The organism is Marinobacter sediminicola, assembly GCF_031157525.1.
Lineage (GTDB): Bacteria > Pseudomonadota > Gammaproteobacteria > Pseudomonadales > Oleiphilaceae > Marinobacter > Marinobacter sediminicola.
This window is the reverse complement of the sequence record NZ_JAVIXR010000002.1, coordinates 57,337-113,112: the sequence shown is the minus strand read 5'-3', so window position 1 is coordinate 113,112 and position 55,776 is coordinate 57,337. Positions and strand designations below refer to the sequence as shown.

The following is a 55,776-nucleotide window of genomic DNA, read 5'->3' as shown; positions in this document are numbered from 1 at the left end:
TTTCGGTGTGATGGGCGTTATCAACATGGCCCACGGCGAACTGATGATGCTGGGTGCCTACACCACCTGGGGCATGCAGCAACTGATGCCGGGCCAGCCCGGTTTGGCGTTGATTCTGTCCATTCCCGCAGGTTTTCTGGTGGCGGCATTGGCAGGCGTCGCTATAGAAAGAACGGTGATCCAGCACCTGAAAGGTCGCCCGCTGGAAACCCTGCTGGCCACCTTTGGTGTCAGCCTGATTCTGCAGCAGCTGGTGCGTACTGTGATCTCCCCCCTCAACCGTACCGTGATTACCCCGGACTGGATGAGCGGCTCGGTGATGATCAACGAAGCGCTGTCACTCACCCTGAACCGCCTTTACGTGATCGGCTTTGCCCTGGTGGTGTTCGCGGGTTTGATGTTGATCATGCGCAAAACCCGCCTTGGCCTGGAAGTGCGCGCCGTTACCCAGAACCGTGCCATGGCCCGCTCCATGGGCATCAAAGCCACCAAAGTGGACATCCTTACCTTTGCGCTGGGTTCCGGCGTGGCGGGCCTGGCCGGTGTTGCGCTCTCCCAGATCACCAACGTTGGGCCCAATCTGGGCCAGGCTTACATCATCGACTCCTTCATGGTGGTGGTGTTCGGCGGCGTGGGTAACCTCTGGGGCACCCTGCTGGCGGGTATGGCGCTGGGCACCATCAACCAGCTTCTGGAGCCCTGGGCTGGTGCCGTGCTCGCCAAGATTCTGGTGCTGGTGTTCATCATCCTGTTCATTCAAAAACGCCCTCGGGGACTCTTTCCCCAGAAGGGCCGTGCAGCAGAGGGCTGAACTATGTGGTTAACAAGACCTTTGCAGGAGCGTTCTACCCGTATTTTTTTGGGCGTTCTTTTCGCGGCCCTGGCGATTGTCAGTGTGCTGCATGTGTTCATGCCGCAGGACAGCGCTCTGTATGTAAGCGCCTACACCGTGACGCTGCTGGGCAAATACCTGTGCTACGCGCTGCTGGCGGTGGCGGTGGACTTGGTGTGGGGCTACCTCGGAATCCTCAGCCTGGGCCACGGCGCCTTCTTCGCGCTGGGTGGCTACGCCATGGGCATGTACCTGATGCGCCAGATTGGCGATCGCGGCGTGTATGGCGACCCGATCCTGCCGGATTTCATGGTGTTTCTGAACTGGCAGGAACTGCCCTGGTACTGGCTGGGGTTCGACATGGCCTGGTTCGCCTTCATCATGGTGCTGCTGGCGCCGGGCCTTCTGGCCCTGGTGTTTGGCTTCCTCGCCTTCCGCTCCCGGGTAACCGGGGTGTACCTCTCCATCATCACCCAGGCGCTGACCTTCGCGCTGATGCTGGCCTTCTTCCGCAATGAGATGGGCTTTGGCGGCAACAACGGCCTGACCGATTTCAAAGACATCCTTGGCTTTGATCTGCGCACTGATGCCACCCGGCTTGGCCTGTTCATCGCCACCGGCATTGCACTGGCCATTGGCTATGTGATCTGCCGCGGCATTGTGACCAGCAAACTGGGCCGGGTGAGTGTGGCCTGCCGGGATGCCGAGGCACGCACACGCTTCCTCGGTTATCGGGTGGAGCGGGTGCAGCTGTTCGTGTTCGTGGTCTCCGCCATGCTCGCCGGTGTGGCGGGCGCGCTCTATGTGCCCCAGGTGGGCATTATCAATCCCAGTGAATTCTCGCCGCTGTTCTCTATCGAGATAGTGGTCTGGGTGGCACTGGGTGGGCGTGCCACCTTATATGGCGCCGTTATCGGGGCGATATTGGTGAACTACGGCAAAACCGTGTTCACCGGCATCATGCCAGACGCCTGGCTGTTTGCTCTCGGCGGCCTGTTTGTTCTGGTAACCGTGTTTTTACCCAAAGGCATTGCCGGCCTCTTGTTCAAGCCAGGCAAGTCCCGCGACGCCAGTAACACGCCCTCAGCACAGGAGGCTGCGGCATGAGCATTTTCCAGGAGCTGACTAATCGGGATCAGGTATTTGAATTTCTCACGCCGGCAACATCTCCGGTGGATGTGCGGCACGGCCCCATCCTGTATCTGGAAGACGTGAACGTGAGTTTTGATGGCTTCAAAGCCATCAATAACCTCAACCTCACCATCGACGATGGCGAACTGCGCTGCATCATCGGCCCTAACGGCGCCGGCAAAACCACCATGATGGACATCATTACCGGCAAAACCCGACCAGACACCGGCTCGGTGTGGTTTGGTAGCCGCCACAACCTGCTCACCCTGAGCGAACCAGACATTGCCTCCCTCGGCATTGGTCGCAAATTCCAGAAGCCCACGGTATTTGAAGCGCTGACGGTATTCGAAAACCTGGAACTGGCTATGGCTGCAGACAAGCGAGTGTTCCCGACGCTGACGGCCCTGATGAAACCCGAGTACCGGGAGCGCATCGACGAAGTATTGGAAATGATCGGCTTGAAGGAGCTGCACCACGCTCTCGCCGGCATCCTCTCCCACGGCCAGAAACAGTGGCTGGAGATCGGCATGCTGCTGATGCAGAAGCCGCGCCTGCTGCTGGTGGATGAACCAGTGGCTGGCATGACCGAACAGGAAATGGAACGCACCGCCGAACTGCTCATCAGCCTTGCCGGCAAGCAATCGGTGGTAGTGGTGGAGCACGACATGGGCTTCGTGCGTTCCATCGCCCGCAAAGTGACCGTTCTGCATCAGGGCAGTGTGCTGGCGGAAGGTTCTATGGACCAGGTGTCAAATCACCCGGATGTGATCAAGGTATACCTCGGGGAGGAGGCGTGATGACGACTGAAAGCACGATGCTCAGGATCGACAAGCTCAACCAGTTTTACGGCGAAAGCCACACCCTCTGGGATCTGGAACTGGACGTACCCCAAGGCCAGTGCACGTGTGTAATGGGCCGCAACGGCGTGGGCAAAACCACGCTGATGAAATGCATCATGGGCGAGGAAAGCGTGAAAAGCGGCTCACTCGCGTTCGCCCAGGATGTGGAGCTCACCCAAAGGAAAATCGAAGACCGCTCACGCCTCGGCATTGGCTACGTGCCCCAGGGGCGGCAGATTTTCTCGCTGCTAACCGTGGAAGAAAACCTCCGTACCGGCTTGGCCGTGCGCAAAGACGGTCTTAAAACCATTCCCGAGCGGGTGTATGAGTTGTTTCCGGTGCTGAAAGAAATGCGCCACCGCCGGGGCGGCGACCTTTCCGGCGGCCAGCAGCAACAGCTCGCCATTGGCCGCGCGCTGGTGATTGGCCCCCGCCTGCTGATCCTCGACGAACCGGGCGAAGGCATTCAGCCCAACATCGTTGCCCAGATTGGCGGGGTTATCCGCAAGCTGATTGAGGAAGACGGCCTCACAGTTTTGCTGGTGGAGCAAAAGCTGCCCTTTGCCCGCAAATACGCCGACCGCTTCGCCATTCTCGACCGGGGTCGACGCGTGGCCGAAGGGAAAATTGCATGCCTGACCGATGAACTGATTAAAAAGCACCTGACAGTGTGACGATTTTTCAGCGGGCAGAAGCTTTCAAACAACCGGAGCCTTCCAATCAGCTGGGCCAGGGTTTCCCGAATCTGGGTGACCCGAACACCATTTGATTTGCGTAGCGATAAACGGAGTGAAAGATCATGGAATTGACGCCTAGAGACAAAGATAAACTGATGTTGTTCACAGCGGCACTGCTAGCCGAACGCCGCAAAGCCCGAGGCCTGAAACTGAATTACCCCGAAGCCATCGCCCTGATCAGCGCTGAAATCATGGAAGGTGCAAGAGCAGGGTATTCCGTTGCGGAGCTAATGAGCAGTGGAACGGAGATTCTGACTCGCGAAGACGTAATGGATGGCATCGCAGACATGATCCTGGATGTGCAGGTAGAAGCTACCTTCCCGGATGGCACCAAACTGGTCACCGTCCACAACCCCATTGTTTGAGGAGCGCGCCATGATTCCCGGAGAGTACAAGCTCAAGGACGGCGACATCGAACTCTGCGCTGGTCGCGAGCGCATCACGCTGGACGTAGCCAACACCGGCGATCGCCCGGTTCAGCTTGGATCCCATTACCACTTCGCCGAGGCGAATCCTGCGCTGATTTTTGATCGCGATAAAGCAAAAGGCTACCGGCTGGATGTGGCTGCGGGTACGGCTATCCGCTTCGAGCCCGGCCAGTCGCGGCAGGTCACCCTGGTTCCCTTTGCCGGCCATCGCGAGATCTACGGTTTCCGGGGCGACGTTATGGGCAAGCTGGAGGTGCAGAAATGAGGATCACACGGCAGGCATACGCCGACATGTACGGCCCCACCGTGGGCGACCGCGTGCGGCTGGGCGATACCGAGCTCTGGATTGAGGTCGAGAAGGACCACACCTACTACGGCGACGAAGTAAAATTCGGCGGCGGCAAAGTCATCCGCGATGGCATGGGGCAAAGCCAGCGCGCCGACGATAGCGTGATGGACACCGTCATCACCAACGCCCTGATTCTGGATTGGTGGGGCATTGTTAAAGCCGACGTTGGCCTGCAAAGCGGCCGCATCGCCGCCATCGGCAAAGCCGGCAACCCCGATACCCAGCCAGACGTTACCATCGTGATCGGCCCCGGCACGGAAATCATCGCCGGCGAGGGCAAAATCCTCACCGCCGGTGGTGTGGACCCCCACATCCACTTCATCTGCCCCCAACAGGTAGAAGAAGCCCTGATGAGCGGCATAACCACCATGCTCGGCGGCGGCACCGGCCCGGCCACCGGCACCAACGCCACCACCTGCACACCGGGTGCCTGGCACATGGGCAAAATGCTGCAAGCGGTAGACAGCCTGCCCATGAACATCGGCTTTCTGGGCAAAGGCAACGCCAGCCTGCCCGAAGGCCTTGAAGCGCAAATCAAAGCCGGAGCCATCGGCCTAAAACTGCACGAAGACTGGGGCACCAGCCCGGCCAGCATCGACAACTGCCTGACCGTGGCCGACCAATACGATATCCAGGTGGCCATCCATACCGACACCCTGAACGAATCCGGCTTCGTGGAAGACACACTGGCCGCATTCAAAGGCCGCTGCATCCACACCTTCCACACCGAAGGCGCAGGCGGCGGCCATGCACCTGACATCATTACCGCATGCTCCAAGGATTACGTACTGCCGTCGTCTACCAACCCGACCCGGCCCTACACCGTCAACACCGTGGACGAACACCTCGACATGCTGATGGTGTGCCACCACCTGGACCCCAGCATCCCCGAGGACGTGGCCTTCGCCGACTCCCGCATTCGCCGGGAAACCATCGCCGCCGAAGACATCCTGCACGATATCGGCGTGATCTCCATGATCTCCTCCGACTCCCAGGCCATGGGCCGGGTGGGCGAAGTGGTGTGCCGCACCTGGCAAACCGCCCACAAGATGAAAGTGCAGCGCGGTCTGCTGCCGGAAGATGAAAGCCTGGGCGCCGACAACTTCCGCGCCAAGCGTTACATCGCCAAATACACCATCAACTCCGCCATCACCCACGGGATCGCCCACGAAGTCGGCTCGGTGGAAGTGGGCAAGCTGGCGGATTTAGTGCTGTGGAGCCCCGCGTTCTTTGGCGTGAAACCGGCCACCATCCTCAAAGGCGGCATGATTGCGGCCGCCCCCATGGGTGATCCGAACGCCTCGATCCCCACACCGCAGCCGGTGCACTATCGCCCCATGTTCGGTGCCTTCGGCAAAGCCGCCAGTGCCACCCGCCTGACCTTTGTAAGCCAGGCCGCGCTGGATGCAGGTATTGGCAAAGAACTGGGCTTGGACAGCCCGCTGGCGGCCTGCAAGAACGTGCGGCAGGTGCGCAAGAGCGATATGAAACTGAACGACGCCTGCCCGCACATCACCGTAGACCCGCAAACCTACGAAGTGCATGCAGACGGCGAACTGCTTACCTGTGAGCCCGCCGCTGAACTGCCGCTGGCTCAGCGTTATCACCTTTTCTGAGCCGGAAACCGGAGAACCTTATGCTGGAACTGAATGAACGGATCACCAACGTGGGAACTTCGGAAATCCACGATAACCTGGTCCGGCCTTATGAATTTCGTAGTTGGATTCGCATTCCGCCCGATCACGCTTTGGAGGAACTGGCGGAGCGCCTTACACGAAACCCAATAACCGCGGCTTTTGAGAAGCTGAAGACTCAACACTGATTACAAAAAAAATTGAGAGCGCACCATGAAGCATTGTTTGAGAGTTGGAGTCGGCGGCCGGGTAGGCTCCGGCAAAACCGCCCTGTTGCGCCAATTGTGCAAGGCCCTGAAAGATCACTACGGCCTAGCGGTGGTTACCAACGATATCTACACAAGAGAAGACGCCGACTTCCTGCTAAAACACGACGCTCTGCAAAGCTTGCTGAAACAGCCTGACGGCCCGGTAAACAGACCCTATTGAAAACCTGGAGAAACACCATGAAAGCAATCGCCCGAGTACTGATGGCCACCGGCCTGATGGTTACCGCCACGGCCGCATCAGCGCACGCCGGCCACGACGCAGGCAGCGGCTTCGCGAGCGGTCTGCTACACCCCATGCAGGGCCTGGACCACCTGTTGGCTATGGCCTCAATTGGTTTCTGGAGCGTGCGCCAGTCCTCCACACTAAAAAACAGCACACCCCTGTTTGTAATTGGCGGGATGATCCTTGGTGCAGGCATCGCCTGGGGCGGCTTTAGTCTGCCTGGTTTGGAAGCAGGCATTGCACTCTCCGTGCTACTGGCGGGTATTCTGATTGCTACCATGGCTAAGCCACCGACGGTTGTGGGCGGAACACTGGTTGCGGCCTTCATGGTGTTTCATGGCTTTGCCCATGCTACCGAAATGCCGGCAGGGGCTGCGTTGGTGGCTTATCTGGCTGGATTCTCTATTGCCACGCTGGCGCTTACGTTTGTAGGCCGGGGGCTTGGTGCTTTGATGCAGAGAACGGATTACCGGTTTGCCCGAGTGCTGGGTGGAGTGGTTGCTGCTACTGGAGCATTGCTGGCTGCTGCGTGAGAACTTTGGTTTAGAAAATAGAGTCAAAACATGGAGCTGTGAGGGAACACGACATCGCTCTTTAGCATCTAAAATGCAGGCAGTGATGAGCAAGATGATCTATTCTAGTCGACGAACTCCAGTCGCGTCAGAGTCGCACAGCAAGCATTTACAGGGAAGGGTTGTTATTGATGGGCAAAAAACTATTTATTAGTTATTCGCATAAAGATGAAACCCACCGTGAGGATTTCGAAGATCACCTTTCTGTTTTAAAAAGACGAGGGGTTGTGGACGTATGGCATGACAGGCGGATTGTTCCAGGTTCTGAATGGAAGGGAGAGATTGATCGTAATCTAGAGGAAGCTGATATTGTCGTGTTGTTGATCAGTCCGAGCTTTCTGGCATCAGATTATTGTTTCGATGTAGAGCTTAAGCGAGCCATGGAAAGGAAGGATGACGGAGTCGCTGAAATAATCGCCATTCTCGTAAGACCATGTGACTGGAGCGATTGTGAGTTCTCAAAGTACCAAGCAGTGCCGAAAGACGCAAAACCAATAACAACTTGGAGCGATCCTGACAGCGCTTGGTTAGACGTTGTAAATGGCTTAAAAAGCCATATCGAAAATTTCGAGCCGAAGTTCATAGAGGAAGATGTTCCTAGCATAGCGGGTAGTGTAGGAGTAAGTGTTTCATTTAAAACATGGTTAGATGACACAGAGATCGCACTTACTCACAGGAAGGTCGATACGGTTTCTCTGGCAGACATTTTTGTGATGCCGGACATTGAGCTTGATGAATCTTCTGATTCAGAAATTGTTTCTATAAAAAGTATTGATTCGGTTATTAAAAATTCTGGCTTCTATCTGTTGTCTGGAGAAGAACAGCAAGGTAAGACCTCTATTTTAAAGCGATTGTGTTCAAGGTTTTATGACGATGGTTTTGTACCTGTATATTTGAACGCAATTGATATAAAAAAATCAGATTTGATTGAGGTTATTAGTAAGTCTTTAAGTTGGCAATATGAGAGTTTTTCGTATTGCGATTTAATCGATTCTGGTAAGTCGATTATTTTAATAGATAATATTGATGAAATTGGGTTGAATAGCAAGTACGCAGGTAGGCTTATAGAAGAGTTAAACTCTTTGTTTGGGTTCGTAATTATGACTTGCCATAGCTCATTTAGCTATGTTCAAGGTGAGATTAGGGGTCTTCATGACTATGTGCATGGTGAGGTTCTATCATTAGGGAACAAAAAGCGGGAAGAGCTTGTAAGGAAGTGGGTAGCGCTTGGTCAAGAAGAAAGTATAGATGATTTCTCTTTGTATTCAGAGTGTGATGAGCTCAAAGCCAGATTAGATACGGTTATTAAAAAAAATATTGTTCCTCCGAGACCAATATATATATTGATGCTTCTTCAGATGTTTGAAGCGAATAGTCAGCTAAATCTTGATCTTACATCATATGGCCACTGCTATCAGCAGTTGATATACCAAGCCTTTGATAAGGCCGGTATCAAGAAGGTTGAGTTTGATAAGTATATAAATATATTAACCGAGTTTTCGTGGGAAGTGTTTCAGAAAGATGGCGGGTTAGACGAAGCGAGGGTGGAATATTTCGTTGATTCTTACTCGAAAAGATTTTTGTCGGTAGATTTTGTCGATGCTTTTTCAAGATTACGATCAAACTCTATTTTAACAGATCGTGACCAATTTTTATCTTTTAAGTATCCTTATCTTTACTATTTTTTTGTTGGAAAGAAGATTGCGGAGTCATACTCGGAAGTTAGTGAGGTTAAGCGTTCTGTTGAGGCTTTATTAAGAAATTTACACAGAGAAGATTATGCAAATATTTTGATATTTATCTCTCATCATACTAAGGATTCTTGGGTTCTTGATGAAATTAAGTCAACGTTGCGTGAACTTTTTGATGCCCATGTGCCTACATCACTTGAGCGCGGTCAGTTGGCCTTTATGAATGATTTTATGAGGAAAATACCTGAGCTGGTCATAGAGCAAAGAGAGATTCAAAAAGAGCGAGATGATCATAATGAAAATCTTGATAGACTGGAGCGCAGTGAGGAAGTTCAGCAAGGTGAGCCACATGACTTACTTGGAAATATTAACAAGGCGTTTAAAGGCATTGAAATAGCAGGTCAGATTATTAGAAATCGTCACGCCACCCTTACGAGGTCATCATTATTTGAATTGGCTGATTGTGGTGTTAGTACTGGGCTTCGTTTTTTAAAATACTTTATTGAGATTTCCGATTCCGCAAAAAACGAAATTATAAAAATGATCGCTGTGCATCTTTCGGAATCACCTGGTATTTCAGATCGTGAGATTGAAAAGCAGGCGGAAAATGCATATTTACATTTAACGTATGGAGTAATAAATTCCGTCGTTCGAAAGGTTGCCGGATCCATAGGTTCAAAAGAAGCGCTTGAGATTTATTTTCTTCTGGAAAAGGAAAAGCAGACCCCAGCGTTTACGCTTATAAGGCAGTCAATTGAACTCCAGTTTAATAAGTCGCTAGATATTAAATCTCTTTCTAAAAGTTTGTCGTATCTGCATGACAACCCAGTTGGAGTGCGAATTTTAAAAGAGATGGTTGTTCAGCATATTTATATGTTTCCAGTGGATTATAAAGAGAAGCAAAAACTCTCCTCGAAGTTAGGAATTTCTATACAGGGGCAACGATTCTTAGACCAACATAAGCTTGGCAAGGGTTGAAAAGTGCCGAACCATAACGAACACCGGGACAGTTCTATTTTCTGATGCTTTGCGGAGGATCTGATTTGAACAGCGGCCGATGGTTTTTGGCGATGCTGCTGATCGGAAAAGACGGCGGGATCAAAAGCTGCGAATCCAGCCTCAACCTCAACGCAGTTTTCCGCCGGATCGATGCCATGCCGATGCGCATTCGTGAGATGCGCACCGATTGAGCTAATTGCCAGCGCCTGCCTTAATGAATCTTTAGCAGTGCATCTTCGATGTCGCTGCTGTCTTCTGGGCGGACGACCCGAGCTATTTCTTCACCATCCTTCAAAAAAATCAGGGTCGGCCAGAGCTTAACGCCAAACGTCCGCCCCAATCTGCGGCCTTTGCCATCCTCAACCTTTACGTGCGGAACGTCTGGGTGATTGTCCATTGCCGCCTTGATGTCCGCCTGAGCACCCTGGCAGATCCCGCACCAGTTGGTGCCGAATTCGATCACCATTGGGCCCGTGCTCTGGTCCAGCTCATCACGGCTCAGGGTTTCGGGTGTATATCGGCTGGTGTACGACATGGTGCCTCCTTGTTGGGCTATCCATCTGGAAAATAAATCTGTCCCGGTTTTCTCTATTCCTTGAGCCGGACAAGTAACCGGCCATCCTTAACCTGAGTATAATCCACACCCGCTGCAAAGGACTGCCAGAATCCCGGATTGCCGCCGGGTGTTCCCAGCCCTCAACAATTTCAAATGCTAGGGCAAATGGTGGGTAATCGACATTGGCGGCAACAATATACGGCTGATTGCTTTCATTGAGCGATCTGTGTCCCGCCAGTTCTGATCAGCCATTGAAGGGAGAAATGAATTGAACCAAAAAGGATTACTCACCGCATGGAACGACGCCAAGGGTTTTGGCTTCATTACTCCTGAGGGCGGTGGTGAGCGGGTCTTTGCTCATATCAGCACATATGCTGGCCGGGGGCGGCCCGTTTCAGATCGCAAGGTAGCCTATACTATCGCGAAGGATAGTCAGGGCCGGCCGAGAGCAGGGCGGTTTCAGTACGCTGGAGCGGCAAAGGTTGGCGCCAGCATTGCTCGGGGAGTCTGGGTGGCCGCGGCGGTTGTTCTAGTGTTCTTCACCATTCTGGCGGGTCTGTTCCATCGAGGTAATTTGCCGGTCTCTATCCTGGCTGCCTATGGCGGGGTGAGCCTGGTGTTGTTTGTGATGTACTGGATCGATAAACGCGCGGCGCAGCGGGGTGGGCAGCGTACGGCTGAGAACACGCTGCACCTCTTTGAGCTATGCTGCGGCTGGCCCGGAGCGCTTATGGCTCAGCAAGTTTTTCGGCACAAAACACGAAAGGGGAGCTATCAGTTCGTTTTCTGGCTGGCGGTTCTCGCTAATCTGGGCGCTCTTGGCTGGCTGCTTGTCGCGCCGGAAGCGGCCGCTTTGCGGCAGCAATTAGACTTTGATTTGTTGAATTATTTGCGGAGCCTCAAGTGATTAACCCCAGTTGTTACAGCTGCCGGAAAAAGTTTGAGCCATCTGAGCTCCGGGTCTCTTACTCGAAAAACTACTGTGAGGGCTGCGGCGTCGGGCTGTTTGGTGAGGATTATTTCAGTTTCACCGCTAAGCCCGCGCCAACTATCCGGAAGAACCTGGCTGTCCATTTTGCAGTGCTTCTTGTCGGGGGGGCTGGCTTGTTGTTGTGGTTTCTGACGTCTTGAGAACCGGCGCTTTGTGCCACGTCGAGCGATCCATCCAGGGGTCGCGCAGGCCAATATGACCGATGCCGGGTAATTTGACGGCCAAAGCTAGGGGGTCAATGCCAATGTTGAGGCCGAGAATGTTCAGTTCAACACCTTCCCGGATACTCGCCATAAGGCCGAAATAACCATTGAGGGAGAACTGGTAGCCCGAACCGCTGGGCGCTTTCGCAAATACTCCGTCAGCGAGATAGTCTTTTCCGATAGCAATATTGGGCAGTGCAACATCCAGTTCGGGTACCTGCCGGATTATCCAGGCTACGAAGGTATTGCTGTTGGGCCCGGGCCAGGCTTTGTATTCTTTCGGGAAGGGGTAGGTGTCGATAGCTTTTCGGATATTGATGATGGCGGCGTCTGCTTTCTCACCACGGAAATCTGCCAGCAACATCGGCGGGTTGCCGTACCAGGCGGTATCCGGCTCGCCGGGGCGGGACCGCACCTTCTTGTGACCCCAGCCAGTGACATCGTGAACCTCGTAAGTAGATGCCCCGCCCACCTTGGTCGCAATCCAGGTATGGACCGCAAAATTGCCGCGCCAGTTATACGCTCGGGCACCATAAACCTGCACAATGGCCTCTTCAGTCTCGCCAGGAAGCGGCGCAATGCCTGCACTGGAGCGATCGGTGTCCCGCCAGTTCTGGCCAGACTGACTGCTGCAGGCCGCAATCAGCGCGGGGCCTGCCAGCAGAACCAACAAAAATATTGTGGTCCTGATCAGCCATTGAAGGGGTTTAATCATTCCAGGGGTGCCTCGGGCTGTATGCATTGGTTGGTGGTAAAAAACCAATTTGTATATTCCGCAGGTGCTGCTGGCATTATATACAAGGAGTCGTCACAGATTATGTCCCTTCCTGACCTGCCAGCACCATGCTTTCAAAAAGGTATAGATGTAAATGAGTGAATCCAAGCAGAAAATTGCGTTGTTTATTGATGCGGATAATGCACCAGCGAGCAAGTTTGAAGCCGTTCTGAGTGAGGTTGCGAAATCGATACACGAAACTATGGCTACAAAAATCTGAGCAGTCTCATTAAGGCAATAGATTTGTTTGAGCTAAAGCGTGGGCCGGGAAATTCCTATTTGGTAAAAGATGTGCGAAAGAAGAAGGGCGCATAACACAGTGCTGCTTCTGGCGTTGGCATTCCTTCCATGCCAGTTAGTCCAAGAGCAAGGAAAAATTGATGCCAAGACAGGTCAGAGCTTAACGCCAAACGTCCGCCCCAATCTCAAGATTGATAGAACCGCCGAATAGCATCCAGCAACTGGTCGACATCCTGGCGGTTCACATCCAGGTGCGTCACGAAGCGAATGGGGTTGCCTGCCGTGATCAGGATGTTCTGTTCAATCAGGTAGTCACGCAGTTGCGCAGCTCTGTCGGACCGGCAGCGGGCGTAGACGATATTGGTCTGGGTGCTTGCGGGGTTGATTTCCAGCTGCGGGATTCCGGCCAGTCCGGCGCTGAGGTATTCGGCGTTTTGGTGGTCTTTAAACAGCCGTTGTGGTCCTTGTTCCAGAGCAATTCGACCGGCAGCGGCCAGAATGCCGGCTTGGCGCATGCCACCACCCACCATTTTACGCAGCCGTGTTGCTCGCTCAATAAAGGCTTTTGAACCCAGCAGCAACGAACCAACAGGCGCGCCCAGACCTTTTGAGAGGCAGACACTGACCGAATCATAGTGTTGGGTTATCTCGGTGACATCACAGTTGGATTTCACCGCTGCATTGAACACCCGGGCGCCGTCCAGGTGCAGCATTAAATTGTGGTCGTCGCAAAAGGCGCGAGCCTGGCGCTGGTAATTCAGTGACAGCACTTTGCCACCAATGGTGTTTTCCAGTGAGAGCAGGCGGGTAGACGCGAAGTGGACGTCGTCGGCCTTTATGGCAGCTCTCGCTTTTTCAAGGTTGATGCTGCCGTCGGGCTCGTTTTCGATGGGTTGCGGTTGAACGCTGCCAAGCACGGCAGCGCCACCGCCTTCATAACGATAGTTGTGCGCAGACTGACCGCAAAGGTATTCATCGCCCCGGCCACAATGGCTCATGATCGCGATCAGATTGGCCTGGGTGCCGGTGGCGGTAAACAGCGCTGATTCAAAGCCCAACCGGTCGGCAGCGAAGGTCTGCAAGCTGTTAACGGTGGGGTCGTCACCGTAAACGTCGTCGCCCACCTCGGCGCTCGCCATGGCTTCGCGCATTTCAGCGGTAGGGCGGGTAACGGTATCGCTACGGAAATCGCTCATGAGGGCGTCTTTGTTACGGTTTGGGTGACGACGGGAAAGCGCGGATTGTTTCGCCATCCGGGGTGCTCAGCAGCAATTCGCCGTGATCGCCAAAGCGCGCCTGGTTCACATTCATGAGCAGCTTCAAAAAAGATTCTTCCTGATTCATCAGCGCCGGCGGGCAAGCCATACGGGTAGATGCCATGTTATCGCCAACAGACAATGTGGATCCATTGAGTTGGTATTCGCCGCTGTAACGATTGCAGGATGAGCTACCGCCCACCCGATTGTCTTCCATGAATACAATGCTGACACGGGAGCTGTCGATAATGCCGTTGCCGCCAATGTCCTCAACAATCCACTCGCCGCCATTTATAAGGTTTTCAGTAGTCACATTGTTATCTGTGGCCTCTGGTGTATTTGCGCAGGCGCTTAGAAAAATCGCGGTGCTGACTGCACCAGCGGCTAGAAGTTTATTTAATTTCATTAGATTACCCTGTCTCTGGATGAGCTTGATGGCTTCATAATATCGCGTTGGCCAAGCTTATGGTGGTTTCTTGCCAAACCGTCATAAGCGGTCTTGTTTCAGACCCCTCGTGTGAATACGTTCAGGCGCACAGTATATCGCTAGACGCTTTGTTTTTTTGACACCCCATAACCACTGCGCTAGTTTCAAGATTCTATAGAACAGGCAGCATTTTCATGGGCGATTCACCTAAATCACAACTGGATGCTGAAAGAGAAAAGAACCGGTTGCTGTCTGACATCGTTAACGCAATACCAGAGCCTATCCTGGCCAAAGACTGGGATGGCAACTTTGTTTTCGTCAATGATTTCGTCGCCAAACTCTATGGCACCACCCCAGAAGAAATGATTGGTAAAGAAGACTCCTTTTTTACAGGTAATAAGGAGCAGGGCAGGTTTTTCAAAGAGAATGTCCAGAGCGTAATGCGACGCTTCAAGCCTGAAACAGTTTACGAAGATTCTACCGATAACAATACGGGCAAAATTCGCCACTTCCAGTCTCTAAAAATCCCTTTCAAAAACAGTCTCGGCGAGTTGAATATTGCTGTTATCGCCCGCGACATCACCGAAATAACCGAGTTAAAGAACCTGGCTGAATTTAACGCCAAGCGTCTGGAGCATGTCCTGGCCGTTTCCCGGGAAGGCATGTGGGACTGGAACACACGAACCAATAATGTGTTGTTCAATAAAGGTTGGGAGGAAATCACAGGCGTTTACCGGTCCGCAGCGTCGTTTTCGGATTTTATGGACCGCGTTATGGAGGAAGACCAGCAACGTGTTGCCGATGCGCTTCAGGCGTTGTTGGAAAACAATACCCCCTATGATATTGAGTTCCGGTTTAAGCGGCCTGATGGCAAAGTGATATGGCTTTGGGATCGGGGCGACATTGTACAATGCGATGAAGACGGTAAACCGGAGTTGCTGGCAGGCATTATCCAAGACGTTACTCAGCAGAAAATTGATCAATCCAAAATTGAGTCACTGGCTTTTTACGACCCCCTGACCAAGCTTCCGAATCGCGCCCTATTGAGCGACCGGCTAGGTCTCGCGCTTGATCGCTGCAAACGCTCCGGAAAATGCGGCGCAGTGTTTTTTGTGGATCTGGATAACTTCAAGAGTCTCAATGACACCTATGGTCACCAAGCCGGTGACGATTTGCTGGTGGTCTTGGGGGCTCGGCTTAATTCTCTGGTGCGTGGCGACGATACCGTTGCCAGATTTGGCGGCGATGAGTTCGTTGTTGTTCTCAGTGATCTGGATGCCGATCCGCAAAAAGCGGCGGTTAAAGCAAAGTTGATTGCTCAGGATGTCCGCACAGCCATAGGTAAAAAAGTCAGTATAAAACTGAACAATAATCGCCCTCCCATTGAATACGCTGTGACGGCAAGCATCGGGATCACCATTTTTGAGCCTGGCTTGAAAATGGCCACTGAGTTGCTCCAGCTTGCTGACTTGGCGTTGTACCAGGCAAAGAGCAAGGGGCGTGATGATTTTGCCGTATTTGATCCGGTCATTCAGGATGAAATTGATAGAACGGCACGCCTGGAAAAGGAGTTGCGGCACTCGTTGGTTCAAGGTGATTTTGTTTTGCACTACCAGCCTCAGTACGATCCAGGCCAGAATCTGGTATCTGCGGAGGCACTGATTCGTTGGGACCATCCTGAGCGTGGCCTGCTCCGCCCGAGCGAGTTTATCGCTGTAGTGGAAGGGTCGAACCTGATTTCTCCGATGGGTGAATGGGTGTTGGCTGAAGCCTGCAAACAGCTAAAGGAGTGGGAATCCGATTCGCGATATCAACATTTGCGCGTATCAATTAACACCAGTGCCAAGCAGGTTTGGTCTGGGGATTTCGTGGCGAATGTGAAAAGGATTGTTTCAGAGTTTGGTGTTGATCGCTCCAAGCTTACGCTGGAAATTACCGAGACGGTTTTGCTGGGTGACACCAACGAAATTATAGAAAAGCTCAATGAGTTGGTTGCGTTCGGGTTGTCGTTTTCTTTGGACGATTTTGGAACGGGCTATTCATCGCTGAGTTATTTGAAACATCTCCCGATCAATGAAATCAAGGTTGACCACTCTTTTACGGGCGACTTGCTTAACAATGAAATGGATTTGGTTATGGTGAAATCCATCATTGATTTAGGCAAGAATTTTGGCATTAGTGTTGTGGCTGAAGGCGTGGAAAAAGAGTCCCATCTGGATGTTCTCCAAGGGCTCGGGTGTGATCTCTATCAAGGGTACTATTTCAGTCATCCTGTCCCAGTTTCAGAGTTTATAGCCCTTGTTGATGGTGAAGTGCCAAGCCCTGACGCCAGTTCCGCAAACTAGTCGCTGAAGTCAGCGCCGCTGCTGGTTATAATGGCGTACTTTTGACCAACGCAGAGAACCCTATGCCCATCGAAAAGAACCAAGTGGTCCTGTTCCACTACAACGTTAGTGATGAACAAGGCAATGCTGTTGAAAGCTCGCGCGGCGGCGAGCCAAATGCCTACCTGCATGGCCACGGTGGTGTTATCCGAGGTTTGGAAGAAGCTATGGAGGGGCGCGAGGCTGGCGATACCTTCAGCGTTACCCTCGCTCCGGAAAAAGCTTACGGGCCGCGTAAAGCTGATGCCATTCAACGCGTACCCGTCAAGCATTTGATGGGAGCCAAACGCTGGAAGAAGGGCATGGTCGCCCAGGTGCAAACAGAGCACGGCCGCCGTCATGTGGTTGTCGCCAAGGTCGGCCTCAAATTTGCCGATGTGGACACGAACCATCCGATGGCGGGCAAAACCCTCACCTTTGATATCGAAATCATTGAAGTTCGCGCTGCTGATCCGGAAGAGTTAGCACATGGCCATGCACATGGCCCCGGCGGTCATCATTGACGGTTCGGACAGCCGTGCATCCAGTCCTCGTGTTTTTGCTCTTTGCGGTGTTTGCGAGCCCCGGCTACGCACAGATCTATAAGTGGGTGGACGAAGACGGGAAGGTTCACTTCAGTGATCGAAAAGACCACCGCATTGAGCAGGAAGAGGTCAGGGTTAAGCCAGGCGCGTCGAAATGGGCGCGCTATGAGATCGACATTAAAGCTGTAGATGTTGAACTGACAGGTGAGGAACATCAGCAGATTGCTGATGGCGTGAATAATGTTTACGAGTTTTTTGATCGTGTCATGTCCTTTGATATGTACAGGACGGTGCCAGTCAATATTCTGATTTTCAGGGGTAAGGCTGAATATCAGAACTATCTGATTGGTAATAATAGAGGCAGCTCCATTGCTTCGTACGGACTGTATATACCCTCCGAACACCAGATTGTTGTTTATATTCGGGAACACCGGAGCCTTACCTTTAAAACGATCAAGCACGAGGTAAGCCACGCGGTTGTCGATTCGATCATTCCCTATGCGCCTGCCTGGTTAAACGAAGGGCTCGCTGAGCAGATGGAAATGTTGGAACGAGATGAATCGGGTTTGTATTTTGAGCGACACCCGGATAACCAGTGGGTTGTCGCTCGAGCCCGTGAGCAGGGCCGTTTGGCGGAGATCGATCAGTTTTTGAAATTACCAAGTGACAAATGGCGGCATTCAGATTCGTCTGGAAGTGGCAGTCTGAGGGCTCAGTCGGGCCAGTTTGTCTGTTTCTTGCTCTCGACACCGACCAGACGCAACTTTGTGGTGCGGCTGATGCACAACTTCAACAGGGGGGATCGCACACTCTCGTATTACCTTGTGGATGATAACTACCTTGGTGGTGTAACCATGCTGGGTTCGGACTGGAACCGCTGGTTGTTCGATCAAGGTGGCGGAGTTATCCGACTTTAATGAATGCTCCTTTCAAACTGCGGCCTTACCAGCAGGAAGCCGTGGACGCCACCTTGAGGCACTTTCGAAAATCCGATGAATCCGCCGTTATTGTGCTGCCAACCGGTGCGGGTAAGAGCCTGGTTATCGCTGAATTGGCCCGCCTTGCCCGACGCAAAATTCTGGTTCTGACCCACGTAAAAGAACTGGTGGAGCAGAATCACGCCAAATACCAGAGCTATGGGCTTACGGGCGGCATCTTCTCAGCCGGGCTCAAGCGCAAGGAAAACCTGCATCAGGTCACCTTCGCCAGTGTGCAGTCCGTATCGGCCAATCTGGATCAGTTCAGAGATGAATACTCACTGATCATCATCGATGAGTGCCATCGGGTTAGCGATGATGACAGCAGTCAGTACCAAACAATTATCGACCTGCTACGGCAGCAGAACACCTCCCTTAAAGTACTCGGCCTGACCGCCACACCCTATCGTTTGGCCATGGGCTGGATCTATCGCTATCACTACCGGGGCTTTGTTCGTAGTGAGCAGGATAAGCCCTTTGTGCACTGCATCTACGAACTGCCGCTGAGCTATATGATTAACCGGGGGTATCTCACTAAACCCGAGTTGGTCGATGCAGCGGTAACACAATACGATTTCTCCACCTTGTCTCAGAACCGCTTTGGCGAGTACACCGAAAAAGACGTTAACCAACTGTTGAGCAAACACCAGCGTGTAACCCGGGCCATTATCGAGCAGGTGGTGGAGCTGGCGGTTGAGCGCAAGGCGGTGATGATCTTTGCGGCAACCGTGGATCATGCGAAGGAGATCACAGGCTATCTGCCAGTTCACCAAACGGCGTTGATTACCGGCACTACCGACCAGAATGAGCGGGATTCCCTGATTCAGGGTTTCAAGCAGCAGCAATTAAAGTATCTGGTGAATGTATCTGTTCTCACCACCGGCTTTGATGCCCCCCACGTGGATTTTATCGCCATTCTTCGCCCTACCCAGTCGGTGAGTTTGTATCAGCAGATCGTAGGTCGTGGTCTTCGTCTGGATGAAGGCAAACAGGATTGCATGGTGATCGATTACGCCGGCAATAATGTGAATCTCCATCACCCGGAAGTGGGGGAGAAGAAACCGAACCCCGATAGCGAGCCGGTGCAGGTATTTTGCCCGGGCTGCGGGTTTGCCAATGTCTTCTGGGGTAAAACAGACAGTGACGGCCATGTGATCGAGCATTACGGTCGCCGTTGTCAGGGGCTGCTGGAACCTGTGGAAGAGGATGAGCCTGGAGCGCGGAACGGACGCCCGGAACAGTGCGATTACCGTTTCCGTTTCAAGGAATGCCCACATTGCAATGCTGAGAATGATATCGCTGCCCGTAATTGCCACCAGTGTAAAAAGGCCATTATTGACCCGGACGATCAGCTAAAAGATGCTCTGAAACTGAAAGATGCCATGGTGATCCGTTGCGCCGGCATCACCCTGAGTGGCACGGGCAGCAAACTGAAAATCACCTATCACAGCGAAGACGGTGAAGAACTCAGCGAGTCGTTTGATTTCAGCAAACCGGCGCAACGTAACGTCTTCAACAAACTATTTGGCCGGCGTTTAGCGAATAGCCAAGCTCCGCGCGCGTTTGGCAGGATTGATGAGGTGCTTGAGATGCAGGCTTTGATGCCTGCGCCGGATTTTGTTATTGCCCGTAAACAGAAGCATTACTGGCACGTGCAGGAGCGGATCTTTGATTATCAGGGTAATTATCGTAAGGCCTATGAAACGTAAAGCCTGCGGGTTTGCATACCTGTCGCAGTTTCAGGCTCTATGATGTTAAGTTGAATAACTCATCATCTGGAATTTAGCTATGAACGGATTGCGTACCTTCCTGCTGGCATTGCTCTTCTGCTCGGGTGCTGCTTTCGCTGAAAATACGCTGAAAGTGCGAGTGACGGATTTCCCACCCAATTACCACCTGGATTCCCAAGGTCGTTGGACAGGGTACAGTGTGGAGATTGCATCGAGAATCATCGAGCGAGCCGGCTACCGCCCGGTTTTTTTAGATCAGCCCTGGGAACGTGGTTTGAGATCGATGCAAATTGGTACGTTGCACTACATGACGAATATGTCCAAAACTCCGGAGCGCTCTGAATATATAGAATGGATTGGTCCGGTGTATCTGGATGAGATGGTTCTTGTTGTTAGCAAGGATAATAAAAACCTGCCTATTACGTCACTGGATGACCTGGTCAAGGAAAGCCGGGCGCGGGGCATGAAGTATGGGTATCAATCGGGTGTCTTCTATTCACACGAGTTCGAGACTCGGATGAAAAACGATCCAGAGTTTGCTGATAGCTTTGAGGCGGTCAGTAAGGGGGAACTCAATTATCTTAAAGTAGCCAATGGGCGGATACTGGGCTTTTTCGAATCAAGAATCGCAACGGCATACCAGATTCGGCACCTCCCGGCATACCGGCGTCTCGCCATACACCCTTTTGCCCTCAGCGGCTCGGAACTTTATCACGGCATCAGCCGGGCGGGTGTTGATGACAGTACGCTGGCGCAGCTTAGAGAGGCGCACAGACAACTCGAAAGTGAGGGTGAAATTCAGAAAATCATTGAACAATACTATTAGATACGCCCGCAGGGGTTGGAAAGGTGATAAGTGATGATTAGTACCAAGATATATAAATCCGTTTACAGCCTAGCGGAAAAGCTTATGGAGGCTGACCAAAACGATGATGCTGCGACTTTTGATGCGCTCTATGCAGAGCTGAAATCTGTCTGCATCGATAACGAAAATACCGACAAAGACCACCCGGAACAATGGGAAACGCTTGCCGATTTTACAGAAGACTTGGAAGAGGCTTTGGCAGGCTACGACAAGGCTATGGAAAAAGCCGTGGCAATCAATGCAAAAGATCATATGTCGTCGATCGCATTTTCCATGGCCACCTTGCAGGTTGAATTGGGCCAAACGGATGCCGCCATCAAAAACCTCCAAGCGGCAAAAGTTAACGCGAATAAAATTGATGATAAGGAACTTAAAGCAGACATAGATGAGCTGCTTGAAACGCTCCAGGTTGACGAATAGCTAAAGTAGGCCGGATTTGATCATGTCGAAGGTATCCAGAATCCGCGCCACAAACTGATCTTTCGGGCGAAAGCTGCTTTGGGTGCTGAGGGTGACGTCCCGCTGCAGGTGATCCAGTAACTTATGCAGGCGCCGACGATGCAAGCCGACCGCCGCTTGTACTGGATCGAAGATGACACCGGATAGGGCCGCAAACGCCGCCAGTGCGGCCATAACAGCGATCATAACGCTGGCCGTTGTCGCCAGCGTAGGCTCCGGCGGAAACCAGCTGTAATACCACCCACCGATTGTCTCGCCCAAAATGAAGTCTTTGGCGGCCAGGGTTTTTGCCAGCATGGAAGCGAGCACCACCCCGAGCCCAATGCCACCTGGCGTAAACTTCTGGAATGCGAACGCGCCCAGCACCGTGCAGGAAATGCTGTTGGTGATATCGGCAGACGCTGTTCGGGTTATCAGGTACTGGCTGAGAGCGTCCGCGACCAGCGGTTCAGCCAATTTGCTAAACCGCTGATGATCGACTGGCCCAGAAGCATGGCGCTCATAGACAGTCTCCAACGCCTCAATCAAATGGCTCTCCAGCAAGGGAGCGTCCTGACCATCATTCAGTAGATCTACCAGAATAAGGTGCGAGATGTGCTGCTGTACCCGGGTGGTAAAACCTGCGGGAACACGGTTTGCCAACCCGTGCAGCCACATCAGGCCTGTGCGTTTGGGGGTCAGGATTTTTATCAGGCATGCCAGGGCGTAGACTGGCGCCCACAGTAGATTTATCGGGGCCCGCAACATGTCCCATCCCAGCGCCATCCGGTTGGTTTCCAGGGCACCGGGGTAGTGGAAGTGGCGGTCAATAAACGCCGGCACCCGTGCCCGGCAGCCGTCGAAGTAACGCTCGATGCCTGAGCGAATGGCCTGTTCTATCTCAGCTTCGGAGATGGTTGGCTCGGTCGATGTGGCGGTGGGCATAGTGATAGGCGTATCTACAGGCAAGTGAGTGTGTGGCGCATTGAATCGAAAATCGCACATTCCCGAATGATAAAGGAAAAGGTACGCTGAGGTTCCATAAAGCGGGCATCCCTTCCAATCTTCAAGGCGGCATTGTTTATGTTAGGCACATTTAGCTTGGTGACCCCAACCGAGATTCTGTTCGGGCGTGGTTTCATCGCTCAGTTGAACGACAGGGCAGCAAAACTGGGTTCGCGAGCATTGATTGTGCACGGCAAAAACCCGGGCAGGCTCTCGGCAGTGTTCGAGTCATTCACGTCTATCGATATCGTACAGACTCTGACCATTGAAAAAGAGCCTGACTTGAACACGCTTACTGCCGCCGTTGAACAGGGTAAATCACTCGGGGTCGATCTGGTACTTGGCATTGGTGGTGGCTCGGTTATGGATTCAGCAAAGGTGCTTGCAGCCATGCTGCCAAGCCACACGGAGCTGTTGAGCCATCTTGAGGTGGTAGGGAGCGGGCTGCCGTTATCTGCCAAGCGCCTGCCGTTGATACTGGTGCCAACCACCTCGGGCACCGGTGCAGAGGTAACTCGAAATGCGGTTATCGACGTGGTTAAGGCCCAGCGTAAGGTGAGCTTGAGGGATAACCAGTTGTTTCCGGATCTGGCGCTGGTCGACCCGGCGCTCACCGATAATTGCCCCAAACAAGTCAGCCTCTACTCAGGTTTGGATGCGGTTACTCAGGTCATCGAGCCCTATCTCTCGTCGCGATCAAACCTGTTCACAGATATGTTGTGTAAAGAAGCTATCCCCAAGGGGCTTCATGCTTTGAAACAGTTGATGGAAGGGGAGTCCAAGGACGCTCGTGATGCTTTGGCGCAGGTAAGCCTCTTTGGTGGGCTCGCTCTTGCGAACTCCGGGTTGGGAGTTGTGCATGGCATTGCCGGCCCGCTAGGCAGTTTGTGCGGTGCGCCCCACGGAGCCATCTGCGGTGCTCTATTGCCTGCAGGTATTGCAGCAAACCGGGATAACGTAGTCGAGGCTGGGCATAAAGCTCGTATCGATGATGTAATTCGTTGGATTGCTGAAGTGTTTGAGGTGCCGGAAAGCCAGGCTCTAAAGCGTTTTCGTGAATGGATTGTTCAGAATGGTTTGCCAGGACTGGCTTCAATTGGTGTAACAGAAGAGCACATAGTTGCAGCGACACAAGCTGCCGTTGGGGCTTCCTCCATGAAGGCCAATCCTGTTGTGCTATCAACGGCAACTATCGAGAATGTGCTGCGCCAGTCGCTTTAAGTAGCGCTAACTAAATTTATTTGTTGATACCTTGAAACCGCTTGTGCAATTCATGAATGGCAGCAGCCTGCTCTGCAAATGGCCCCTCAACCTGTGCGTCGGGCACTACGCTAGTGATGGGTAGAGTTGCCACAGGTGGTAACGGCGCTTGCATGTCTTGCAGCCAGGCGACCAGCTGCTTGGAGGAGCTGGCGTAAACAATACGGCCAAGGCCAACCCAGCCATGTGCAGCGGCACACATTGGGCAGTGTTCGCCTGAGGTATAGACGGTTGATGCTGCGCGCTCACCCGGCGTCATGTTCGCTGCGGCCCAGCGGGCGATTGCAAACTCCGGGTGCTGAGTGCTGTCACCCCCCACTGTCAGATTGTGGCCTTCGTATCTTACTGCGCCGCTCTCATCCACAAGCACTGAACCAAACGGCGGGTTGCCGGTCTCCAGCGCCTTGGTGGCCAATTCAACGCAGCGATCCAGGTGTTTCATAGCATTATCATCAGTCATACTTGCTCCACTACAGTCAGGTGGCCTGTTCCTCTCGCTTGGGTTTTATAGTCTCATCACGGGCTGGGTGTTTACCATTCCATCTGGCACCAGTTATCTGACGTTTTCTTTTTCGGGATATTTTATGGCAAAGCCTACCGAAGCCCGGCAGCGGGCGATACTTGAACGGCTTGATAAGTTCAGCCGTTTTACTGACAGCAGCATTGGCATTCCGTTTACTCGATTCCAGATTGGGGCTGAGGCCATTATTGGTCTGGTGCCGGTGGTGGGAGACGCGGCAGGCTTAGTTTTGTCAGGCTATGTTTTGGTCGAAGCTCAGCGGGCTGGAGCCAGCAAGGATGTGAAGCGATGTATCCTGCGAAATATGGGTATCGATTTCGTTGGTGGGCTTGTCCCGGTGGTGGGGGATGCCTTTGATGCCATTTATAAGGCCAATACTCGCAATACGCGTTTACTGAGAAACTATCTGGAGGAGCAACTCTCTGTGGAGCCGCCCCCGCCGCCCTTTCCATGGAAAACCTTAGTCGGGCTGTCCATCCTGTTTGGAATAATTACCGCTGGCTTGGTGTTCGCTTTTTGAGCCATCTGCGGTGCTGAGTTTTATCGCCGCCTGCAACCTGATTGTGATCTTCTCTAATTGCGAGGCAATTAGCTAGCAGGCGACCAAAGGCCTTGTAGCTGCCCCAGCAATGAAGATCCTACGCCTTGGTCCCCCAGGAAACCCATAATAATTGGAACAAACTGCTGAATCATGGCGCTGTCCATACCCAGAGCTGAGAAGGCCGATTGCACCCCGTCCATGGATGAAATACCAGAGAGCAAACCTTGGCTTATGTCGCCTGCCCCAAGCAAGCTGGATAGCCCCGGCGCTTTGTTTGTGAGAGTGCTTATGGCATCGCTGCCCAGATCGTTTTTCGCCAGTTGCAGTAAGGCACTGGTGCCGCCAACTGCTTGAGTTTCAGTGACGCCGAGCTGACTTTCTAACAGTCCGAGCAGTTGCTGTGCTTCACCACTGACTTCGCTGGTGGAGGACAGAGCCTGAGTGCCAGTGGAAATGGTGTCGTTCAGGCTGAAAGCACCAGCAGTCGGTGCTAGCAGGTAGATGCTGGAAACAAAAAGGAACTTCTTGAGAATATCGTTCATTGTCAGGTCCTGTGCAGTAGGGGCGCCAAGTATCTACCTCTATATTGGGGAGCTTCGGCAAAATAAAAGTGCCGCAGCCAGAGACAGGTCAAACTTCACGGCGCAGCTGATTTTCCGCTAGATCTGCCGTTTTGCATAATGCAAACTTACAGCCCTTAATCCATGCAGCAGGAGACCGATAATGTCTGAATTATCACTCAAAGAACAACTAAGTACCGCAGTAAAAGACGCAATGCGAAATAAGGATAAAACTCGGCTCGTCACACTGCGTATGGCCCAGGCTGCGATTAAACAGATCGAAATTGATGAGCGCCGCGACCTGAATGACGACGACGTTTTGAAGGTGCTGGATAAGATGCTCAAGCAACGCCGCGACTCCGCCAGTCAGTACGATAACGCTGGCCGTACGGAACTGGGCGATATCGAGCGCGCGGAAATGGTGATCATCGAAGAATTCATGCCGGTTGCACTGACTGAGGATGAGCTGGATAAGCTGATCCAGGAGGCAATCAGCTCGACCGGTGCCAAAGGCATGCAGGACATGGGCTCAGTGATGGGTGCGCTGCGCCCTCAGGTGGTTGGCCGTGTTGATATGGGCCATCTGGGGAAAAAGGTGAGGGCGGCGCTGGCGGCTTAACTTACCCTTAGGCGAAGTCGTATTCACCGCCCTTTTCCAGGGCAGTCTGATAGGCGGGCCTGGCGTGCACGCGTTCGACCCAGGCACTGATGTGAGGCCGGTTCTTACCTACGATGCCGCGGGCGACCGAAGCTTCCAGAGGGAAACTCATTTGGATATCTGCGGCGCTGAGGTTGTCTCCCAGAAACCAGGCGTTTTCTGCCAAGTGGGCTTCAACAAAATCCAGGTGAGTTTTGATCATGGGGCCGATGAAAACCTCATTGGTTTTATCGGCAATGCCCTTTGCCACTGGCTTGATAAAAAAGGGCATGGGGCTGGTTTTTACCTTCTCAAACACCAGGCGCATAACCAGCGGCGGCATCAATGAGCCTTCGGCGTAGTGCAGCCAGTAAGTGTAATCCAGCCACGCCTGGCCACCACCGTCTGGCAGCATGGTGTCTTTGCCGTAAGTGTGGGCTAGGTACTCGATAATGGCACCGGACTCCGCCACTACCAGATCGCCGTCGGTGATCACCGGTGACTTACCCAACGGGTGTATTTTTTTGAGACTTGCCGGTGCCAGCATGGTTTTGGCATCGCGCTCGTAGCGTTGGATCTCGTAGGGCACTCCCAGCTCTTCCAGCATCCAGAGAATGCGTTGTGACCGGGAATTGTTGAGGTGGTGGACTGTAATCATGCAAAAACTCCGTTAGCTTCAAACAATAGGCAGGTTTACAGAGTAGTCTGTATGCGCATTTTTGGATCACTGCTATTACTGTTTAAATTGCTAGATTCGGTTGCGAAAGGCCAACAAGTGGTTTTTTAGATCTTTAATAATCTCAGGCACCTTCAGAGGGAGCAGTTTTCTGGTTGCTTTGAGAAGGTACATAAAAACATTTGCCCGTTTGTACCAGAGCACCTGTTGAATCTTCTTTTTCATGGGACGGTAGCCTTCCATGTAGAGCTCTTGCACAAGCTTTGCATTGTTTGTGAGGCTGTAACCACTTAAATCCAGCGGCACTACAATATCCGCCTCTTTTAATTGTTTGCGAGTGTTAAAGTCGATCGCAATGTTGATGGCGTTACTGATTACATCGAAGGTGTCCTCCGGCTTTTGGTACTGGCTGACATGGCTCAGATCAATGGCCACGGTGATACCCGCGCCCATCTTTGCCAAGGGTGAAATCGGAACATTTTCAACCAGCCCGCCGTCTACCAGAATCCGTCCGTTCACCTCGACCGGAACAAACAGACCAGGCACAGCCATGGAGGCACAAACAGCATCTGCCAGGTTTCCCGTCTTGAATATCAACTGCCTGCCAGTTTCAATATCCGTCGCACAAATAGCGAGCGGGATGTTGGCGTCTTCGATGAGGCAGTCCCCCAGATCTCGCAGAATCATCTCGCGAATAGCTTGCGTGCTGAACAGGCCCCCGCGTTCAAAGGTAAAGTTCAGGATCTTGGATAGATTCAACGCCGAACCAATGGAAAGTATGGATTCCACCGGGCGCCCAAAGGCGTAATAACTGGCAACCAGCGCACCCACACTGGTACCTGAAATACAATGAATCCGGATTCCCTCTTCTTCGAACGCTTTCAGAACGCCAATGTGGGCAATGCCTTTGGCGGCGCCGCCCCCGAGAGCCAGGCCGATGCGGGTGTTAAAGGGATTGAGCTTCATGCAGGGTGGCCTGTTAATGTATCAGGGGGTGGTGTTGGTTAGGGGCGATTCTAACAGATTTCATTGGATGCCCGGCAGCGCCCAAATTGAACCTATTGAGGCTTTTGGTTGACCCAGACAATTAACAGGATCCGCTATGAACAAGATGAGTATTGATATTGTTTCCGACATCGCTTGTCCTTGGTGTGCCATTGGCTACGCCCGTTTGGAGCGCGCCATGGAACAGCTGGCAGAAGACTATGAGTTTGAGGTTCAGTGGCATGCTTTTGAGCTGAACCCGGATAGCCGAGGAGATGGTGAGCCAATTTTGCCGGCGCTCGCCCGTAAGTATGGGCGGAGCGAAGATGAGTTGCGCGCCACGCAAAACCAGATGATGGCGGTCGCGACGGATCTTGGACTTAACTTTGAAAAGATTCAGGAGCGCCTGGTTTGCAATACCTTTGATGCCCACCGACTGGTGAAATGGGCCGGCGAACAGGGCCAGCAGACCGCTCTGAAGCAAGCGCTGTTCACTGCCTATTTCGGTAAGGCAGAGAACGTCTCCGACCACGATGTTCTGATCAAGTGCGTGGAGTCTTTGGGGTTGGATTCCGCAAAAGCCAAAGCAGTACTGGAGTCTGACCAGTACGCGGCGGCGGTGCGAGAAGACGAAGCCAAATACCAGCAGGCGGGTGTTACGGGTGTGCCGGCTTACATAGTCAACGGCAAGTACCTTATCTCCGGAGCTCAGGAGCCCGAGACGCTGGTTCAGGCATTTCAGGAAATTGGTGCAGAGTCCGACTGAACAAAATGCCGTTCAGCCGGACTGCTCTTTACGAACGTTAGTTGCGAAACCGGAACAAGGTTGCGTACAGAACTGGCACCACCACGAGTGTGAGGATCGTTGCAAAGCCGAGCCCGAACATGATGGTGACAGCCATGGCGACGAAGAAAGCATCTGTCAACAGAGGCAGCATGCCAAGAATCGTCGTTAATGCAGCCATGGCTACGGGAATCAGTCGACTGGTTCCGGAATCAACAATCGCCTCAATAGGCGCTTTGCCGTCGGCCAGTTCGACGTCAATCTGGTCGACCAGCACGATGGCATTTTTGATCAGCATGCCGGCCAGGCTCATAAAGCCCAGTAGGGCCATAAAGCCAAAGGGCTGGTTGAACAGTAGCAGCCCTGCCGTTACTCCAATAATGGCCAGTGGCACTACAAGCCAGATCACAAACGTTTTGCGAATGGAGTTGAACAGGGCGATCACGATGAACACCATCAGCCCGAAGAACACCGGAATAGACTCGGCAATAGACGTTGAGCCCTTGATAGAGTCTTCATTCTCGCCGCCCCAGGCAAAATAGTAGCCGGTCATGTCTGCCACCGGGATTCGGTCACGGTATCGCAGAGGGATTGTTTTATTGGTGTGTTCGACGTCTGCATCGTCTGATAATCCGAGATACTCACGTACATCGGCATTCAACGCCTTCTCTACATCGGCTTTGATGTCAGCGAGAAGTTCTGAGGATAACCCCTCGCGCTGATCGAAGTGCAAACGCAGCATTGTGATGCGGTCTTGTCTCCAGATATGTGCGTTCTCAAAACCAACATCGAAATCAGAGACAGCCTGGCCCAGCGGAACCATGCTTTGAGCAGCCGGGCTCCATATAGACACCTGGTCAAGGTTGTTCAGGCTCATGCGCTCGCCCAACGGCGCCCGTGCAATGATCGGCAGCAATTCATCGCCTTCGCGGTAGGTACCTACGCGCACGCCATCAACAGCAAAGGCCGTTGCCTGGGCAATATCAGCGCGCACCAGGCCGAGCTTCTGGGCCTGAGCGTCTGCAATCTCCGGTTTAATCACCTTTACCAGATCACCCCATTCATCCCGCAGCCCCTTTACGTTGGGGTGTGCAGCCAGCACTTGCTTGGCTTTGCCAGCCAGCTGACGCAAGGCTTCGGGGTCTGGTCCGGAAATGCGCAGCTGAATCTTGCCACCGGTCGCGGGCCCGAGCACAAACTTTTTGACGTTCACGCCAACGCCAGGGCGGAGCGTTTCAAGCTCTTGCTGGGCTTTTTCAGTCAGTTGGGCCAGAGTTTCATAGTTCTCAACATCTACCAGAATTCGAGCAAAGTTGGGGCTAGGCTGCTCCGGTGAATACGTCAGCAGGAACCGGGGTGAACTGCCACCCACTTGCGTAGTTACCCGAGTGACGCCTTCGTAACCGGCTAAAATATCCTCAAATGCTCTTGAGCCTTCGGATGCGGTACTGATATCGGCATCACCCGGGAACCACAGATCCACGTAAAACTGTGGACGGGTAGAGTCCGGGAAGAAGCTTTGTTTGACCGAGCCAAAGCCCACCACGGCTACTACAAACAGCATCGCAGTGATGCCGATGGTCAGCCAGCGGTGCTGTATGGCTTTGTGAAGCATGCCTTGGTACTTACGATAAAAACCCGATGAGTAGGCTTGCTGGTCATCGCCAGCCACGGTCGTTTTCAAAAACTTATGGCACAGTAAAGGCGTTACGGTTACTGCGGTGAACCAACTCAGCGATAGGGAAATCAGGATGACCGAAAACAGGGAGCGGGTGTACTCGCCGGTGGAGTCGTCAGATGTGCCGATGGCGGCAAAGGCCGTAACGGCAATGGCTGTGGCGCCCAGCAAGGGAATGGCTGTCTGGCTGACAACTTTACTGGCAGCGGAGAGGGCGTCTTCCCCTTGCTGCATGCGCATACGAATACCATCTGTGACCACGATGGCATTGTCCACCAACATACCCAAGGCAATGATAAGCGCGCCCAGTGAAATGCGTTCAAGGTTGATGGCGTAAATGTTCATGAAAATGAACGTGCCCATGATGGTGATCAGCAGGACCGCCCCGATAATCAGTCCACTGCGCAGGCCCATAAACACCAACAAGACCAGTACCACGATGGCCACTGCTTGTAGCAAGCTGACGGTAAAGCCACTGATGGCTTCTGATACAGCATCGGATTGGATCGATATGGGATTGAGGGTCATGCCCAATGGAATTTGGGGCTTCAGCTGTTCCAGCCTGGCGTCGAGGCCTTCGCCCATGGTGATGACATTGCTTCCGGAGCGGGCTGAAATGGCCAGGCCGATTGCCTGCTCACCGTTAAAACGCAGTACGTTTGTGGCTGGCTCCTGTTGCCCACGGTACACGTTGGCAATATCGCCCAGTACGATTTGGCTGCTACTACTGCCCCGGCTTGCAATCATCAGCGATTTGAATTGCTCCGCGGAGTCCAGTTCGCCAGAAACCTGAACGGCAAGGCGGGCATCGCCAGCGCGGGCGTACCCGGCGTAAGCGACCGTGTTTTTGTCGCCCAGCACGTTGAATATCGAGGTAGGGGGTATGCCCAATGCCGACATTTTTTCCGTGTAGGGCTCCACGTAAATGGTTTCCTGCGGTTCGCCATATAGCGCAATGCTTTTGACGCCATCAACCAGTAACAATTCGCGCTTCAGAAACTTGGCGAACTCGTAGAGCTCGTTCTGGCTGTATCCATCACCGGTGATGGCCAGATATACGCCATAAACGTCCCCAAAATCATCAATCACCTGAGACGGCCCGGCTCCCGGGGGAAGTTGAGATTGCACGTCACTGATTTTGTGTCGAAGCTCATCCCAGACTTGCGGCAATCGGGACTTATCGTATTGATCGAGTATTTTTACCGAAACAATGGATTTGTCGCGATAAGAATGGGATTCCACATAGAACAGCTGACCCATCTTTTGGGCAGTCTGTTCTATGAGGTTGCTGACTTCCTCTTCAACCTCGCTGGCAGTCGCCCCGGGATACGGCGTGACGACTTTGGCTTCCTTGATGGTGAATTCCGGGTCCTCAAGGCGGCTGAGATTGTTGAAAGAGTGGTAACCCATCGCCACCATGACAAGGACAACGATCCAGGTGATGGTGCTGTTTTTAATGCTCCATGCAGCAATGTTCATAGTGGATCAGAACTCCACTTTGTCGATGGGTTTTACCTGCATGCCTTCCGTAAGCGACGATGCGCCGGCAATGGCAAGGGTGTCGCCTGTTTCCAGTCCGGAGGTGACCAGAATGTTGCTTGAGCCCACCAGGTCACCGGTCTCCACAGGGCGTTTGCTGACTTTGCCATTTTCATCGACGATCCAGACGATTTTCTGTTGTTTGCTGTCAGCAACTACGGCCGACAGCGGCACTGCTATGAGTGTCTCACTGTTGCTGTTGTCTGGTTTTTGTTGTGCGCGAACAATGGCGGTCATTCCAGGCAACAGGTTTTGGCCTGCGGTGTCTTCTATGGAAAGCACATACTGGAAAGTCTGTGTATCGGAGTTGGCCTCAGTGGCGTGTTCTTTAATGGCGAGCGGGAAGGTGCGGTTTGGTATGCCGTCGAACCGGGCGCTCAGGTCGATCGCCGTACCCTGGTTGCTGTAACGCACAATCAGATTTTCCGGTATATCAACCACGACTTCCAGTGCGAGATTGTTGTGTAGATTCAAGACCGGCTCTTTAGCTTGCACTTCCTGAAAATTGTCGACAAATGTGCGGGCAATAACGCCTTCGAAGGGCGCAATAAGACTGGTTTCGTTCACCGCTTTTTGGGCTTTTTCAAGTTCAGTTTGGGCAACGTTGTAACTGGATTCGATCTTGTCGTACTCAGCCTGAGAGACGTATTTCTTCTTGATCAGATCTTTGGCGCGATTGAAGTTTGCCTCTACCGCTTGCAACTGTGTGCGCGCGGCGACCAAATTACTGTTGTAATCTGATGGGTCCAGTTTACCGAGCAGCGTGCCTTTTTTGACGATCAGGCCTTCTTGCACTGGGAACTCGACTAACCGACCGGGTACCTGAAAGGCCATAGTAACCCGTTGGCTTGCTCTGACGGTGGCAGGGAACTCACGGGCCAGGGTCGCGTCTTCGCTGCCGATGGTCATCACTTTGACGGGCTGAACCACAGGGTGGGAAGCGGTTTCCTCTGACTCACTGCAGCCAAAAAGGGAGATTATTGCGATAGCGTAAAGCGCTATCCGTAGTGTGCAGTTCATAAGCCAGTTGCCCTGATAAAAGAAAAGAGAGTAGTCCGTTACAGGTATTTTAGATTTAAGTAACGCCATGGGAAAGTTGATTGCGTAAATATATATCTGATGGTGATCAGAAAAATGCCTATTTGAGAGAGGTGTTTCACAACTGTTTCAATTCGGTTTTAATGTTTTCATGAGGAAGTCTTCAAACGCTGTAACTGATAATGGGCGAGAGAAGAGGTATCCCTGCCCGTAGTCACACCCGATTTCCAACAACAGTTGGCGTTGTGCTTCGGTTTCGACACCTTCGGCGATAACCTTCAGGCCGAGCCTATGGGCCATGATAGCAATGGCTTCTGACAGCACCAGGTCGTTTTGATCCGTTTCAATATTATGAATAAACGACTGGTCAATCTTGAGGTAATCAATGTCGAACCGCTTCAGGTAGGACAGAGCGGAGTAGCCAACACCAAAGTCGTCAATGGCCACTTGGATACCTGCATCCCGGAATCTCAATAGTTTGTCTTTAACGCCGTCACTGGCATTCAGCAACAGCCCTTCGGTGATCTCAATGCTCAGGTAGCTAGGATCCAGTCCAAGGGTTTTGAGGTGGTCCAGCCAGTCTGCAATGTTCAGCGCGCTGCTCTGAAACTGTACAGGAGACATATTTACCGACACCTGCATTCCGGTATTGAGCAGGTCGCTCCAGCGCTTTGTCTGGCGTGCCGCTTCCCGAAATACCCAGTCGCCGATTCCGACGATCAATCCTGTTTCCTCCGCCAGAGGAATAAATTCAGCCGGACTGATCATTCCATGTTCCGGGTGATTCCAGCGAATCAATGCCTCGGCGTTGCAGACTTTGCCCGTTGTCAGATTTACGATGGGCTGGAAGTGAAGCTCGAACTGCCCGTTGTTGACGGCCGAGCGCATGTCGTTTATCAACATCAGGCGCTTTCGGGCTTCATCGTGAAGGGACTGAGTGAAATAACTCAGGCGGTTTCGCCCGGATGTTTTGGATGCATACATAGCTTGGTCGGCGTTGCTGATGAGTTGATCAACATCTGAAGCATCGTTTGGACAGAAGGTAATGCCGATACTGGCCTGAACATAGATGGACTCGCCGTCAATAGAATAAGGCTCTGCCAGCGCACTGATAATTTGTTCAGCCACCTTCTCGCCCTCAAGAGTATTTGTGAGCCGGGGCAGGATTACTGTGAATTCGTCGCCGCCCATGCGGGCCACGGTATCTGAGTCGCTGACACAGCCGTTGATCCGGCTTGCCGCTTTCACCAGCAGGCGGTCCCCAATCGAGTGCCCGAGAGAATCGTTAACATACTTGAAGTGATCAAGGTCAATGATCAAGAGCGCCAGCATCGATCCGTGGTTTAAAGATGCGCGAATCTCCTGATCCAGCCGATCCTGGAACATGTGGCGGTTGGGTAAGCCGGTCAGGAAGTCGTAGTTTGCCTGACGCCAAACCAGTTCGTCTGTACGAACCTTATCGGTGATGTCAGAGCCCATAATGACATGACGCAGGATGTCGCCTTTGTCATTGTGAATCACGCTGACAGTGAGCCACGAGGGAAAGGCTTCGCCGCTTTTTCGACGATTCCAGGTCTCTCCTTGCCAAAAACCCTTGAGGGCGACATCGGCCCAAATAGCTTGGTAGAAATCGGCGCTGTGGCGACCGGAATGAAGAACCGATGTGTCTCTGCCCCTAAGGTCCTCAAGGGTATAGCCCGTTATCCGGGTAAAGGCTGGGTTGAGTGCAATGATTCTGTTGCTTGCATCGGTAACCAGCAATGCCTCAGCTGTGTTTTCGTAGATAGATGAGGCCAAGTGGAGCTCTTCTTCTGCATGGGTTCGCTCGATGGCAATACTGACCAGATTGGCAGCCTTCTCTATAAGCAGAATTTCCTGTTTATCCGGTGCGCTTGGTTCCTTACGATAAATGGCAAATGTGCCTAGAACCTTGCCCGATGAAGAATGGATGGGCTCCGACCAGCAGGCCCCAAGCCCAGCGGAGGCGGCCAGATCTTTAAAGTTTTCCCAGTAGGGGTGGGAGGCGACATTCTCAACAACAACGCGCTCGCCCGTGAAGGCTGCGGTTCCGCAAGAGCCAACACCCATCCCGATCTCAACGCCACTAATGGTCTTGGAGAAGAACTCCGGCAAACTTGGCGCTGCGCCACTCAAAAGGTGTTTTCCTTCTTCGTCCATCAGAAGGATAGAGCACATTGAATTGGGGAGAATTGATTCTGCCGATGCAATGACTTGCGATAGGGTTTCGTCCAGGGAGCCGCCTTTAGCGACTTGCTCCAGAGTTTCTTGCCGCATCAGTTCACGGCGCTCTGCCATTTTTCGAGGTGATATATCCTCAATTAGCGCCACCACATACACAAAGCCGTTGTCCGCATTTCGAACAGCCCGCAAGGCCAGATGAGTGTCGATAAAACGGCCGGACTTATGGATAAAACGCCGTTCAACTGACTGTTCATCCACTGTGCCATCAATCAGTTGCTGATACTCGATTTGGCCGTCCTTCAAGTCTTCAGGGTGGACCAGATCTGTCCATGTTGATGCCAGCAGCTCGCTCTGTGTGTAGCCGAGCATATCGCACAGTGCTTGGTTAACCTCTATCCACCCTTTACCCGGGCTGGTGGTCGCCATGCCAAACATGGTGCGCTCGAAGTAGGCCCGGAAATGCTGCTCACTGAGACGGAGCGCTTCCACGGCATCCTGGCGCTGCTTTTCTCGATCAAGGTTGCCGAGCGCGAAGGTGAGGTCCCGGGCCAGTTCGTTGAAAAGTTTGGTGACTTCATCGTCAAAAAAGCCTTTTGCACAGTGATACACCGAAAAAACGGCAAAAGGTTTTCCATCTCGGCGGATGGGGAAGCTGCCACTGCTACCCCAGCGAAGGTCGCTTATATGATCGGGCAAGGCTGCTGAACCGGAATTGTTTGCCCAGTCATTGTTGACGACAGCGTTATTATTGCAACACGCAGCCGCTGACGCATCGAGGTGCTCCGGACTGGTTGGCTGTGTTGAGGTATTTATATCCGTCAGGTAATCCGTTCCGGCGCCATAGCTTTCTACAGGAACAACTCGTTTTGATTCAGGATCACAAACCCCAATCCACGCCATGCTGATTCCTGCTAAATCAACGGCCGATCTACACACGAGCGGAAACAATTCTTCCTCGCCACTCATTCGGTTAATGGCCTGATTCATTTCGCTAAGAGCCCGGTATATTCCTGTTAGCCTGTAAATATGCGAATTTTCCGGAGCGCTTTCGGCCACGCCGCTTGTATCAGGGCGCGTGATTGCTGAATTGGCCTCTTTATCTGATGGTGTCGTCAAAGGGCAGCTCGCTGTGGCCAGGAATTGATTATTGTTCGCTTCCAGAGTGTTCAGCCTTTTCGTGCAAAGTTCAAGAAAATTGCCGGGTAAATACTGATTAGGTGGCTGGCGTTACAGGAGCTTGCTGCAGATTCTGGCTCAGTGGTGCAATAATCAAGGTACCAGGCAAAAAAAGGCGCCTCCTCCATGACGGAAATAAAACAGATCGCTGGCCTCGCATCGGATCGGCTTCTCAATATTGAGCGTCATCTTGAATGCCGTTATATCCAGCCCGGACACTTGCCCGGCGCGCTGACTCTGGTGGCCCGAAGAGGGGAGGTTGCCTATGTAAAAGCGCAAGGGTTTATGAATCGCACCAACGTCGATGCCGCTTATCGCGAATTAAGGCTTGATGGTAGTCGGGATCTGACGATGGAGGCCTTGGTCAATCAGCTGGCGGAACTGCCTCTTGAGTTCTCGCCGGGCACCGCCTGGAACTATTCCGTCAGCACCGATGTGCTGGGGTATCTGGTGCAGTTACTGGCGGATCAGCCTTTCGATGAGTACCTGCGCGAGAATATCTTCGATCCGTTGGAGATGCCTGGCACAGGTTTTGGGCTCGGCTTTTCGGTAAAAACCGACGTTGCCAAATCCCAGACAAACGGGTCTGTCGGCGAATATGGCTGGGGCGGGTTGGCAAGCACCAGTTTTTTTGTCGATCCGGTTGAGGAGCTGGTGATGATCTTCATGACGCAACTGATCCCTTCATCGACCTACCCCATCCGTTAGGAGTTGCGGGCGATTGTTAATGGAGCACTGGAGTAGAACTGGCTTTAGAAAGCTCAGCGCAATGTTCTCGCAAAAAAACCACATTCAATCGTCGGTGCAGTGTTTGCGCCTTTTGTGTGCAGATACTAAGTTTATGGAGGCAGATATAATAATTTTCTGAACCTGAAGTAGCGGTAACAGTAACTGTCTAATCGTATGATTATTGCTGGTTAATGTATTCAAGGTCGATGATCGTACCTACTGGGGAGATCGTGGAACATGGAACCGACTCAGGGTTTTAGTAGAAGGGAGCTGCTTTCGTGGATTGGTAAGACGGCCGGAGCCGTTGCAATGTACCAGGCCATGACAACGCTTGGTTTTGCAGCCGAATCCAATTTTGACAGCAAGAATTATGAATTGAGCGGCGCGCCAGCAGGGGCGTCCGTACTCGTGCTCGGAGGTGGTCTTGCCGGTATGACTGCGGCTTACGAGCTTCGCAAAGCCGGGTACAAGGTGAAGATTCTTGAGTACAACCAGAAAGCGGGAGGTCGTTGCTGGACGTTACGCGGCGGCGACAAATACACTGAGCTGGGGGGCGCTACCCAGGAATGTAAGTTCGACAAAGGTCTTTATCTCAACCCTGGCCCATGGCGTATTCCCTATCACCACCACGCGGTTTTGCACTACTGCAAGCAGTTTGATGTAAAGCTGGAAGTGTTTACCCAGATCAACCACAACGCCTACTTCCACAGCACCAAAGCGTTTGGTGGTAAGCCCAAGCGCTACCGCGAAGTAAAGGCGGATTTCCAGGGGCACGTTGCAGAATTGCTTGCCAAGTGTGTCAATCAGAAAGGGCTCGATCAGGCCATGACGAAGGAAGACACGGAGCGTCTGCTACTGGTTATGCGTGAATGGGGTGCACTCAACGATGACGACAAATACGTTAAGAGCGTAGAGTCGAGCCTCATGCGGGGCTTCGACATTGACCCCGCCGGTGGCTTAATGCCTGAACAGCAATTCTCCCAGCCAATGGGCCGTGCAGAGCTGCTTAACTCAACGCTTTGGAAGCATCTGAACGAGGGCCACTCATACGATTATCAAGCCACCTTGTTCCAGCCTATCGGCGGTATGGATATGATTGCCAAAGCCTTTGAGAAGGAAGTTGGCAGCCTGATTCGCTACAGCAGCAAAGTGACGAAGATCGATCAGGACGACAACGGGGTGACTGTTAACTATGTTGATAGTCTGAATCCGGGCGAAACCATGACGGAAACCGCCGATTGGTGCGTCTGCACCATTCCGCTCTCGATCCTTGGCCAAATACCCTCCACATTCAGCAGCAAACTGACGAGCGCCATTCGCGCAGTACCCTATGACAGCAGTGTTAAAGTCGGATTGCAGTTCAAGCGTCGATTCTGGGAAGAGGATGACCACATATACGGTGGTGTGACCTTTACCGACATGCCCATCGAGCTAATCAGCTACCCAAGTACTGATTACCATTCTTCCGGCAAAGGGGTGTTGCTGGGCGCTTACTTGTGGGATGAGAACTCCTATGAGTTTACGTCGATGTCTCCGGAAATGCGGGTGAAGAAAGCCCTCGAATACGGGGCGAAAATACACCCGCAATACATGGACGAATACGATAATGGTATTTCCGTCGCGTGGCACCGGGTGCCTTGGGTTAATGGATGTTATGGCTTATGGACACCGGAAACCCGCAAAGCTCATTACAAGAATCTGTGTGAGATTGATGGGCGCATTGTGCTGGCCGGTGAGCATGCATCCTATATACCGGCATGGATGGAAGGCGCGATCCTGTCGTCGTTGGACGCGATCAAACGCTTGCACCAACACGCGCTTCAATCCAAGAAGCAAACAGCCTGATAGGAGTCCACCATGAAAAAGTTAACCATGCTTACTCTTATGCTTGGCATTTATGCGTTCGCATCGCTTTCGGCTGTCGCCGGCACGCCGACAGTTTCTGAAAGTAGTAGTTTCGAACAGAAAACCGGTGAGGACCTCTACAACAGCATCTGCCAAGGTTGCCACATGGAGGGCGGTAAAGGTGCTTCTGAAGGTGCCGGGTTTTATCCCGCACTGGCCGAAAACGCCAAGGTGGCAGCGCCGGGCTACCCTATTTATGTTTTGGTCAATGGGTTGGGGGGTATGCCGAGTTTTAAACACTATTTGACAGATGAACAGATTGTGGAAGTGGTGAACTATGTGCGAACTCATTTTGGAAATGACTACCAAAAGAAGGCGACACTGGACGATGTGAAAGCGATGACTAACCGCTAACCAATAGTGTGTGTTACTGAGAGTGCTCAGCTGCGCACGTGAGGAGTGATGAATGCGTAAATCTATTTTTACATTAGCAATTGCCGGCCTATTTGCGGGTGCCGCAAGTGCTTATGCAGACAGCCATTCTGGCGACCACGATGTAATTCGCCATAAATTACCAAACTCGGATTTTCCGATATCACTAGCGGTTGAAATACCTGCCAGTAAGGCGCTGGTGCACCTGAGTGGCCAGGTTCCGGCTGTTATCAATGACAAAGCTGACGCGGGAACCACGGCGGCATATGGTTCGATGGAGGAACAGGCAACCTCTGTCCTGCAAGCTATTGAGAAAGCCCTAAAGTCACTTGATCTGACCATGGGTGATATCTATCGCATGCAGGTGTTCCTTGTGGCGCAAGATGGGAAGGTGGACTTCTCAGGGTTTATGGACGGCTACACCAAATTCTTTGGCACGGAGGCGCAACCTAATTTGCCGGTTCGCTCAGCGGTTGAAGTAGCGGCATTGGCCAATCCTGGTTGGTTGATTGAAATCGAAGTCTCTGCGGTTCGCCAATAAAGCGTTGATAGATGTGGGCCACATCCCCGCAGTGACCTGAGGGTGTACATATAGGGAGGCCCGGCCATGCTCGGCACAGGCGTTATTGCTCCGGAATTAACGGTAGCCAGTTGGCTGAATACAAATGAGCCATTGCAGTTGGAAAAGCTGCGGGGGCAGGTGGTTGTACTGCATGCATTCCAGATGCTGTGCCCGGGCTGTGTGACCCACGGATTGCCGCAAGCCGCGGCAATCCATGAGATGTATCGAAGTGATGAGGTGCAGGTGATTGGCCTGCATTCAGTGTTTGAGCACCACCATGTGATGACACCCGATGCGCTCAAGGTTTTTATCCATGAGTATCGGCTGCAGTTTCCCATAGCAATTGACTTGCCCTCCGAGACAGGCCCCGTACCCGTGATGATGCAGAAGCTTAATCTACAGGGTACGCCTTCATTGGTACTGATTGATAAGGACGGCACTATTCGTTTTACACAGTTGGGACGGGTAAGCGATATGCAGGTGGGGTATATGATTGGGCGTTTGTTGGCGTGAGCTAGGCCGCCGTGGAGTGAAATTACTGTGTTGAGCTTGGCTTTGCTCCGGCGCAAGTTAAATTGAAGCCCCGATTGGTCATGGATAATACCGACGCGGTCTTTCACCCCTTCTGCTATATTGATGTAACTGGCCCTCGTTAATTAAGTTACTGAAAATTAGGGGATTAAGATGGATCGTTTGAAAGATAAGGTTGCGATTGTGACCGGTGCAGCCCAAGGAATGGGGGCGTCCCACGCCCGCGTTTTTATAAGAGAGGGCGCCAAGGTTGTTTTGACCGATTTGAATGAAGAGAAGGGCCTGGCCTTGGCAGCGGAGTTGGGCGAAAACGCTCTTTTTATGAAGCAGAATGTGACCAGCGAATCAGACTGGGCTCGCGCTGTCAGCAAAACCGAGGAGCATTTTGGACCGGTGGACGTGCTGGTAAATAACGCTGGCATAACAATGGCGAAATCCCTTTTGGATACATCTCTGGAAGATTACCGCCGCATACTGGACATTAACCAGGTGTCTGTATTTTTGGGGATGAAAGCCGTTGTTCCCTCAATGAAAAAAGCCGGCGGCGGCTCGATCGTGAACGTGTCGTCCATCAATGGTTTGGTGGGTGGAGCCATTGGCTATACCGATTCCAAGTTTGCCGTACGCGGTATGACAAAAGCAGCGGCTCTGGAGGTTGCGTCGTCCGGTATCAGAGTGAACTCTGTACACCCGGGCGTGATAGAAACCCCCATGATTATGCAAGGCGACACTAAAGCAGCTGTGGAAGAGTTCGCGAAGTCTATCCCCTTAAAGCGCTTGGCTAAATCTGAAGAGGTCTCAAGCCTGATATTGTTTCTGGCGTCAGATGAATCAAGCTACTCCACAGGCTCTGAATTTGTAGTGGATGGCGGTATAACCGCCCAGTAAAGATCCGAATGGATTGTTCGAACTGGTACGGGCGACCTCGCCCGGCCAGGGTTTTGAACTTGCAGGAGGTTTTTTCTATGTACTACGTAGACATGCCAAGCGCCAAGGAAATTGGCGACCTCAACCTGGTTCGCTCTGATGCGGCCATCTCGATTTACCTACCGACCACACCGCTTAGTCGTGAAGTTGAAGCGAGCCGAATCAATCTCGGCAACCTGGTCAAAAAGGCTGTGAGTCAACTGGAGGCCAAAGGCCTTGATAAGCGGCGCATTGCGCTGTTGCAGGAACAGTTTGATGATTTGGCGGCTGATCTGGATTTCTGGAGTCATCAGGCAAACAGCCTGGCAATTCTGGCTACGCCGGAGTCATTGCATACCTACCGGATGGCCAACAAACTAAAAGATATCGTTGAGGTGTCTGACCGATTCCATCTCAAGCCATTGCTGCGGGCTGTAACTTTCCCGCATACAGCGCATATTTTGGCGCTTTCTGAGAACGCCGTGAGATTGATTGAGGTGTCGGCAGACTTGCCAGCGCGAGAGGTCTCAGTGGCGGATATGCCTGAGGATCTTACCTCCGTAGTGGGTGACGCGACCATCAAGAACTACACGGGTACCGGCCACAGGCATGGCGCCCAAGAGCATGGCTCTTATCTGGCACGTTATGTGCGCAGGATCAACAGTGTTTTGCGCCCCGTGCTAATGCGCTCGGACCGCCCGCTCATCCTTGCTTCGGCGAAGCCGTTGGAGGCACTATTTCGGTCCTTGAGCGCAATTCCTGCGCTTCCTGACGCTATTGCCGGCAACCCGGAGCACCTAAGCAATGCGGAGTTGGCAAGCGCGGCAAGGCCGGTGCTGGATGCCCACTACGCGGGCCAGATCAAGGATTTTCACCGACTGTTCGACGAGCGGGCTGGGCAGAATCGATCAACTACAGACATCTCCGATGCAGCCCGGTTGGCAACGTTTGGTGGAATCGACCGTTTGCTCATTGATATCGACAGCGTGGTCGATGGCTTTGTTGATGATGAAACCGGAGAGGTTGATTTTGGCTCTCACGAAGACGCCACCAGTTATGGGATAATTGATGAAATTGCTGGCCGGGCACTTCGCTCAGGTGCCAAAGTGATGGCAGTGCGTAAAGATGATATTCCGGGCCGCCACGACTTGGCGGTAATCTCACGTTATCCGATTTGATGCTTTTATGAATGATGTTTTGACAACCCGAGTTGCAGCGTTGCAGGTGGATACCTGCATAGGTGACACGCAGTACAACCTGGCCCGCTGCAAGGCTCTGGTTGAAGATGCCAGCCAGGCAGGTGCTCAATGGATTGCGTTGCCGGAGTTCTTTAATACCGGGGTGTCCTGGCAGCCCTCTCTTGTTAATGCCATTGAAGATGAAAATGGCCCTTCTGCACAATTGCTACAAAGCCTTTCCTCCCAGCACAAGGTTGTGCTGGGAGGTTCTTTTTTGTGCCGGCTAGCAGACGGCAGCGTGCGTAACCGGTACCAGTGTTATAACCGCGGCGAGCTTGTGGGGCATCACGATAAGGATCTCCCGACCATGTGGGAGAGCGCCTTTTACGAAGGTGGTGATGCCGGAGATACGGGTGAGCTTGGCGTAATTGATGGTGTTCGGGTAGGCACAGCTATGTGTTGGGAGTTTTTGCGTACAGCAACGTCCAGGCGTTTGCGGGGCAAGGTGGATGTCATCATTGGCGGCTCCCATTGGTGGAGCATTCCTGAAAACTGGCCGGTGCTCTATTCATGGCTGGAACCCGCCAACCGGGAGAATAGCCTGAAGACCGTGCAAGACACCGCGCGGCTAGTAGGCGCACCAATTATTCATGCATCACACTGTAACGATTTTAGCTGCCCCATGCCGGGGTTGCCCTTAACTTATCGTGGGCACCTCGAAGGCCAGGCGGCCGTTATTGATGGCCAAGGAAAGCTGATTGCTCATCGGACACACGAGCAAGGCCCGGGAGTTGTGCTAGCTGAAATCTGCATGCAGGAAATTGAGCCAGCAGCGCCAGTGCCTGATCGATTCTGGCTGCGCCGCCGTGGGCTGATTCCAGCATTTTCATGGCATTTACACGGGGTGTTGGGGCGCCGTTGGTACAAGCAAAATGTTAAGGGTAGGCAGCCTTCTGTTGCGACAGTGGAAGCTCCCGTTCAATGAATGCAGGCTCCTCTGTTACTCAGGCTCTTCCACCCTACGCAGCCTATCAACAAGCATTTGATTCCGGTTTTAAAAGAGATCCTGCCCAAGACCAGGCTGCCAGAAGTTTGCAGCGCTGCTATGAGGAATTGCAGGCAGGCACTGGCGATATTCGGGGCGTGTATTTGTGGGGGCCTGTTGGTCGGGGCAAAACCTGGTTAATGGACCGCTTTTACCAAGCGCTAACCGTGCCGGCTCGGCGCCAGCATTTTCACCATTTCATACGCTGGGTACATCAACGCCTGTTTCAATTGACCGGGCAAGAGGATCCTCTCAACCTGCTCGCGCAGGAGTTGGCAGCTGAAGCTCGAGTGCTGTGCCTCGATGAACTGTTTGTCAGCGATATTGGCGATGCTGTGTTGCTTGGAGGTTTGTTTCAGCAACTTTTGGCTCAAGGATTGGTTTTGGTGGCGACGTCCAACCAGCCGCCCGATGATTTGTATAAAGACGGCTTTAACCGTGAGCGCCTGTTGCCGGCCATTGCCGCGCTCAAGGGGCATATGCAGGTATTGAGCGTTGATGGTGGCGAGGATCATCGGCTTCATCCAGGGGAGCTTCGGCAGCGTTATTGGGTTAACCAGCCCCAATCTCTGGAGGCTGCATTTGCTGAATTGCTTGGTGAGAACGAGCAACCGATTAGAGAGCCTGTTGCTCTTGGGCATCGAGAGATCAACGTAGTGCTGCGCAGCGAGCATCTGTTGTGGTGTCGTTATCACGAATTGTGCGAACAGAAGCTGGCGTCCCAGGACTTTATCGATCTGTGTGATCGTTTCTCCCATGTTTTTTTAGGTGATGTGCCACAATTAAGCGGCGGGTCTATGCAAGCCGCAATTGCCCGTGGCACCGAGGATGGAGTAACCCAGGTAGAGGCAGGGGATCGTCAGCTGGCTGCACTTACTCATCAAGATGACGGCGTGCGAAGATTTATCGCTTTGGTCGACGAATGTTACGACCGGGGGATTCCTCTGTATCTGGATGCCGCGGTGCCTCTGAAAGAACTCTATAGCACCGGGGCGCTCGCCTTTCCGTTTCGTCGCACTTTAAGCCGTCTGCAAGAAATGCAGTTACAGCGCTTTGGGCAATGAAGAAAATCAGCCAGACTGTGTTAAATTTACGGGCACAGCAGAGTGCATAACGGTCAATCCCTTTTCTGGAATGCAAGCATATATGTCTAGTGGTAGCCCATGAGAAAGAAAAACATCAAAGGGCAGAGTGCAAATCCCGCCACTATCGCGGGCGAGCAATATCTAAAAACTATTGTGGATAGCACACCCAATATGATGGGTTATTGGGGCACAGATTTACGTTGCAGGTATGCCAATAATGCATTCAGTGCATGGTATGGAATACCACCTGAGGAGGTAATCGGCATCCGCTTTCAGGATTTGGTCAGCGAGCAGCTGTTTGCGCTGAATGAGCCTCATATTCGGGCAGTATTGGCTGGCGAGACTCAGCGTTTTGAACGTACCCTGAAAAAGGCCGATGGTAGCCTTGGTCATATCATTGGCCACTATATTCCAGATTTTGATTCCGATGGCGTGGTCAAAGGGTTTGCCATTCAGGCCAGTGAAGTAACGGTGCTCAAGGAAGTTGAAGCGAAGCTAAAACTGGCTGCTTGTGTGTTCGAGAGCATGCCGGACGGTGTTCTGATTACGGATATTCACGGAACTATCTTGTCTGTAAATCCGGGTTTTATTGAAATTACAGGCTATGCAGAAGAAGACGCTGTTGGCCAAACTCCTCGTATTCTGCAATCAAAACAGCATGACCAAGCCTTTTACGCCGCTATGTGGGAGACGATTAAAGCAGATGGACGCTGGCATGGGGAAATATGGAACCGCCGTAAAGATGGCGAGCTATACCTGCAGCGCATGACGATCAGCATGGTGCCCGATGAGTCCGGTGAACCTGTGCGCTACGTTTCCGTGTTCAGTGACATTACAACTCTTTGGCGCAAGGACGAACATATTAAGCATCTGGCCTTTCACGATGCCTTAACCGACCTGCCGAATCGCACTCTGTTGATGGATCGGATCGACCAAAAACTACTCAGTGCCGAGAGGGACAAGACCCATTTTGCGCTCATGTTTCTGGATCTTGATGGTTTTAAGCTCGTGAACGATCAGCTTGGGCATCACGTAGGCGATGATCTATTGAAAGATGTGGCGGGCAAGCTGCTTACACTGGTTCGAAGATCCGATACCGTGGCCCGTGTTGGTGGCGACGAGTTCATATTTATCCTCAACTGCCCACAGCAAGAAGGCGAAATTTGCGACGTTGCCAACCGTATCGTCAGCTCAATCAATGAGCCAATAATGGTTCATGGAAAGGCATTCCAAATCGGTGTGTCCATAGGAATTTCGATGTACCCTGCGGATGGCGACACCGCTGTTGAACTCATCAGAAATGCGGACACCGCAATGTATGCCGCGAAAAGCATGGGCAGAAACAATATTCGTTTCTTCTCTGCGCACCGCCATATTTAATAAGCAGACCTCCAGGTAGTGCCCGAATGGTTTCCTGAAAGCTAAGGATGTTGTAACGCATGAAGAGAAGTATAAAAAGAGTCGTTGATAATCTTTCCTTTAAGTATGAGTTCTTTTATCTCGTCAAAACTAATAAAAAGAAGGCGATATTTTTCTCTCTCGCGTATCTGGCATTTGTTTTTTACGTTATTTACGAAATATATGATCGCGGCGCGTTCTATGGCTTGGCTTCGAACATATTTACGTTCTTTGTCGATATAGGGATAGTTTTCCTGATAACAGTGTTTTTTCTGGTTGTCAGGTCTCTGCATAATGATGAGAAAGGGCGAATAATTGAAAAAGACAACCTTCAAATAGGCACGGTTGTTCCAATAAATATGAACTTCTCCGAGGTGAAGGTTCAGTTCAACAGACATGACTTTTACAACCAGCCAAGAGAGATTGAAACTCTGTTGAAATGGGTCGATTTTAATAAGGATGATTATTTTAGAACGCACTACGGTTCACTCGATGTTCCGAAATTTTCAATTGATGGTTTGTCGCTTGAATCCGGAATTCTGAAGGTGAACTGCTCAAGTACCTCGTTTTTTGATATTACATTCACTCATTATTTCCCGGATTATCCGCTTTCGAGTAGTGATACAACAACAAAAGTGAACGAGAAAACCCTGAGAAGTCTGCTCTCGGCTGATATTGAAAGACACTATGCATCCAGTGAATTTTCGAAAGTCGGGAGCATGGAGTTTTTCGACTTATTGCCTAACCCCATCGGGATAACGGGCATCGTCGAGATTGCCATCGAAGGGGAAGATCCGTTGTATATTCTTCAGGCCCGACTAAGTGCAGACGCAGCGGCCAAAGATAAAATTCAACATTCTTTTGCCGGCACAATAGACCTGTTCCCGAATTTGTACAGAGAGGATGTGACCTTAAAGGACATGGTTGATACAGAGCTTTTTGATGAGGTTGTGGATCAAACCATAGGTAATAGTGTCAGCCTGAAGGTTTTGGAATCGGATGGGGGAATACTGCGAGAGAACAAGCTGCTTGGCTTGGTGATAAACCCTCTTTACCTCTATCAACCAGAGTTTTTTGTGAGGGTTAAATATACAGTTCCTGGCACCTACAGGCACTTGCCTTTGGTGTTGCAGTTAAAGCAAGAGGCTAAGGTTTTCAAAACCTGCTTGAGCAAGGGAAAGTCGTTGCCCAAGAGAAAGGGGAATCTTTACGTGTGCACTCGCGATTGCATGGATTCCCTTGTCGATAATGAAAAGATATCGACAAGGAACCTGTTTCCTGTTGGCTTGAACTTGCTGAAACATAGCGAGACATCGACGGAACATGCGCCTTCCGGAATGAATCCGCTACCAACGACGTGAGGCACATATGAAATTCCCCACTGTTACCGTCATTCTGGTTTTGGCTGCTCTGGCATTTGTGCTTTGGGATCAAACCCGCGAGCAGCCACAAGCGGTTGATGCAAGCCGGTTTACCAACCTCCAGGCGAACCCCGTAAAACTCAGCACAACGGTGGATTGGCTGAATACCCAGCTGCCGTCGCTGTGTGAGCAGGCAACAGGCAAGGCAAAGGGGGCTGACGCCAATGCTGCCTGCATTAAGCAAGCAAAAACACGGACCTCAACATGCCGGCGCAGCGTTTATGACGGCTTTCCGAGCGTTGTAGCGTCAGATGCTGTTTTTCGGGATGTGTCCATTACGCTGATTAACTGCCTTGTGCAGGATGCGTCACCTTAGCACCACCGGCACTCGGTGGTACCCACCCACTGGTGCCACTTCCCGTTCTGGTGGCTCGCCGGGTATCAAATCAATTGCCTGTACTGAAGTGATTATGGTTTGCAGCGCGATGCGCAATTCCCAAGTGGCTAGCAGTCTGCCTGGGCACACGTGCTTGCCGGCTCCATAGAGCAGGTTATTCGCTGCGTTGCCTTCAGGATCAAACCGGCTGTTGTCGAAGACAGATTCATCGCGATTGGCGGATGTCCAGTTCAACTTGATTTTTGCTCCGCTCGGAATATCACGGCCACCGATGTGAACGGGGCAGGTAGTTACCCGCCGGTTGGATACGAACGGGTTGTCGAGACGAAGGATTTCATCAATGATCGCTTCTACTTCTGTATTTGAAGCGCCTCGTATCCGCTCAGCAAGCTCAGGATGTTGAACCAGATGGGCGATGAGTACGCCAACACAGAGAGCGATGGAACCCAAATCACCGCCTGTCCAGTTGCGCAGAATGGAAACCAGCTCCGCCTCTGTCAGTGGGCGCCCATTCACCGTCTCGCGGCATAGTCTTGTAGTCAGATCGTCGGGAGCACTTGCGCCAGCAGCACGCCGAGGCTGGATAACTGAACGAATAATCTCATCAAACTGCTCGGCAACATCTGCCATCAGAACGTTGTCGCCAGAGCGGGTGGCGGCATGGTTTGCTTTCATCCATGCCAGCAGTTTTGGCTCTAACTCTGCCGGCCATCCCAGCCAGGCGCACTGGGCGCGAACGGCGAACACGGCACCTATGTCGCTTACAGCATCCAGCACTTCACCCCTGGGTAGCTCCGCCACCAACTGGCGAGCGACGCGTATGAAAACCGGAACGAATGGCTCCGCCGCTTCCCGGGAGAGATACCGCTCAATCACATTTCGGTAGAGTGTGTGTTCGTTTCCATCAAGCCCGTTCGGAACTTGCAGATAGCGAGAAACCTGGCTGGAGAAACGCTCGTGGTCCAGGGCAGCAGCCAAAACGTCGGCATGCCGGAGCAGCACCCATTCGCCTTTGATGTTTCTAACAACAGGATGCTTGGGGCGCAGTTCATCGGTGTAGGCCCTCAAATCACGGCCAACTGCGGACAAATCATCCGGCATGTGGTCTGTCATGTTGACTCCTTTGCCATCAAAATAACTTGCCCTTTCAGCATAAACCCAACGGCTTGAATCAAAAATGCGAAAGGACAAGACCTGACAAAAGTTACACGGATTGCTTCAGGCCTAAGTGAGTTGGCGTCCGAAACCATCACTGCTTTTGCAGGAGCGACTTCAGTGCCAGTACCGCGGCTTTGATCTCGCGCTCGTTGGCGCTGGCAAAGCCCATTACCAATCCGGTTCGGGCTTCCTCCCCAATAAAATGAACGCTCAAGGGTGTGCTGCCAAAGCCCTTGGCCCTGAGCCTTTGGCTGATGTCGGCGTCGTCAAAATCGCCCTCCAGAACCAGATGCATTCCGGCACTCTCCGCCACGGGTGTGACCAGCTCGCCCAGCTCTTCGGACACAAGCTTTTGGAAGTACGTCCACTTCTCCTTATAGAGCTGCCTCATGCGGCGCAGGTGGCGGGTGAACTGTCCGCTTGTAATGAATTCCGCTATGGTCGCTTGAACAAGCAGTGGCGTTTCACCGCCGGTAACTCGCTTGGCCCACAGGAACGCCTCCACCATGGATTCGGGCACAACCAGATACCCAACTCGGAGGCCGGGAAGCAGGGTTTTGCTGAAACTGCCTACGTACAAAACGGGGGTGTTATCGAATAACCCCTGAATAGCGGCGAAGGGTTTGTTGTGAAAGTGGAATTCGCTGTCGTAGTCGTCTTCGACGATCCAGGTCTGATTGCGTTGTGCCCACTGAACCAACGCCATGCGCTGCGCAATATCCAGAATTCCGCCCATGGGGTATTGGTGCGTGGGGGTGCAGAACAACAGCTTGGCAGGGCCCATATCCGCAAGTGCATCCACATCCAGCACCTGGCCTTTCAATGGCACGGGCAATATCGGGTTTCCATAACGCCCCAGTGCGTAACGGGCGCCGCGATAACCCGGGTTCTCACAGAACACCCGATCACCCGCTTGAAGCAGTACATCTGCAATCAAAGACAATGCCTGCTGTGCACCGTTGGTGATTATGATTTGATGCTCGTGGCAGCGCACTCCGCGGGATTCCCGTGCATATTCTGCAACGGCTTTTCTGAGGGGTTGGTAGCCTTGAATGCAGTCGTACCCTCTGAGTAGCCTGCGGCTTTCCTGATGATGCAGGATTCGGTTCCAGCTGCGGATCGGGAAGGCATCCAGATCTGGCAGGCCCGGCTGAAAGGGCAGGTTGGCGTCTTCGCCCAGTCGCATACTGTGTCTTGGCACGATGGGCAAGGGTGGCAGTGGCTCAGCATTACTTGGCGCGTGGGAGGGCGCCTGATCAGGTGTGTTCAGGCTGGCGCGGATGTCCTCATTAACGAATACCCCTTTGCCTGGACGGCTTAGCAGAAAGCCTTCCGATTTAAGCTGGTCATAAACCGCGTTCACGGTGTTTCTGCTCACCCCAAGATCGGTTGCCAGTTGCCTGCTGGATGGCAGTTGGCTGCCGGGAAGGTAACGCTGGTTGATAATCCGCTGGGACAGCTGCCGGTACAGTTGTTGTTGAAGCGGAGTTGCAGAGTCCAAACGAATATCGTTAATCACTTTGGCTGGTCCTACTAAAAATCATAATCTGGATCTTTTGATGGTATCAGATGTTTTCTTTAATAGCGGGGTACTTAACGAAAGGAACCTATAATGTCTTTGAAGGAAACCGACCCCTCTGCCATGTCTTCCCTTTCATGTTGCCCGCGCAGCCAGGTGAAGCGGGCCGCCAAACGTGCAAGCTATGAGCGTGCGGAGGCATACGCGCTGATAGACCGTTTAAAGACGGCCCACGTTGGGTTCGTGGAAGATGGGGAGCCCAGAATTATTCCACTGACTGCGTGGCGGCTGGGGGATGATTTGTATTTGCATAGCTTGAGCGGTGGCCGCGTGTGCAAGCGGCTGGAATCCGGTGCGCAGCTGTGTATTTCTTTTGCAGTAACGGAGGAGTGGGTGATGAGTAAATCGGCCTATCACCATAGCGCAAACTACTCATCACTGGTGCTGTTCGGAAAGGCCCAGCGAGTGCTGGATGACGTTGCATTCGACGAGGCGTTCAAGGCTGTTATCAACCAGCTTTCGCCAGGGCGTTGGGAACAGGTGCGCGCGCCCAGTGTCAAGGAGCGTAAAGCAACGGCCCTGTTCCGCGTACCCATTGAAGAAGGTGCGTTTAAAAGCCGGACTGGCGGCCCTAACGAGGAGCCGGAGGATATGGCGCTGCCTGTGTGGCATGGTACGCAAGCGGTGTAGGTTTCAGTATTTCTCTAATCCGCTATATAACCTATCTTGCAAGCATGCTAAAAGATGGCCGTCTCGGTGGCGGCCTTGCTCAATAGCAAATAGCCCCTCTATTAATTCATCAGGGTTTCAGCATGTCTGATAAGTTTTTTTTCAAAGGCCGGCAGGACGCACGGCAGCATCACACGGCCTACGGCGGTTTCAAAACTAACGCCAGTCAAAAAAGCGGTAGCAAGAAGTTTCCACTGCAACTGGTTGTAACCAGTGAGGAGCGCAAGCAAGAGGTTGAGGCGCTGGTGGCTGAAGCCCAGTTGCACGCCGACATTACCGTTGATGCCCGTGAGGGTGCCGTTGAATCCATAACGGAGCTTACCGCCATCTTGAATAAGGGCGGCACTGTCACCCAGGCCAAAACGCCTTCCCGAAACGACCCCTGCAGTTGTGGCAGTGGGAAAAAATTCAAAAAGTGCTGTGCCTGATACACAGAAATCCTTATTCACCGAAAAAGGAGTGCCCATGCTTATTTGTGGTGTTGAGCTCAGTGCCAGCGACGCCGTGGTGTGTTTGCTGAATCTGGATGCGGGACAGTTCACCCTACCCGAGAGCAACGTTCGCAAGATTACCCTGAAGAAGAACCATACCCGCAAAGATCTGCAGGAATTTCAGGCGTCTTTTGCGAAATTTCTTGCAGAGCATGATGTGAAAAAAGTGGCCATCAAAGAGCGCATGCCCAAAGGCAAGTTTGCCGGTGGTGCCATTAGCTTTAAAATGGAAGCGGCCATTCAGTTGATGCCAGAGGCGGATGTTGAGGTGGAGCTGCTTTCATCTTCAACCATTAAAGCGACACTGTCTGCCAAGCCGATGCCCATTCCTTTTGCAGCGACAGGGTTGAAGGTGTTTCAGGAAGCAGCCTTTGTTGCGGCTTATGTAGGGCATCTGGCGAAGTAGTCATTGGCTTGACTCTTCGCCAGATATTTTGAGCTCTTACTGTGCGGTTGTAACGTACTTCAGAATCTCGACCACCTGCTCGGGAGTTTGCGCCCACGCCATTGCGGATGCGTCTACTTCCTTCAGCGGGTGGATAATGTCGTCGTTGTGAAGAGTAACGTAGGGCGTGCCCATAGCCGCGCAGAAGCCGGCATCAAAGGCTGCGTTCCACTGCTTGTACTTGTCACCAAAACGAATCACTGCCAAATCGCACTGCTCCAGCAGCGTTTTGGTGCGAATGCCGTTTACTTTGGATGACTGGTGATCACGCCAGAATGCCACTTCCGGTTTACCCAGCATGTCGCCCGCTGCATCGCTGGCTTCGTGATTGGTAACAGGCGCAGTAAATTCCACCGGCAAGCCAGCGGCTTCTGCCCCTGCCTGAATCTGCTCACGCCAATCAGTGTGAATTTCGCCAGAGAGATACACTGTCCAGATCATGGAGTTCTCCTAAGTAAAACAGGTAGGGTGGTTTGAATATGCGAGACCCTATCATAGCCCAGCACTCTACAGAATCTCAGCCCGGTTAATCCCTATCGTCATCGGTCACTTTTGCCAGCTCGGCTCGGGTCTTCAGGCGCCCCTCGCGGCGAATCTCGGCGTTCTCAAAACGCTGTCTCTGTTTGGCGTTTTCGGGAATAACGGCAGGCACATCTACAGGTTTGTCGTTCTCGTCCAGCGCCACAAAAGTGAAGAAGGCCGAGAGGATATGTCGTGTTTCGCCGGTGTAACTGTTCTCCGCCACAACCTTGGCGCCGATTTCCATAGATGAGCCCCAACTGCGATTCAGAGCTAAACTGAACAGCAAGGTGTCGTTGCCTTTCGCGGGGGCGCGAAAATGGATGGAATCCACTGCAGCGGTCACACAAACACAGGTGGAATGGCGCTCGGCCACCACCAGTGCCAGGCGGTCGCATTTTGCCATGATCATGCCACCGAACACAGTTTCGTGAGAGTTCATGTCATTGGGGAAAACCTTGTACACGTGCTTCTCAATGGCAGAAGCGGATACGGGCTTGGGTGGCTTGTCAGGCATAAGATCCTTTCTCGATAATGGTATTAAGCTAAGGTTTATAGTGAGGCTACTCATAAGGGTACTACACCCTTTACGAAAGCGCGGGGCTGAGCTTGTATTTCCAGTGTTTGCGCCAATCATATATAGCCAGAGAGCAATTTTTAATCAGATGCGAGGAGTTCAATGGACTTCAAAGACTATTACGCCGTGCTTGGTGTGAGCGAGTCTGCCTCCCCCGAGGAAATCAAAAAATCCTACCGAAAGCTGGCACGAAAGTATCATCCGGATGTCAGTAAAGAGGACAACGCCGATGAGAAGTTCAAAGACCTTGGCGAAGCCTACGAAGTACTGAAAGACCCGGAAAAACGCGCGGAATACGACCAGCTTCGAAAATACGGTGCGCAGGCTGATGGATCTTTCCAGCCGCCTCCCGGATGGCAGAGTGCCTCAGGGTTTGGTGGTGGTGGATACACCGATGCAGATTCACGGCAATTCAGCGATTTTTTTGAGCAGATGTTTGGCGGTGGGTCTGGCCCTGGTGCTGGCGGTTTCCGGCAGAGCATGCGGATGCGTGGTGAGGACGTACATGCACGGTTAGCGCTGTTCCTTGAGGAGGTGTTCAATGGAACCGAAAAGCAGGTTTCCTTTGCGGTGCATGAAGCCGACGAGCATGGCCGTGTTATAGCGCGACAGAAAACACTGAAGGTGAAAATCCCCGCTGGAATGCGCGAAGGCCAGCATTTGCGCCTGAAAGGCCAAGGGTCTCCGGGCTCTGGTGGTGCTGCGCCAGGTGACTTGCTGATAGAGATTGAATTGGCGCCGCACCCATTATTCAGTGTGGAGGGGCGGGATGTGGTTGTGACCGTGCCGGTGGCACCATGGGAGGCAGCACTGGGTGCGACCATCACCGTACCGACTGTGGGCTCAAAGGTGAATGTGAAGGTACCCAAGGGAACCTCATCCGGGCGCAAGCTCCGCCTCAAAGGCAAGGGGCTACCGGGCAAACATCCAGGTGATCAGATTGTTGTGCTGCAAATCGCAATACCGGAGCAGCACTCTGCAGAAGCAGAAAAGCTATACGAGCAACTTGCAGAGGCCGAGAAGGCATTCAACCCACGCAGCAAACTCCATCTGTGAAGGGGAGAGTAAAGGATGAGTGATAGAAACAGTATTCTGACCGTTGAAGTAATGGATGAAAATGGCAGCACCTTTACCCTTCACGAAGTATGCGAACGAGGTGAGTGTCACGCTGAGTTTGTCATCAAACTGGTGAACTACGGCATTATTGCACCGCTAGAACCGGCTGCAGAGGCGCGCCAATGGTTGTTTGATGTGGCAGCACTCGCCCGGCTGCATAAAGCCAGACGCTTGCAGCGGGACTTGAAGATGAATCTGCCGGGCCTTGCGATGTCACTGGAGCTTCTTGATGAGGTTCAGGACATGCGCCGCGAGGTGGCGCGTCTTAGCCGTCAGTTGCAGCAACTGACGGACGAGTAATGTGATGCGTTGCTAAACCCCGGGTTATCGGTTTTCGTCGAGCGCCTTGATCTCGGCGTAAATCTTTTCTGCCTCCTCCGTTAGGGTGCCGTGGCTCCTCAGATCCCCATTACGCTGCGCATGCAGCGCTTTCTCCAGCTTTGCTTCGTACGCCTTCTGTAGTTTTTTCTTCGGATCGCCCTTTAGAAATCCCAACATCATCTCTCCTCACTTTTTGGTCAGTGGTCATAACGTTACGCAGGTTCTGTCTGAAAGTTCATAAGTTTTTTGAGTCTTTTTCTGGACAAGCTGCTAGGTTGGGATTAAATTCCCAAATACATTCTTGGGAATTTAATCCCAATTCATCGCGATGTATTACAGAGCAGCATTGGCCGTTGTCGGTCCGGGAGAAAAGCAATGAAGCGGAACACACTCTATTCAGCAATTAAAATGACCATCGCAGGCGCGGTTCTGGGATCTTTGGCAGCGTGCGGTGGCGGTTCTGATTCGGGCACAACGACTGCCGGTTCTAATGGCAGCAGCATGGGCCCGGTTTCCGGATTTGGTAGCGTGTACGTTAACGGCACACATTTTCAGATTAATAATGCGCAGTACCGAGGCGACGACGGCATAGAGCGGGAGACGCAGCTGGAAAAAGGCATGATTCTGAAGGTAACCGGCACCTGGGGGCGCGATGGCGAGGGCGAGGCGCAGTATATTTATTACGACGACACCCTGCGTGGCCCGGTTGACTCAATTACCTGGGATGAATTAACGAAAACCGGCGTTATTGTCGTCGCCAAACAAAGTATAGCGATCAACAACCGCACAGTGTTTAAAGGCGCAACGCCAGTGGAACTAAAAGCCGGCGTGGAGAGCACCACGGATAATTATCATGTTCGCATCAGTGGTTATCGCTTGGCCAATGGCGAGTTTCAGGCAAGTTTTGTGGGTGTGATGGACGCTAGTGCGCCTTGGCCATATGGGCGTTATGAAGTGGAGGTAGAGGGCGCTGTTTCAAACCTTGGCGTAGATACTTTTGAAATAAATGGTCTGGTTGTTAACTACCAGTCAGCAACGTTTGATGGCGGTACTGCGGAAGATCTTGCAGACGGTGTGATCGTTGAAGTTGAAGGCAAGCTGGAGAATGGCAAGCTGACCGCTGTCGAGATTGAATTCGAAGACGATATATTCGAAGAGGATGAAGACGTCGAAATTTCCGGGGCGATTACCTCGGCTTACGATTCAGAAACCGGGCAGTTCTACCTTAACGGAACACTTATTCAGCTCACCGACGATACTGACTTTGATGATGATATTACCGTTGAGCAGCTTACTGAGGGCGCGGAAATCAAAGTAGAGGGTGAATACCGCAACGGGATCATCGTTGCCGAAGAAATTGAAACCCGTGATGGCGATGCCCAACTGTCTGGCTTTATCGAAAGTAAAGAGCAGGGTGGGGAAGTCTTGATGGTCAGCGGTGTGCGGGTCACATTAACTGAAATCACATTGATTGAAGACGAAGACACCGAAGACGCTCAAGAATCTGTCGTTATGCGCAACCAGGATCTTGAAGGCCTGAACCTTGGCGATTATCTCGAAATTGAAGGTCGGGAAACGGCGGAAAACGGCGGCGGTTTGATTGCTTTTTATATTGAGCGTGATGACGGCGGTGAGTTGGAATTGGAAGGCAAAATCAGCAGCCTCACCGATACAACGGTCACCGTTATGGGGCTGGAACTTCAGACTGATCTTGACCTGGCTGGCTTCCAGGTAGGCGACGACGTTGAAATTGATTTTGAAG

59 protein-coding genes and 1 pseudogene (2 of these 60 cut by a window edge) are annotated in these 55,776 nt (G+C 52.4%); 43 read left to right on the top strand and 17 right to left on the bottom strand.

Translation table 11 applies throughout. From position 1 onward, the window contains the following. From urtB to RG807_RS03170, 12 genes and pseudogenes are all read left to right on the top strand, one after another. A protein-coding gene (urtB, locus tag RG807_RS03225) for an urea ABC transporter permease subunit UrtB (protein ID WP_309043591.1) crosses the window boundary here: on the top strand, positions 1-811 show its 3' portion. The gene continues 794 nt to the left of window position 1, outside the view; only the last 811 of its 1,605 coding nucleotides appear in the window; its start codon lies beyond the left edge, outside the window; its stop codon occupies positions 809-811. Positions 812-814: 3 nt separating this feature from the next. Further along, positions 815-1,939, top strand: a complete 1,125-nt coding sequence (gene urtC / locus RG807_RS03220; protein ID WP_309043590.1) for an urea ABC transporter permease subunit UrtC — start codon at positions 815-817, stop codon at positions 1,937-1,939. Next, the gene (gene urtD, locus RG807_RS03215) at positions 1,936-2,760 is read left to right on the top strand and encodes an urea ABC transporter ATP-binding protein UrtD (RefSeq protein ID WP_309043589.1); all 825 of its coding nucleotides are present in this window, start codon (positions 1,936-1,938) and stop codon (positions 2,758-2,760) included. The genes urtC and urtD overlap by 4 nt, the downstream gene beginning before the upstream one ends. A 17-nt stretch (positions 2,761-2,777) precedes the next feature. Continuing rightward, positions 2,778-3,476 carry an urea ABC transporter ATP-binding subunit UrtE gene (gene urtE / locus RG807_RS03210; protein ID WP_309043897.1) on the top strand — a complete coding sequence of 233 codons (699 nt, stop codon included), beginning with the start codon at positions 2,778-2,780 and terminating at the stop codon, positions 3,474-3,476. Between the two features lie 125 nt (positions 3,477-3,601). Continuing rightward, positions 3,602-3,904 (top strand): urease subunit gamma, encoded by a 303-nt coding sequence (locus tag RG807_RS03205; protein WP_309043588.1) that lies wholly within the window; start codon positions 3,602-3,604, stop codon positions 3,902-3,904. A 10-nt stretch (positions 3,905-3,914) separates the two neighbouring features. Further along, positions 3,915-4,232 (top strand): urease subunit beta, encoded by a 318-nt coding sequence (locus tag RG807_RS03200; RefSeq protein WP_309043896.1) that lies wholly within the window; start codon positions 3,915-3,917, stop codon positions 4,230-4,232. Beyond that, positions 4,229-5,932 (top strand): urease subunit alpha, encoded by a 1,704-nt coding sequence (gene ureC / locus RG807_RS03195; protein ID WP_309043587.1) that lies wholly within the window; start codon positions 4,229-4,231, stop codon positions 5,930-5,932. The genes RG807_RS03200 and ureC overlap by 4 nt, the downstream gene beginning before the upstream one ends. 20 nt (positions 5,933-5,952) lie before the next feature. Further along, on the top strand, positions 5,953-6,138 hold the full coding sequence (locus RG807_RS03190) for a hypothetical protein (protein ID WP_309043586.1): 186 nt from the start codon (positions 5,953-5,955) through the stop codon (positions 6,136-6,138). Positions 6,139-6,163: 25 nt separating this feature from the next. Next, a pseudogene (locus tag RG807_RS03185) lies at positions 6,164-6,331 on the top strand (GTP-binding protein); the annotation flags it as partial. A 65-nt stretch (positions 6,332-6,396) separates the two neighbouring features. Next, the gene (locus tag RG807_RS03180; protein WP_309043585.1) at positions 6,397-6,975 is read left to right on the top strand and encodes a HupE/UreJ family protein; all 579 of its coding nucleotides are present in this window, start codon (positions 6,397-6,399) and stop codon (positions 6,973-6,975) included. 170 nt (positions 6,976-7,145) lie between these two features. Continuing rightward, positions 7,146-9,683: a toll/interleukin-1 receptor domain-containing protein gene (locus RG807_RS03175; protein WP_309043584.1), complete on the top strand. Its 2,538-nt coding sequence runs from the start codon at positions 7,146-7,148 to the stop codon at positions 9,681-9,683. 65 nt (positions 9,684-9,748) lie between these two features. Then, a complete protein-coding gene (locus tag RG807_RS03170; protein WP_309043583.1) occupies positions 9,749-9,895 on the top strand; it encodes a DUF4174 domain-containing protein in 147 nt (48 codons plus the stop codon). Positions 9,896-9,915: 20 nt separating this feature from the next. On the opposite strand, the gene RG807_RS03165 is transcribed toward RG807_RS03170, so the two are convergent. Continuing rightward, entirely contained in the window at positions 9,916-10,239 is a 324-nt protein-coding gene (locus RG807_RS03165; protein ID WP_309043582.1) for a thioredoxin family protein, read from the bottom strand. Between the two features lie 289 nt (positions 10,240-10,528). On the opposite strand from RG807_RS03165, the gene RG807_RS03160 reads away from it, so the two are divergent. Then, the gene (locus tag RG807_RS03160) at positions 10,529-11,167 is read left to right on the top strand and encodes a DUF1294 domain-containing protein (RefSeq protein ID WP_309043581.1); all 639 of its coding nucleotides are present in this window, start codon (positions 10,529-10,531) and stop codon (positions 11,165-11,167) included. Between the two features lie 141 nt (positions 11,168-11,308). Here the strand turns inward: RG807_RS03160 and RG807_RS03155 are convergent, their stop codons facing one another. Beyond that, the gene (locus tag RG807_RS03155) at positions 11,309-12,169 is read right to left on the bottom strand and encodes a DUF3750 domain-containing protein (protein WP_309043580.1); all 861 of its coding nucleotides are present in this window, start codon (positions 12,167-12,169) and stop codon (positions 11,309-11,311) included. Positions 12,170-12,323: 154 nt separating this feature from the next. Here RG807_RS03155 and RG807_RS03150 point away from each other — a divergent pair, with 154 nt between their 5' ends. Both RG807_RS03150 and RG807_RS17715 read left to right on the top strand, forming a co-directional pair. Next, positions 12,324-12,449: a PIN domain-containing protein gene (locus RG807_RS03150; protein WP_309043579.1), complete on the top strand. Its 126-nt coding sequence runs from the start codon at positions 12,324-12,326 to the stop codon at positions 12,447-12,449. Next, positions 12,416-12,544, top strand: a complete 129-nt coding sequence (locus RG807_RS17715) for an OST-HTH/LOTUS domain-containing protein (RefSeq protein WP_353962119.1) — start codon at positions 12,416-12,418, stop codon at positions 12,542-12,544. Before RG807_RS03150 ends, RG807_RS17715 begins: the two co-directional genes overlap by 34 nt. Positions 12,545-12,654: 110 nt before the next feature. Here RG807_RS17715 and ltaE read toward each other — a convergent pair whose 3' ends face one another. Both ltaE and RG807_RS03140 read right to left on the bottom strand, forming a co-directional pair. Next, on the bottom strand, positions 12,655-13,665 hold the full coding sequence (gene ltaE, locus RG807_RS03145; protein WP_309043895.1) for a low-specificity L-threonine aldolase: 1,011 nt from the start codon (positions 13,663-13,665) through the stop codon (positions 12,655-12,657). A gap of 13 nt (positions 13,666-13,678) precedes the next feature. Continuing rightward, the gene (locus tag RG807_RS03140; RefSeq protein WP_309043578.1) at positions 13,679-14,131 is read right to left on the bottom strand and encodes an META domain-containing protein; all 453 of its coding nucleotides are present in this window, start codon (positions 14,129-14,131) and stop codon (positions 13,679-13,681) included. Positions 14,132-14,346: 215 nt separating this feature from the next. Between RG807_RS03140 and RG807_RS03135 the strand changes: the two genes are divergently transcribed. The 6 genes from RG807_RS03135 (at position 14,347) to RG807_RS03110 (ending at position 21,052) form a co-directional block, all read left to right on the top strand. Next, a complete protein-coding gene (locus tag RG807_RS03135; protein ID WP_309043577.1) occupies positions 14,347-16,497 on the top strand; it encodes an EAL domain-containing protein in 2,151 nt (716 codons plus the stop codon). Between the two features lie 62 nt (positions 16,498-16,559). Then, entirely contained in the window at positions 16,560-17,039 is a 480-nt protein-coding gene (locus RG807_RS03130) for an FKBP-type peptidyl-prolyl cis-trans isomerase (RefSeq protein ID WP_309043576.1), read from the top strand. Further along, positions 17,036-17,977 carry a DUF4124 domain-containing protein gene (locus RG807_RS03125; RefSeq protein ID WP_309043575.1) on the top strand — a complete coding sequence of 314 codons (942 nt, stop codon included), beginning with the start codon at positions 17,036-17,038 and terminating at the stop codon, positions 17,975-17,977. Before RG807_RS03130 ends, RG807_RS03125 begins: the two co-directional genes overlap by 4 nt. Next, positions 17,977-19,746 carry a DNA repair helicase RadD gene (gene radD / locus RG807_RS03120; RefSeq protein WP_309043574.1) on the top strand — a complete coding sequence of 590 codons (1,770 nt, stop codon included), beginning with the start codon at positions 17,977-17,979 and terminating at the stop codon, positions 19,744-19,746. The genes RG807_RS03125 and radD overlap by 1 nt, the downstream gene beginning before the upstream one ends. 79 nt (positions 19,747-19,825) lie before the next feature. Continuing rightward, positions 19,826-20,593: a substrate-binding periplasmic protein gene (locus RG807_RS03115; protein ID WP_298448806.1), complete on the top strand. Its 768-nt coding sequence runs from the start codon at positions 19,826-19,828 to the stop codon at positions 20,591-20,593. A gap of 84 nt (positions 20,594-20,677) precedes the next feature. Then, positions 20,678-21,052, top strand: a complete 375-nt coding sequence (locus tag RG807_RS03110) for a tetratricopeptide repeat protein (protein ID WP_309043573.1) — start codon at positions 20,678-20,680, stop codon at positions 21,050-21,052. Here the strand turns inward: RG807_RS03110 and RG807_RS03105 are convergent, their stop codons facing one another. Then, a complete protein-coding gene (locus RG807_RS03105) occupies positions 21,053-22,075 on the bottom strand; it encodes a DUF6635 family protein (protein ID WP_309043572.1) in 1,023 nt (340 codons plus the stop codon). 78 nt (positions 22,076-22,153) lie between these two features. Between RG807_RS03105 and RG807_RS03100 the strand changes: the two genes are divergently transcribed. Beyond that, on the top strand, positions 22,154-23,296 hold the full coding sequence (locus RG807_RS03100) for an iron-containing alcohol dehydrogenase (RefSeq protein ID WP_309043571.1): 1,143 nt from the start codon (positions 22,154-22,156) through the stop codon (positions 23,294-23,296). A gap of 16 nt (positions 23,297-23,312) precedes the next feature. Here RG807_RS03100 and RG807_RS03095 read toward each other — a convergent pair whose 3' ends face one another. Next, the gene (locus RG807_RS03095) at positions 23,313-23,795 is read right to left on the bottom strand and encodes a nucleoside deaminase (protein WP_309043570.1); all 483 of its coding nucleotides are present in this window, start codon (positions 23,793-23,795) and stop codon (positions 23,313-23,315) included. A 124-nt stretch (positions 23,796-23,919) separates the two neighbouring features. Here RG807_RS03095 and RG807_RS03090 point away from each other — a divergent pair, with 124 nt between their 5' ends. Beyond that, complete coding sequence (locus RG807_RS03090) at positions 23,920-24,375, top strand: DUF4112 domain-containing protein (protein ID WP_309043569.1); 456 nt, start codon at positions 23,920-23,922, stop codon at positions 24,373-24,375. A 68-nt stretch (positions 24,376-24,443) separates the two neighbouring features. On the opposite strand, the gene RG807_RS03085 is transcribed toward RG807_RS03090, so the two are convergent. Continuing rightward, positions 24,444-24,938, bottom strand: a complete 495-nt coding sequence (locus RG807_RS03085) for a DUF2780 domain-containing protein (RefSeq protein WP_309043568.1) — start codon at positions 24,936-24,938, stop codon at positions 24,444-24,446. A gap of 181 nt (positions 24,939-25,119) precedes the next feature. On the opposite strand from RG807_RS03085, the gene RG807_RS03080 reads away from it, so the two are divergent. Continuing rightward, positions 25,120-25,575, top strand: coding sequence for a GatB/YqeY domain-containing protein (locus RG807_RS03080; protein ID WP_309043567.1), 456 nt, complete (start codon positions 25,120-25,122; stop codon positions 25,573-25,575). A 7-nt stretch (positions 25,576-25,582) separates the two neighbouring features. Here the strand turns inward: RG807_RS03080 and RG807_RS03075 are convergent, their stop codons facing one another. Then, positions 25,583-26,251: a glutathione S-transferase family protein gene (locus RG807_RS03075; RefSeq protein ID WP_309043566.1), complete on the bottom strand. Its 669-nt coding sequence runs from the start codon at positions 26,249-26,251 to the stop codon at positions 25,583-25,585. A gap of 90 nt (positions 26,252-26,341) precedes the next feature. Beyond that, positions 26,342-27,235: a patatin-like phospholipase family protein gene (locus RG807_RS03070; protein WP_309043565.1), complete on the bottom strand. Its 894-nt coding sequence runs from the start codon at positions 27,233-27,235 to the stop codon at positions 26,342-26,344. Between the two features lie 136 nt (positions 27,236-27,371). Here RG807_RS03070 and RG807_RS03065 point away from each other — a divergent pair, with 136 nt between their 5' ends. Further along, positions 27,372-28,019, top strand: coding sequence for a DsbA family oxidoreductase (locus tag RG807_RS03065; RefSeq protein WP_309043564.1), 648 nt, complete (start codon positions 27,372-27,374; stop codon positions 28,017-28,019). Positions 28,020-28,056: 37 nt separating this feature from the next. On the opposite strand, the gene RG807_RS03060 is transcribed toward RG807_RS03065, so the two are convergent. The 3 genes from RG807_RS03060 to RG807_RS03050 all read right to left on the bottom strand — a co-directional run bounded on the left by RG807_RS03060 (position 28,057) and on the right by RG807_RS03050 (position 35,460). Next, positions 28,057-31,194, bottom strand: a complete 3,138-nt coding sequence (locus tag RG807_RS03060) for an efflux RND transporter permease subunit (RefSeq protein WP_309043563.1) — start codon at positions 31,192-31,194, stop codon at positions 28,057-28,059. A gap of 6 nt (positions 31,195-31,200) precedes the next feature. Next, positions 31,201-32,274 (bottom strand): efflux RND transporter periplasmic adaptor subunit, encoded by a 1,074-nt coding sequence (locus tag RG807_RS03055; protein WP_309043562.1) that lies wholly within the window; start codon positions 32,272-32,274, stop codon positions 31,201-31,203. A gap of 147 nt (positions 32,275-32,421) precedes the next feature. After that, the gene (locus RG807_RS03050; protein WP_309043561.1) at positions 32,422-35,460 is read right to left on the bottom strand and encodes an EAL domain-containing protein; all 3,039 of its coding nucleotides are present in this window, start codon (positions 35,458-35,460) and stop codon (positions 32,422-32,424) included. Positions 35,461-35,796: 336 nt separating this feature from the next. On the opposite strand from RG807_RS03050, the gene RG807_RS03045 reads away from it, so the two are divergent. The 12 genes from RG807_RS03045 (at position 35,797) to RG807_RS02990 (ending at position 47,118) form a co-directional block, all read left to right on the top strand. Then, positions 35,797-36,378, top strand: coding sequence for a serine hydrolase domain-containing protein (locus RG807_RS03045; protein WP_309043560.1), 582 nt, complete (start codon positions 35,797-35,799; stop codon positions 36,376-36,378). Positions 36,379-36,636: 258 nt separating this feature from the next. Continuing rightward, positions 36,637-38,244, top strand: coding sequence for a flavin monoamine oxidase family protein (locus RG807_RS03040; protein WP_309043559.1), 1,608 nt, complete (start codon positions 36,637-36,639; stop codon positions 38,242-38,244). Positions 38,245-38,256: 12 nt separating this feature from the next. Further along, positions 38,257-38,658 carry a c-type cytochrome gene (locus RG807_RS03035; RefSeq protein WP_309043558.1) on the top strand — a complete coding sequence of 134 codons (402 nt, stop codon included), beginning with the start codon at positions 38,257-38,259 and terminating at the stop codon, positions 38,656-38,658. 52 nt (positions 38,659-38,710) lie between these two features. Further along, positions 38,711-39,217 (top strand): RidA family protein, encoded by a 507-nt coding sequence (locus tag RG807_RS03030; protein WP_309043557.1) that lies wholly within the window; start codon positions 38,711-38,713, stop codon positions 39,215-39,217. A 66-nt stretch (positions 39,218-39,283) separates the two neighbouring features. Then, positions 39,284-39,751 carry a peroxiredoxin family protein gene (locus RG807_RS03025; protein ID WP_309043556.1) on the top strand — a complete coding sequence of 156 codons (468 nt, stop codon included), beginning with the start codon at positions 39,284-39,286 and terminating at the stop codon, positions 39,749-39,751. A gap of 171 nt (positions 39,752-39,922) precedes the next feature. After that, positions 39,923-40,657 (top strand): glucose 1-dehydrogenase, encoded by a 735-nt coding sequence (locus RG807_RS03020; RefSeq protein ID WP_309043555.1) that lies wholly within the window; start codon positions 39,923-39,925, stop codon positions 40,655-40,657. 77 nt (positions 40,658-40,734) lie between these two features. Next, positions 40,735-41,853, top strand: coding sequence for a baeRF11 domain-containing protein (locus RG807_RS03015; RefSeq protein WP_309043554.1), 1,119 nt, complete (start codon positions 40,735-40,737; stop codon positions 41,851-41,853). A gap of 7 nt (positions 41,854-41,860) precedes the next feature. Beyond that, positions 41,861-42,838: a carbon-nitrogen hydrolase family protein gene (locus RG807_RS03010; protein ID WP_309043553.1), complete on the top strand. Its 978-nt coding sequence runs from the start codon at positions 41,861-41,863 to the stop codon at positions 42,836-42,838. After that, on the top strand, positions 42,835-43,962 hold the full coding sequence (zapE, locus tag RG807_RS03005; protein WP_309043552.1) for a cell division protein ZapE: 1,128 nt from the start codon (positions 42,835-42,837) through the stop codon (positions 43,960-43,962). The genes RG807_RS03010 and zapE overlap by 4 nt, the downstream gene beginning before the upstream one ends. 99 nt (positions 43,963-44,061) lie before the next feature. After that, positions 44,062-45,363 carry a diguanylate cyclase domain-containing protein gene (locus tag RG807_RS03000; RefSeq protein WP_309043551.1) on the top strand — a complete coding sequence of 434 codons (1,302 nt, stop codon included), beginning with the start codon at positions 44,062-44,064 and terminating at the stop codon, positions 45,361-45,363. Positions 45,364-45,422: 59 nt separating this feature from the next. Beyond that, complete coding sequence (locus RG807_RS02995; RefSeq protein ID WP_309043550.1) at positions 45,423-46,742, top strand: hypothetical protein; 1,320 nt, start codon at positions 45,423-45,425, stop codon at positions 46,740-46,742. 7 nt (positions 46,743-46,749) lie between these two features. Then, entirely contained in the window at positions 46,750-47,118 is a 369-nt protein-coding gene (locus RG807_RS02990; RefSeq protein WP_309043549.1) for a hypothetical protein, read from the top strand. Here the strand turns inward: RG807_RS02990 and RG807_RS02985 are convergent. Both RG807_RS02985 and pdxR read right to left on the bottom strand, forming a co-directional pair. Next, complete coding sequence (locus tag RG807_RS02985) at positions 47,110-48,252, bottom strand: cytochrome P450 (protein WP_309043548.1); 1,143 nt, start codon at positions 48,250-48,252, stop codon at positions 47,110-47,112. The genes RG807_RS02990 and RG807_RS02985 overlap by 9 nt on opposite strands. Before the next feature lie 136 nt (positions 48,253-48,388). After that, positions 48,389-49,816: a MocR-like pyridoxine biosynthesis transcription factor PdxR gene (pdxR, locus tag RG807_RS02980; RefSeq protein WP_309043547.1), complete on the bottom strand. Its 1,428-nt coding sequence runs from the start codon at positions 49,814-49,816 to the stop codon at positions 48,389-48,391. A 93-nt stretch (positions 49,817-49,909) separates the two neighbouring features. Here pdxR and RG807_RS02975 point away from each other — a divergent pair, with 93 nt between their 5' ends. The 3 genes from RG807_RS02975 to RG807_RS02965 all read left to right on the top strand — a co-directional run bounded on the left by RG807_RS02975 (position 49,910) and on the right by RG807_RS02965 (position 51,442). Next, complete coding sequence (locus tag RG807_RS02975) at positions 49,910-50,506, top strand: pyridoxamine 5'-phosphate oxidase family protein (protein ID WP_309043546.1); 597 nt, start codon at positions 49,910-49,912, stop codon at positions 50,504-50,506. Between the two features lie 122 nt (positions 50,507-50,628). Next, entirely contained in the window at positions 50,629-50,973 is a 345-nt protein-coding gene (locus RG807_RS02970; RefSeq protein WP_309043544.1) for a PBPRA1643 family SWIM/SEC-C metal-binding motif protein, read from the top strand. 37 nt (positions 50,974-51,010) lie between these two features. Then, positions 51,011-51,442: a DUF3010 family protein gene (locus RG807_RS02965; protein ID WP_309043543.1), complete on the top strand. Its 432-nt coding sequence runs from the start codon at positions 51,011-51,013 to the stop codon at positions 51,440-51,442. A gap of 36 nt (positions 51,443-51,478) precedes the next feature. Here the strand turns inward: RG807_RS02965 and RG807_RS02960 are convergent, their stop codons facing one another. Further along, positions 51,479-51,922, bottom strand: coding sequence for a YtoQ family protein (locus RG807_RS02960; RefSeq protein WP_144775306.1), 444 nt, complete (start codon positions 51,920-51,922; stop codon positions 51,479-51,481). An 85-nt stretch (positions 51,923-52,007) separates the two neighbouring features. Continuing rightward, entirely contained in the window at positions 52,008-52,517 is a 510-nt protein-coding gene (locus RG807_RS02955) for an acyl-CoA thioesterase (RefSeq protein ID WP_309043542.1), read from the bottom strand. Positions 52,518-52,679: 162 nt separating this feature from the next. Here RG807_RS02955 and RG807_RS02950 point away from each other — a divergent pair, with 162 nt between their 5' ends. Both RG807_RS02950 and RG807_RS02945 read left to right on the top strand, forming a co-directional pair. Continuing rightward, positions 52,680-53,633: a DnaJ C-terminal domain-containing protein gene (locus RG807_RS02950; protein WP_309043541.1), complete on the top strand. Its 954-nt coding sequence runs from the start codon at positions 52,680-52,682 to the stop codon at positions 53,631-53,633. Positions 53,634-53,648: 15 nt separating this feature from the next. Further along, positions 53,649-53,993 (top strand): chaperone modulator CbpM, encoded by a 345-nt coding sequence (locus RG807_RS02945; protein WP_309043540.1) that lies wholly within the window; start codon positions 53,649-53,651, stop codon positions 53,991-53,993. A gap of 24 nt (positions 53,994-54,017) precedes the next feature. On the opposite strand, the gene RG807_RS02940 is transcribed toward RG807_RS02945, so the two are convergent. Then, complete coding sequence (locus RG807_RS02940) at positions 54,018-54,191, bottom strand: DUF6435 family protein (RefSeq protein WP_309043539.1); 174 nt, start codon at positions 54,189-54,191, stop codon at positions 54,018-54,020. Positions 54,192-54,389: 198 nt separating this feature from the next. On the opposite strand from RG807_RS02940, the gene RG807_RS02935 reads away from it, so the two are divergent. Then, positions 54,390-55,776, top strand: the 5' portion of a protein-coding gene (locus RG807_RS02935) for a DUF5666 domain-containing protein (protein WP_309043538.1). The gene runs 47 nt beyond the window's last position; only the first 1,387 of its 1,434 coding nucleotides appear in the window; it begins with the start codon at positions 54,390-54,392; its stop codon lies off the right edge, out of view.

Excerpts from the sequence above, each read along its gene's own strand:
- urtC (WP_309043590.1), top strand. The coding sequence starts at position 815 with ATGTGGTTAACAAGACCTTTGCAGGAGCGTTCTACCCGTATTTTTTTG.
- urtD (WP_309043589.1), top strand. The coding sequence starts at position 1,936 with ATGAGCATTTTCCAGGAGCTGACTAATCGGGATCAGGTATTTGAATTT.
- urtE (WP_309043897.1), top strand. The coding sequence starts at position 2,778 with ATGCTCAGGATCGACAAGCTCAACCAGTTTTACGGCGAAAGCCACACC.
- RG807_RS03205 (WP_309043588.1), top strand. The coding sequence starts at position 3,602 with ATGGAATTGACGCCTAGAGACAAAGATAAACTGATGTTGTTCACAGCG.
- RG807_RS03200 (WP_309043896.1), top strand. The coding sequence starts at position 3,915 with ATGATTCCCGGAGAGTACAAGCTCAAGGACGGCGACATCGAACTCTGC.
- ureC (WP_309043587.1), top strand. The coding sequence starts at position 4,229 with ATGAGGATCACACGGCAGGCATACGCCGACATGTACGGCCCCACCGTG.
- RG807_RS03190 (WP_309043586.1), top strand. The coding sequence starts at position 5,953 with ATGCTGGAACTGAATGAACGGATCACCAACGTGGGAACTTCGGAAATC.
- RG807_RS03180 (WP_309043585.1), top strand. The coding sequence starts at position 6,397 with ATGAAAGCAATCGCCCGAGTACTGATGGCCACCGGCCTGATGGTTACC.
- RG807_RS03175 (WP_309043584.1), top strand. The coding sequence starts at position 7,146 with ATGGGCAAAAAACTATTTATTAGTTATTCGCATAAAGATGAAACCCAC.
- RG807_RS03165 (WP_309043582.1), bottom strand. The coding sequence starts at position 10,239 with ATGTCGTACACCAGCCGATATACACCCGAAACCCTGAGCCGTGATGAG.
- RG807_RS03155 (WP_309043580.1), bottom strand. The coding sequence starts at position 12,169 with ATGATTAAACCCCTTCAATGGCTGATCAGGACCACAATATTTTTGTTG.
- RG807_RS03150 (WP_309043579.1), top strand. The coding sequence starts at position 12,324 with ATGAGTGAATCCAAGCAGAAAATTGCGTTGTTTATTGATGCGGATAAT.
- ltaE (WP_309043895.1), bottom strand. The coding sequence starts at position 13,665 with ATGAGCGATTTCCGTAGCGATACCGTTACCCGCCCTACCGCTGAAATG.
- RG807_RS03140 (WP_309043578.1), bottom strand. The coding sequence starts at position 14,131 with ATGAAATTAAATAAACTTCTAGCCGCTGGTGCAGTCAGCACCGCGATT.
- RG807_RS03135 (WP_309043577.1), top strand. The coding sequence starts at position 14,347 with ATGGGCGATTCACCTAAATCACAACTGGATGCTGAAAGAGAAAAGAAC.
- RG807_RS03130 (WP_309043576.1), top strand. The coding sequence starts at position 16,560 with ATGCCCATCGAAAAGAACCAAGTGGTCCTGTTCCACTACAACGTTAGT.
- radD (WP_309043574.1), top strand. The coding sequence starts at position 17,977 with ATGAATGCTCCTTTCAAACTGCGGCCTTACCAGCAGGAAGCCGTGGAC.
- RG807_RS03115 (WP_298448806.1), top strand. The coding sequence starts at position 19,826 with ATGAACGGATTGCGTACCTTCCTGCTGGCATTGCTCTTCTGCTCGGGT.
- RG807_RS03110 (WP_309043573.1), top strand. The coding sequence starts at position 20,678 with ATGGAGGCTGACCAAAACGATGATGCTGCGACTTTTGATGCGCTCTAT.
- RG807_RS03105 (WP_309043572.1), bottom strand. The coding sequence starts at position 22,075 with ATGTGCGATTTTCGATTCAATGCGCCACACACTCACTTGCCTGTAGAT.
- RG807_RS03100 (WP_309043571.1), top strand. The coding sequence starts at position 22,154 with ATGTTAGGCACATTTAGCTTGGTGACCCCAACCGAGATTCTGTTCGGG.
- RG807_RS03095 (WP_309043570.1), bottom strand. The coding sequence starts at position 23,795 with ATGACTGATGATAATGCTATGAAACACCTGGATCGCTGCGTTGAATTG.
- RG807_RS03090 (WP_309043569.1), top strand. The coding sequence starts at position 23,920 with ATGGCAAAGCCTACCGAAGCCCGGCAGCGGGCGATACTTGAACGGCTT.
- RG807_RS03085 (WP_309043568.1), bottom strand. The coding sequence starts at position 24,938 with ATGAACGATATTCTCAAGAAGTTCCTTTTTGTTTCCAGCATCTACCTG.
- RG807_RS03080 (WP_309043567.1), top strand. The coding sequence starts at position 25,120 with ATGTCTGAATTATCACTCAAAGAACAACTAAGTACCGCAGTAAAAGAC.
- RG807_RS03075 (WP_309043566.1), bottom strand. The coding sequence starts at position 26,251 with ATGATTACAGTCCACCACCTCAACAATTCCCGGTCACAACGCATTCTC.
- RG807_RS03070 (WP_309043565.1), bottom strand. The coding sequence starts at position 27,235 with ATGAAGCTCAATCCCTTTAACACCCGCATCGGCCTGGCTCTCGGGGGC.
- RG807_RS03065 (WP_309043564.1), top strand. The coding sequence starts at position 27,372 with ATGAACAAGATGAGTATTGATATTGTTTCCGACATCGCTTGTCCTTGG.
- RG807_RS03060 (WP_309043563.1), bottom strand. The coding sequence starts at position 31,194 with ATGAACATTGCTGCATGGAGCATTAAAAACAGCACCATCACCTGGATC.
- RG807_RS03055 (WP_309043562.1), bottom strand. The coding sequence starts at position 32,274 with ATGAACTGCACACTACGGATAGCGCTTTACGCTATCGCAATAATCTCC.
- RG807_RS03050 (WP_309043561.1), bottom strand. The coding sequence starts at position 35,460 with ATGAGTGGCGAGGAAGAATTGTTTCCGCTCGTGTGTAGATCGGCCGTT.
- RG807_RS03045 (WP_309043560.1), top strand. The coding sequence starts at position 35,797 with ATGACGGAAATAAAACAGATCGCTGGCCTCGCATCGGATCGGCTTCTC.
- RG807_RS03040 (WP_309043559.1), top strand. The coding sequence starts at position 36,637 with ATGGAACCGACTCAGGGTTTTAGTAGAAGGGAGCTGCTTTCGTGGATT.
- RG807_RS03035 (WP_309043558.1), top strand. The coding sequence starts at position 38,257 with ATGAAAAAGTTAACCATGCTTACTCTTATGCTTGGCATTTATGCGTTC.
- RG807_RS03030 (WP_309043557.1), top strand. The coding sequence starts at position 38,711 with ATGCGTAAATCTATTTTTACATTAGCAATTGCCGGCCTATTTGCGGGT.
- RG807_RS03025 (WP_309043556.1), top strand. The coding sequence starts at position 39,284 with ATGCTCGGCACAGGCGTTATTGCTCCGGAATTAACGGTAGCCAGTTGG.
- RG807_RS03020 (WP_309043555.1), top strand. The coding sequence starts at position 39,923 with ATGGATCGTTTGAAAGATAAGGTTGCGATTGTGACCGGTGCAGCCCAA.
- RG807_RS03015 (WP_309043554.1), top strand. The coding sequence starts at position 40,735 with ATGTACTACGTAGACATGCCAAGCGCCAAGGAAATTGGCGACCTCAAC.
- RG807_RS03010 (WP_309043553.1), top strand. The coding sequence starts at position 41,861 with ATGAATGATGTTTTGACAACCCGAGTTGCAGCGTTGCAGGTGGATACC.
- zapE (WP_309043552.1), top strand. The coding sequence starts at position 42,835 with ATGAATGCAGGCTCCTCTGTTACTCAGGCTCTTCCACCCTACGCAGCC.
- RG807_RS03000 (WP_309043551.1), top strand. The coding sequence starts at position 44,062 with ATGAGAAAGAAAAACATCAAAGGGCAGAGTGCAAATCCCGCCACTATC.
- RG807_RS02995 (WP_309043550.1), top strand. The coding sequence starts at position 45,423 with ATGAAGAGAAGTATAAAAAGAGTCGTTGATAATCTTTCCTTTAAGTAT.
- RG807_RS02990 (WP_309043549.1), top strand. The coding sequence starts at position 46,750 with ATGAAATTCCCCACTGTTACCGTCATTCTGGTTTTGGCTGCTCTGGCA.
- RG807_RS02985 (WP_309043548.1), bottom strand. The coding sequence starts at position 48,252 with ATGACAGACCACATGCCGGATGATTTGTCCGCAGTTGGCCGTGATTTG.
- RG807_RS02975 (WP_309043546.1), top strand. The coding sequence starts at position 49,910 with ATGTCTTTGAAGGAAACCGACCCCTCTGCCATGTCTTCCCTTTCATGT.
- RG807_RS02970 (WP_309043544.1), top strand. The coding sequence starts at position 50,629 with ATGTCTGATAAGTTTTTTTTCAAAGGCCGGCAGGACGCACGGCAGCAT.
- RG807_RS02965 (WP_309043543.1), top strand. The coding sequence starts at position 51,011 with ATGCTTATTTGTGGTGTTGAGCTCAGTGCCAGCGACGCCGTGGTGTGT.
- RG807_RS02960 (WP_144775306.1), bottom strand. The coding sequence starts at position 51,922 with ATGATCTGGACAGTGTATCTCTCTGGCGAAATTCACACTGATTGGCGT.
- RG807_RS02955 (WP_309043542.1), bottom strand. The coding sequence starts at position 52,517 with ATGCCTGACAAGCCACCCAAGCCCGTATCCGCTTCTGCCATTGAGAAG.
- RG807_RS02950 (WP_309043541.1), top strand. The coding sequence starts at position 52,680 with ATGGACTTCAAAGACTATTACGCCGTGCTTGGTGTGAGCGAGTCTGCC.
- RG807_RS02945 (WP_309043540.1), top strand. The coding sequence starts at position 53,649 with ATGAGTGATAGAAACAGTATTCTGACCGTTGAAGTAATGGATGAAAAT.
- RG807_RS02940 (WP_309043539.1), bottom strand. The coding sequence starts at position 54,191 with ATGTTGGGATTTCTAAAGGGCGATCCGAAGAAAAAACTACAGAAGGCG.